The 57,620-nt window shown below is 44.1% G+C and carries 56 protein-coding genes and 2 tRNA genes; 55 read left to right on the top strand and 3 right to left on the bottom strand.

All coding sequences use genetic code 11. The features are described 5' to 3' along the window. The first annotated feature begins 610 nt into the window (after positions 1-610). The 10 genes from J7I80_RS18910 (at position 611) to rsmI (ending at position 8,009) form a co-directional block, all read left to right on the top strand. Positions 611-853: a sigma factor G inhibitor Gin gene (locus tag J7I80_RS18910; protein WP_214740376.1), complete on the top strand. Its 243-nt coding sequence runs from the start codon at positions 611-613 to the stop codon at positions 851-853. An 83-nt stretch (positions 854-936) separates the two neighbouring features. Continuing rightward, positions 937-2,358 carry an aminotransferase class I/II-fold pyridoxal phosphate-dependent enzyme gene (locus tag J7I80_RS18905; RefSeq protein ID WP_214740374.1) on the top strand — a complete coding sequence of 474 codons (1,422 nt, stop codon included), beginning with the start codon at positions 937-939 and terminating at the stop codon, positions 2,356-2,358. 2 nt (positions 2,359-2,360) lie between these two features. Then, on the top strand, positions 2,361-3,011 hold the full coding sequence (gene tmk, locus J7I80_RS18900; RefSeq protein ID WP_214740372.1) for a dTMP kinase: 651 nt from the start codon (positions 2,361-2,363) through the stop codon (positions 3,009-3,011). 216 nt (positions 3,012-3,227) lie between these two features. Next, positions 3,228-3,557 (top strand): cyclic-di-AMP receptor, encoded by a 330-nt coding sequence (locus tag J7I80_RS18895; protein WP_079504170.1) that lies wholly within the window; start codon positions 3,228-3,230, stop codon positions 3,555-3,557. 28 nt (positions 3,558-3,585) lie between these two features. Further along, the gene (locus tag J7I80_RS18890; protein ID WP_214740370.1) at positions 3,586-4,026 is read left to right on the top strand and encodes a YaaR family protein; all 441 of its coding nucleotides are present in this window, start codon (positions 3,586-3,588) and stop codon (positions 4,024-4,026) included. 13 nt (positions 4,027-4,039) lie between these two features. Further along, positions 4,040-5,047, top strand: coding sequence for a DNA polymerase III subunit delta' (gene holB / locus J7I80_RS18885; RefSeq protein WP_214740368.1), 1,008 nt, complete (start codon positions 4,040-4,042; stop codon positions 5,045-5,047). Further along, entirely contained in the window at positions 5,040-5,870 is an 831-nt protein-coding gene (locus tag J7I80_RS18880) for a PSP1 domain-containing protein (RefSeq protein ID WP_214740366.1), read from the top strand. The genes holB and J7I80_RS18880 overlap by 8 nt, the downstream gene beginning before the upstream one ends. Positions 5,871-5,883: 13 nt before the next feature. Further along, complete coding sequence (gene yabA / locus J7I80_RS18875; protein WP_102264786.1) at positions 5,884-6,255, top strand: DNA replication initiation control protein YabA; 372 nt, start codon at positions 5,884-5,886, stop codon at positions 6,253-6,255. A 105-nt stretch (positions 6,256-6,360) separates the two neighbouring features. Then, the gene (locus tag J7I80_RS18870) at positions 6,361-7,104 is read left to right on the top strand and encodes a tRNA1(Val) (adenine(37)-N6)-methyltransferase (RefSeq protein WP_214740364.1); all 744 of its coding nucleotides are present in this window, start codon (positions 6,361-6,363) and stop codon (positions 7,102-7,104) included. Between the two features lie 23 nt (positions 7,105-7,127). After that, complete coding sequence (gene rsmI / locus J7I80_RS18865; protein WP_214740362.1) at positions 7,128-8,009, top strand: 16S rRNA (cytidine(1402)-2'-O)-methyltransferase; 882 nt, start codon at positions 7,128-7,130, stop codon at positions 8,007-8,009. 57 nt (positions 8,010-8,066) lie between these two features. Here the strand turns inward: rsmI and J7I80_RS18860 are convergent, their stop codons facing one another. After that, positions 8,067-8,354, bottom strand: a complete 288-nt coding sequence (locus J7I80_RS18860; RefSeq protein ID WP_102264789.1) for a transition state genes transcriptional regulator AbrB — start codon at positions 8,352-8,354, stop codon at positions 8,067-8,069. Between the two features lie 698 nt (positions 8,355-9,052). On the opposite strand from J7I80_RS18860, the gene metG reads away from it, so the two are divergent. The 26 genes from metG (at position 9,053) to J7I80_RS18730 (ending at position 35,861) form a co-directional block, all read left to right on the top strand. Then, positions 9,053-11,008, top strand: coding sequence for a methionine--tRNA ligase (gene metG, locus J7I80_RS18855; protein ID WP_214740361.1), 1,956 nt, complete (start codon positions 9,053-9,055; stop codon positions 11,006-11,008). A 294-nt stretch (positions 11,009-11,302) separates the two neighbouring features. Next, positions 11,303-12,070, top strand: coding sequence for a TatD family hydrolase (locus J7I80_RS18850; RefSeq protein ID WP_214740359.1), 768 nt, complete (start codon positions 11,303-11,305; stop codon positions 12,068-12,070). Between the two features lie 239 nt (positions 12,071-12,309). Further along, on the top strand, positions 12,310-13,494 hold the full coding sequence (locus tag J7I80_RS18845; protein ID WP_214740382.1) for a resuscitation-promoting factor: 1,185 nt from the start codon (positions 12,310-12,312) through the stop codon (positions 13,492-13,494). A 216-nt stretch (positions 13,495-13,710) separates the two neighbouring features. Then, on the top strand, positions 13,711-14,271 hold the full coding sequence (rnmV, locus tag J7I80_RS18840) for a ribonuclease M5 (RefSeq protein ID WP_214740357.1): 561 nt from the start codon (positions 13,711-13,713) through the stop codon (positions 14,269-14,271). Next, a complete protein-coding gene (gene rsmA, locus J7I80_RS18835; protein ID WP_214740355.1) occupies positions 14,264-15,142 on the top strand; it encodes a 16S rRNA (adenine(1518)-N(6)/adenine(1519)-N(6))-dimethyltransferase RsmA in 879 nt (292 codons plus the stop codon). Before rnmV ends, rsmA begins: the two co-directional genes overlap by 8 nt. Before the next feature lie 198 nt (positions 15,143-15,340). Then, positions 15,341-16,219, top strand: a complete 879-nt coding sequence (gene yabG, locus J7I80_RS18830; RefSeq protein ID WP_192473640.1) for a sporulation peptidase YabG — start codon at positions 15,341-15,343, stop codon at positions 16,217-16,219. A gap of 196 nt (positions 16,220-16,415) precedes the next feature. Next, positions 16,416-16,679, top strand: a complete 264-nt coding sequence (veg, locus tag J7I80_RS18825) for a biofilm formation stimulator Veg (protein ID WP_023613322.1) — start codon at positions 16,416-16,418, stop codon at positions 16,677-16,679. 154 nt (positions 16,680-16,833) lie between these two features. Then, on the top strand, positions 16,834-17,013 hold the full coding sequence (locus J7I80_RS18820) for a small, acid-soluble spore protein, alpha/beta type (RefSeq protein ID WP_041967995.1): 180 nt from the start codon (positions 16,834-16,836) through the stop codon (positions 17,011-17,013). A 440-nt stretch (positions 17,014-17,453) separates the two neighbouring features. Beyond that, entirely contained in the window at positions 17,454-18,323 is an 870-nt protein-coding gene (ispE, locus tag J7I80_RS18815) for a 4-(cytidine 5'-diphospho)-2-C-methyl-D-erythritol kinase (RefSeq protein ID WP_413632786.1), read from the top strand. A 55-nt stretch (positions 18,324-18,378) separates the two neighbouring features. Continuing rightward, positions 18,379-19,203 (top strand): pur operon repressor, encoded by an 825-nt coding sequence (purR, locus tag J7I80_RS18810; RefSeq protein ID WP_214740353.1) that lies wholly within the window; start codon positions 18,379-18,381, stop codon positions 19,201-19,203. A gap of 31 nt (positions 19,204-19,234) precedes the next feature. After that, positions 19,235-19,609: a 2-iminobutanoate/2-iminopropanoate deaminase gene (ridA, locus tag J7I80_RS18805; protein ID WP_192473625.1), complete on the top strand. Its 375-nt coding sequence runs from the start codon at positions 19,235-19,237 to the stop codon at positions 19,607-19,609. Positions 19,610-20,142: 533 nt separating this feature from the next. Then, positions 20,143-20,433: a septation regulator SpoVG gene (spoVG, locus tag J7I80_RS18800; RefSeq protein ID WP_023613316.1), complete on the top strand. Its 291-nt coding sequence runs from the start codon at positions 20,143-20,145 to the stop codon at positions 20,431-20,433. Between the two features lie 229 nt (positions 20,434-20,662). Continuing rightward, positions 20,663-22,036, top strand: coding sequence for a bifunctional UDP-N-acetylglucosamine diphosphorylase/glucosamine-1-phosphate N-acetyltransferase GlmU (glmU, locus tag J7I80_RS18795; protein WP_214740351.1), 1,374 nt, complete (start codon positions 20,663-20,665; stop codon positions 22,034-22,036). A gap of 18 nt (positions 22,037-22,054) precedes the next feature. After that, entirely contained in the window at positions 22,055-23,011 is a 957-nt protein-coding gene (locus J7I80_RS18790; protein ID WP_102264801.1) for a ribose-phosphate diphosphokinase, read from the top strand. An 802-nt stretch (positions 23,012-23,813) separates the two neighbouring features. Further along, a complete protein-coding gene (locus J7I80_RS18785) occupies positions 23,814-24,446 on the top strand; it encodes a 50S ribosomal protein L25/general stress protein Ctc (protein ID WP_214740349.1) in 633 nt (210 codons plus the stop codon). A gap of 123 nt (positions 24,447-24,569) precedes the next feature. Further along, complete coding sequence (gene pth / locus J7I80_RS18780) at positions 24,570-25,130, top strand: aminoacyl-tRNA hydrolase (RefSeq protein ID WP_214740347.1); 561 nt, start codon at positions 24,570-24,572, stop codon at positions 25,128-25,130. A gap of 146 nt (positions 25,131-25,276) precedes the next feature. Continuing rightward, positions 25,277-25,507: an anti-sigma-F factor Fin gene (gene fin, locus J7I80_RS18775; RefSeq protein ID WP_167834220.1), complete on the top strand. Its 231-nt coding sequence runs from the start codon at positions 25,277-25,279 to the stop codon at positions 25,505-25,507. 101 nt (positions 25,508-25,608) lie between these two features. Beyond that, on the top strand, positions 25,609-29,145 hold the full coding sequence (mfd, locus tag J7I80_RS18770; RefSeq protein ID WP_214740345.1) for a transcription-repair coupling factor: 3,537 nt from the start codon (positions 25,609-25,611) through the stop codon (positions 29,143-29,145). A 334-nt stretch (positions 29,146-29,479) separates the two neighbouring features. Continuing rightward, positions 29,480-30,016 (top strand): stage V sporulation protein T, encoded by a 537-nt coding sequence (gene spoVT, locus J7I80_RS18765; protein ID WP_214740343.1) that lies wholly within the window; start codon positions 29,480-29,482, stop codon positions 30,014-30,016. 243 nt (positions 30,017-30,259) lie between these two features. Further along, positions 30,260-31,864, top strand: a complete 1,605-nt coding sequence (locus tag J7I80_RS18760) for a putative polysaccharide biosynthesis protein (protein ID WP_214740341.1) — start codon at positions 30,260-30,262, stop codon at positions 31,862-31,864. Positions 31,865-31,894: 30 nt separating this feature from the next. Further along, entirely contained in the window at positions 31,895-33,358 is a 1,464-nt protein-coding gene (gene yabN, locus J7I80_RS18755) for a bifunctional methyltransferase/pyrophosphohydrolase YabN (protein WP_214740339.1), read from the top strand. A gap of 199 nt (positions 33,359-33,557) precedes the next feature. Beyond that, entirely contained in the window at positions 33,558-33,830 is a 273-nt protein-coding gene (locus J7I80_RS18750) for an RNA-binding S4 domain-containing protein (RefSeq protein ID WP_214740337.1), read from the top strand. An 87-nt stretch (positions 33,831-33,917) separates the two neighbouring features. Continuing rightward, a complete protein-coding gene (yabP, locus tag J7I80_RS18745; RefSeq protein WP_214740335.1) occupies positions 33,918-34,220 on the top strand; it encodes a sporulation protein YabP in 303 nt (100 codons plus the stop codon). Then, positions 34,217-34,852, top strand: a complete 636-nt coding sequence (yabQ, locus tag J7I80_RS18740) for a spore cortex biosynthesis protein YabQ (RefSeq protein WP_214740333.1) — start codon at positions 34,217-34,219, stop codon at positions 34,850-34,852. The genes yabP and yabQ overlap by 4 nt, the downstream gene beginning before the upstream one ends. Positions 34,853-34,932: 80 nt before the next feature. After that, positions 34,933-35,331: an FtsB family cell division protein gene (locus J7I80_RS18735; protein WP_214740331.1), complete on the top strand. Its 399-nt coding sequence runs from the start codon at positions 34,933-34,935 to the stop codon at positions 35,329-35,331. A gap of 74 nt (positions 35,332-35,405) precedes the next feature. Beyond that, the gene (locus tag J7I80_RS18730; RefSeq protein ID WP_192473394.1) at positions 35,406-35,861 is read left to right on the top strand and encodes a S1 domain-containing RNA-binding protein; all 456 of its coding nucleotides are present in this window, start codon (positions 35,406-35,408) and stop codon (positions 35,859-35,861) included. Between the two features lie 474 nt (positions 35,862-36,335). Here the strand turns inward: J7I80_RS18730 and J7I80_RS18725 are convergent. Both J7I80_RS18725 and J7I80_RS18720 read right to left on the bottom strand, forming a co-directional pair. Then, positions 36,336-36,407, bottom strand: a tRNA-Glu gene (locus J7I80_RS18725). An 82-nt stretch (positions 36,408-36,489) separates the two neighbouring features. Continuing rightward, a tRNA-Met gene (locus J7I80_RS18720) sits at positions 36,490-36,563 on the bottom strand. Between the two features lie 275 nt (positions 36,564-36,838). Here J7I80_RS18720 and spoIIE point away from each other — a divergent pair. The 19 genes from spoIIE (at position 36,839) to lysS (ending at position 57,286) form a co-directional block, all read left to right on the top strand. Further along, a complete protein-coding gene (spoIIE, locus tag J7I80_RS18715; protein ID WP_214740329.1) occupies positions 36,839-39,313 on the top strand; it encodes a stage II sporulation protein E in 2,475 nt (824 codons plus the stop codon). A 135-nt stretch (positions 39,314-39,448) separates the two neighbouring features. Beyond that, positions 39,449-40,186 carry a vWA domain-containing protein gene (locus tag J7I80_RS18710; protein WP_214740327.1) on the top strand — a complete coding sequence of 246 codons (738 nt, stop codon included), beginning with the start codon at positions 39,449-39,451 and terminating at the stop codon, positions 40,184-40,186. Continuing rightward, entirely contained in the window at positions 40,155-41,183 is a 1,029-nt protein-coding gene (locus J7I80_RS18705; RefSeq protein WP_214740380.1) for a protein kinase domain-containing protein, read from the top strand. Before J7I80_RS18710 ends, J7I80_RS18705 begins: the two co-directional genes overlap by 32 nt. A 176-nt stretch (positions 41,184-41,359) precedes the next feature. Beyond that, entirely contained in the window at positions 41,360-42,742 is a 1,383-nt protein-coding gene (gene tilS, locus J7I80_RS18700; protein WP_251027861.1) for a tRNA lysidine(34) synthetase TilS, read from the top strand. Positions 42,743-42,766: 24 nt separating this feature from the next. Further along, the gene (gene hpt, locus J7I80_RS23385; protein WP_251027860.1) at positions 42,767-43,309 is read left to right on the top strand and encodes a hypoxanthine phosphoribosyltransferase; all 543 of its coding nucleotides are present in this window, start codon (positions 42,767-42,769) and stop codon (positions 43,307-43,309) included. Between the two features lie 136 nt (positions 43,310-43,445). Further along, positions 43,446-45,422 carry an ATP-dependent zinc metalloprotease FtsH gene (gene ftsH / locus J7I80_RS18695; protein WP_214740325.1) on the top strand — a complete coding sequence of 659 codons (1,977 nt, stop codon included), beginning with the start codon at positions 43,446-43,448 and terminating at the stop codon, positions 45,420-45,422. A 445-nt stretch (positions 45,423-45,867) separates the two neighbouring features. Next, positions 45,868-46,644: a type III pantothenate kinase gene (locus J7I80_RS18690; protein ID WP_214740323.1), complete on the top strand. Its 777-nt coding sequence runs from the start codon at positions 45,868-45,870 to the stop codon at positions 46,642-46,644. A 53-nt stretch (positions 46,645-46,697) separates the two neighbouring features. Then, positions 46,698-47,576 carry an Hsp33 family molecular chaperone HslO gene (gene hslO / locus J7I80_RS18685; protein WP_214740321.1) on the top strand — a complete coding sequence of 293 codons (879 nt, stop codon included), beginning with the start codon at positions 46,698-46,700 and terminating at the stop codon, positions 47,574-47,576. A 21-nt stretch (positions 47,577-47,597) separates the two neighbouring features. Then, positions 47,598-48,482 carry a peptidyl-prolyl cis-trans isomerase gene (locus J7I80_RS18680; RefSeq protein WP_214740319.1) on the top strand — a complete coding sequence of 295 codons (885 nt, stop codon included), beginning with the start codon at positions 47,598-47,600 and terminating at the stop codon, positions 48,480-48,482. A gap of 262 nt (positions 48,483-48,744) precedes the next feature. Next, on the top strand, positions 48,745-49,671 hold the full coding sequence (gene cysK, locus J7I80_RS18675; protein ID WP_214740317.1) for a cysteine synthase A: 927 nt from the start codon (positions 48,745-48,747) through the stop codon (positions 49,669-49,671). Positions 49,672-49,826: 155 nt separating this feature from the next. Next, the gene (locus J7I80_RS18670) at positions 49,827-51,224 is read left to right on the top strand and encodes an anthranilate synthase component I family protein (RefSeq protein ID WP_483297714.1); all 1,398 of its coding nucleotides are present in this window, start codon (positions 49,827-49,829) and stop codon (positions 51,222-51,224) included. Then, a complete protein-coding gene (pabA, locus tag J7I80_RS18665) occupies positions 51,221-51,811 on the top strand; it encodes an aminodeoxychorismate/anthranilate synthase component II (RefSeq protein WP_214740315.1) in 591 nt (196 codons plus the stop codon). The genes J7I80_RS18670 and pabA overlap by 4 nt, the downstream gene beginning before the upstream one ends. Next, positions 51,811-52,686: an aminodeoxychorismate lyase gene (gene pabC / locus J7I80_RS18660; RefSeq protein ID WP_214740313.1), complete on the top strand. Its 876-nt coding sequence runs from the start codon at positions 51,811-51,813 to the stop codon at positions 52,684-52,686. Before pabA ends, pabC begins: the two co-directional genes overlap by 1 nt. Next, positions 52,683-53,516: a dihydropteroate synthase gene (folP, locus tag J7I80_RS18655; RefSeq protein ID WP_214740311.1), complete on the top strand. Its 834-nt coding sequence runs from the start codon at positions 52,683-52,685 to the stop codon at positions 53,514-53,516. The genes pabC and folP overlap by 4 nt, the downstream gene beginning before the upstream one ends. Next, positions 53,509-53,868, top strand: a complete 360-nt coding sequence (gene folB, locus J7I80_RS18650) for a dihydroneopterin aldolase (protein WP_214740309.1) — start codon at positions 53,509-53,511, stop codon at positions 53,866-53,868. The genes folP and folB overlap by 8 nt, the downstream gene beginning before the upstream one ends. A gap of 2 nt (positions 53,869-53,870) precedes the next feature. Further along, on the top strand, positions 53,871-54,398 hold the full coding sequence (gene folK / locus J7I80_RS18645) for a 2-amino-4-hydroxy-6-hydroxymethyldihydropteridine diphosphokinase (RefSeq protein ID WP_214740307.1): 528 nt from the start codon (positions 53,871-53,873) through the stop codon (positions 54,396-54,398). Beyond that, the gene (locus J7I80_RS18640) at positions 54,350-54,553 is read left to right on the top strand and encodes a helix-turn-helix domain-containing protein (protein WP_214740305.1); all 204 of its coding nucleotides are present in this window, start codon (positions 54,350-54,352) and stop codon (positions 54,551-54,553) included. Before folK ends, J7I80_RS18640 begins: the two co-directional genes overlap by 49 nt. Before the next feature lie 35 nt (positions 54,554-54,588). Continuing rightward, the gene (dusB, locus tag J7I80_RS18635) at positions 54,589-55,590 is read left to right on the top strand and encodes a tRNA dihydrouridine synthase DusB (protein WP_214740303.1); all 1,002 of its coding nucleotides are present in this window, start codon (positions 54,589-54,591) and stop codon (positions 55,588-55,590) included. 211 nt (positions 55,591-55,801) lie between these two features. After that, on the top strand, positions 55,802-57,286 hold the full coding sequence (gene lysS / locus J7I80_RS18630; RefSeq protein WP_214740301.1) for a lysine--tRNA ligase: 1,485 nt from the start codon (positions 55,802-55,804) through the stop codon (positions 57,284-57,286). Positions 57,287-57,620 lie beyond the last annotated feature (334 nt).

Here is a 57,620-nt window from a genome sequence, read left to right as displayed (position 1 = left end):
TAATGGCTGTTCTTTTTTTGTGTGTTGATTTAAGAAAGATGCCGGATAAAGCGCAGCAAATGCTTATATCGATTGATTTTAAACAGATCTGAAGAAATAACGGGAAAAGCTGTCATAATATGAGCCAACTTCAGACATGTTTAAAGGAAAAGTGTGAAAAGCTGTCAAAAGAAGAGGCAATTTCAGACAGGTTTGTAGGAAAAGCAGGAAAAGCTGACAAAAGATAAGGTAACTTAAGACAAGTTTGAGGGAAAAGCAGGAAAAGCTGTCAGAAGATTAGCCAACTCCAGACAGGTTTGAAGGAAAAGCACAAAAAGCTGTCAGAAGAAGAGGCAACTTAAGACAGGTTTAAAGGAAAAGCCCCAAAAGCTGTCCGAACCAGGAGCAGCAACCTGCCATGCACGCAGAAAAAGTAAAAATCTTTCCCTAACAAGCTCTATAATCCTTCAGCATTACTATTCAGTAAGCTTAAAAATCAATGTTTACTCCTCTGCAAAATAATAAACCAACCTAAATTGTTATAAGACATACAAGGAAACCGAATGTAAATCATAAAATATAAAACAACTAAACTTCCTAAAATATTATTCGGAAAATTGTATACAAAAAAATGCTCCTGGCAACAATAGGTGTACGGAGGTGGAGAATTTTGGGTTCGCTTTTAGCTAAGAATCAAATCGGGGAAACGTGTGTGATTTGCGAACAGACGAAAAGTGCTGGCATACACCTGTATACTTCTTTTATATGCACAGAGTGTGAGAGCATCATGATCAAGACAGATACGAGTGATCCTAAATATAAATATTATGTAGAAAAGCTAAGGAAGGTAACAAAGCCTGGCATTTACAGTTAAAAGCTCATTTCGAGCTTTTATTTTTTTTGCTGAAAAACAGTGTTAGAATAGATAGGTGTGAATTTATAGATATAGGTGAGATTATGGATCAATCCAAAACACCCTTGTACTCTCAATTGGTTAAGCATTCAAACGGAAGCCCTCTGTCGTTCCATGTACCGGGGCACAAAAATGGGGCTTTTTTTCCCGAAGAGGGACAACCCTTCTTCCAGCAAATTTTGAAAATGGATGCAACTGAAATAACAGGATTGGATGACCTTCATTCGCCCGAGGGAGTTATTTTTGAAGCTGAGGAATTACTTAGCGATTTATATAGTACTGATAAAAGCTTTTTTTTAATAAATGGATCAACTGTCGGGAATCTTGCGATGATCATGGCGGCAATCAATGAAGATGATGTGGTGCTGGTCCAACGTAATTCCCATAAATCCATCATGAACGCTATAAGACTCGCAAAGGCAAAACCGGTATTCATAAGCCCGGAATACAACGAAGAATACAGAGTGGCTGCCGGGTTAAGTATTGATGGGGTTAAATCAGCCATTAGCCAGTATCCGGATGTAAAAGCACTTATTTTAACCTATCCCAATTATTACGGACTGACTTATGATCTCAAGAGCATTATAGACCTGGCTCATGAGGACAGCATTCCTGTATTGGTGGATGAGGCTCATGGAGTACATTTTATCGCGGGGGATGATTTTCCTGGGTCTGCTGTTGAACATGGGGCAGATATTGTCGTACAGTCGGCTCATAAGACATTGCCGGCGATGACAATGGGAGCCTTTCTGCATTATCAGTCGAACCTGGTATCACTCAACAAGCTAAAGTTCTATTTACAGGCCCTCCAGTCTAGCAGCCCTTCCTATCCGCTGATGGCATCGCTGGATTTGGCACGGAGCTATCTGGGTACTTATGAACAAGAAGACTTGTCGTATTTGAAATCAGAACTGCAGGAATTTAAAGAAAACCTAGAGAAATTGGATTCCATTCGGGTTTTGCCTGGGGATGATCCATTAAAGCTAACCATTCAATCCTCGTCTGGCTTCGAGCTGCAATCCAGGCTTGAATCAAAAGGGATCTTTACGGAATTGGCTGATCCTTATAATGTGCTGCTCGTTCTTCCATTGCTGAAGCATGGCATGGAGCATCGCATGCTGGAAGCTGCTGAAAAGATTGCTGAGGCAGTAAGCACCATGCCGAATGAGAAAAATAAACCTGAGTCCAAGGTCATTCAAAAAAGGATTTCAACTTTGGAAGTCAGTTATAAAGAGATGGAGAATCAGCAGACAGAATATGTCCTGTTGCAGGATTCCGCAGGCAGGGTGTGTGCGGAACAAATCATTCCTTATCCGCCGGGAATACCACTTTGTCTTCCTGGTGAAGTTGTGACGGAAAATGATATTGAAACAATCCTTTTCTTAAAAGCAAAACAAGCAAAAATCCAGGGCGGAGATTATTTGCATGCTGGTAAAATAAAAGTGTTTAAGAGTTGGGGGCTTTAAAATTGGCAAAAGGAATATTTATTACGATTGAAGGTCCGGATGGTTCTGGAAAGACGACAATCCTTCAAATGCTTGCTCAAAATCTTGAAAAAGAAGGATACGCCATGGTGGCTACTCGTGAGCCTGGAGGCATCGAGATTGCTGAACAAATCAGGGAAGTTATCCTGGATCCGGAAAATACTGCTATGGACCCGCGGACAGAAGCACTTCTATATGCTGCGGCGAGAAGACAGCATCTTGCAGAGAAGGTGAAGCCTGCTCTCGAAGAAGGAAAAATCGTCTTATGTGATCGTTTTGTTGATAGTTCTCTTGCCTACCAGGGACATGCTCGTGGTTTAGGTATTGATGAAGTTTACTCAATCAACGAATTCGCGATTGAAAACATGATGCCGGCGATGACTTTATACTTTGATGTCGCACCGGAGATCGGCTTGGAAAGGATCAATAAAAACAAAGGCCGTGAAGTCAATCGACTGGACCTGGAAAAGCTCGACTTCCACCAAAAGGTGAGGGAAGGCTATTTGATCCTGGCTGAGAGATTCCCAGAACGAATCGTTAAAGTGGATGCTTCTAAGGAACTCGATACAGTCTACGGACAAGCAGAAGCTGAAATTAAAACGCTTATAAATAGGTTTTTCCCAAACAAGCCTTGATCAACCTCAGGCTTGTTTTTATTTGGATTGGCGAATAAAGAGTTATTTTAGCGAATATGTGTATATCAACTGGAAGCCAATGGAATTTTACGTTTAAATCATGTCTTGTCACATGAATCCTGTTATAATGATAATACAAAAGTTACGGAGTGAAACCTTTTCGTTCAGCTTGCACTGTGTGGAGCAAGTCTATAAAAAAGTCTAGGGGGATAATGAATGAAGTTAATATTAGCTGTGGTCCAGGACCAGGATAGCAACCGTCTATCCAATGCATTAGTAGACCATAATTTCCGCGCAACAAAGATGGCCAGTACGGGTGGATTCCTGAAGTCCGGAAATACCACTTTTATTATAGGTACAGAAGACATCAGGGTAGATAAGGCATTGGAGGTCATAAGGGATAACTGTAAGTCGCGTGACCAGCTGGTAGCACCTGTCTCTCCGATGGGAGGGAATGCAGATTCATATGTTCCTTACCCTGTGGAAGTCGAGGTTGGCGGAGCGACTGTATTCGTATTGCCTGTTGAGCAGTTTCATCAATTTTAACGGGAAATACCCGGAGGTTTAGCAAGAGATGAAGATTAATCAGGATATGCGCCTTAACATAGATAAAGTCCGACAGGATCAAAAACAACAGCCTGGAGGCGGAATCAGGTTCAATGAATTAGTAGAGAAACAAGAACATAAATTGCAGCTCGGACAGATGCAGCAATTAATGAAGGAAGTCGAGTCTGCCGGTGAAAGGCTTGCGCGGTCAAGGACGTTCAAGGACCTTGCCAAATTCAAGACACTGGTAAAGCAATTCGTAAAAGAAGCGGTCAGCTTTGGAATGGAGCTAAAGCACTCGCATAGCTGGAATCAATATGGCGAAGGCAGGTCATTGAAGCTTGTAGAGACTATTGATGAAAAGCTCGTACAGCTGACAGAAGAGTTGATGGATAATAAAGATGAACAGATTGATATCCTGGGCAAAGTAGGGGAAATCAAAGGTCTGTTGATCAATTTATATACGTAAGTGAGTGATCGCATTGGCAAAGACGTGGGACGAGCTGGAGAGACTCCAGCCGAATGTTTTGAAGATGATTAAAAACAGCATCCTGAAAAATCGAATCGCCCATGCGTATTTATTTGAAGGAATGAGGGGCACTGGCAAAAAGGAGATTAGTATTCTTCTTGCTAAGAGCATCAATTGCCAGGCGCCTGTTGAGGGCTATAAACCTTGTGAAAGCTGCTTGAACTGCAAAAGGATCAACCATGGCAACCATCCGGATATCCATCTTGTCGAGCCCGATGGCCTGTCGATAAAGAAAGGGCAAATCCAGCAGCTGCAGGAAGAGTTTTCGAAAACCGGCGTAGAGTCAAAGAATAAGCTATACACGATTGTCCATGCTGATCGGATGACGACAAATGCGGCAAACAGTCTGCTGAAATTCCTTGAGGAACCGCATGCGGGAACTGTTGCCGTGTTGATCACCGAGCAGGCCCAGCAAATGCTGCCGACGATTTTATCGAGATGCCAGCTGATCAATTTTACGCCGTTATCTCCTAAAAATATGGCGGAACAACTGATTGCCAATGGGATACAACCGCAAATGGCACCCCTGTTGGCACAGCTAACCAATAATTTGGAAGAAGCTTTAGAGATAAGTCATGATGATTGGTTTGCACAAGCACAAAAAATAGTGTTAAAATTATATGAAGTGCTGAAAAAGAATTCCCTTGAAGCTATGGTCGCGCTTCAAGAGAACTGGTTTATGCACTTCAAAGAGAAAGAGCAAATCGATCGTGGTTTGGATTTATTACTTCTTATTTTTAAGGATTTACTATACATTCAGCTTGGCAAGAAAGACCAGGTTGTATATCTAAACGAAAGCTCACGTTTAGAACAATTTGCATTACAGACATCCGGACGGCGTCTTACCGAACAAATGGCAGCCATTCTGGAGGCGAAGAGGAAGCTGCATGCCAATATGAATCCCCAGCTGCTCATGGAAGAGCTGGTGTTAAAATTGCAGGAGGGATCTACACTTGTATGATGTAGTAGGTGTCCGCTTCAAGAAAGCGGGAAAGATTTATTATTTTGATCCCGGCGATCTCTCAATTCAAAAGGACGAATTCGTCATTGTCGAAACTGTAAGGGGTGTTGAGTACGGAAGAGTAGTAACTCCCCGTAAACAGGTCGGCGAAAAGGATGTAGTCCTGCCTCTGAAAAAGGTAGTCAGAATTGCAGATCAGAAGGATCGCCTTATTGTCGAGGAGAACAAAACAGCTGCAAAGGAAGCGTACGATGTTTGCAGTGAAAAAGTGAGTGAGCATCAGCTGGATATGAAACTGGTTGATGTTGAATATACATTTGACCGCAATAAAGTCATTTTCTACTTCACGGCTGACGGCCGGGTCGATTTCCGGGAGCTGGTCAAGGACTTGGCTTCGATTTTCCGGACAAGGATTGAACTGCGCCAGATTGGCGTAAGAGATGAAGCGAAAATGCTTGGCGGGATAGGACCATGCGGCAGAATGCTTTGCTGCTCCACGTTCCTCGGGGACTTTGATCCAGTTTCAATCAAGATGGCCAAGGATCAAAACCTCTCGCTTAACCCAACAAAGATTTCCGGCCTTTGCGGCAGGCTCATGTGCTGTTTGAAATATGAGAACGATGAATATGAAACAGCGAAAGAGCAGCTGCCTGACCTGGGTGAAACGATTGTTACACCTGATGGTACAGGAAAGGTTGTCGGGTTGAACATCCTGGAACGAGTCATGAAAGTTGATATACCAGGCCAGGAACGCGTGCTGGAATATACACTTGAGGAAATACAGGAAGCAGGAGCTGTATCGTTGCAATCATCCACAGATTAATGAGGTGGAACAGGTGGATAAAAAAGATATCTTTGACTCAGTAAGTAATATGGAATCGCAGATTGGTGATTTATACCGTCAGCTTGGTGAGTTAAAACAGCATTTGGCAGAGGTTCTGGAAGAGAACAATGCATTAAAGCTGGAAAATGAGCATATAAGACGCCGTCTGGATCAAACCATTGGTAAAAAAGATCCAACCATTAAGAAGAGCGGTAAGGGAAACAGCAATCAGGCACAGGGTGATAAAAATGTGGTCGACATCGGTGAAGGCTACGACAACCTTGCCCGCCTTTATCAGGAAGGCTTCCATATCTGCAACCTGCATTTCGGAAGCCCCCGCAAAGAGGATTGCTTATTCTGCCTATCCTTTCTTAATAAAAAATAATTGGCAGCCTTCCTTAATTGGGAAGGCTATTTTTATAATGTTAAACGCCAAATGGTCATCACGACCAGGGCGATGGAACATATGCGTATGGAGGAAGTATCTATAATGGTTAATTTACGAGAAGATGAACGATTGGATTATTTGCTGGCAGAGGATTTAAGGATTATCCAGAGCCCGAATGTATTTTCCTTTTCACTGGACGCTGTATTGCTTGCAAGGTTTGTCTGGGTGCCAATCCAAAAAGGTAAGATTGTCGACCTGTGCAGCGGCAACGGGGTAATTCCATTGTTTTTAAGCGCAAGGACGAAGGGGACAATCACCGGGGTAGAGATCCAGGAGCGCTTGTACGATATGGCAGTCCGCAGTATTGAATATAATAATCTAGACAATCGGTTACATATGATCCATGGTGATCTCAAGGATGCGCCTAAAGAGCTCGGCTATGAGAAGTATGATGTCGTAACATGCAATCCTCCTTATTTCCTTACACCTTCAAAGGAAGAAATAAATATGAATGAACACCTTGCGATTGCGCGTCATGAGATCCTTTGCACACTTGAGGATGCGATTAAATCATCAAGCCAGCTTGTGAAGCAGGGCGGCAAGGTTGCCTTTGTCCACCGTCCAGGCAGATTGATCGATATCATCGAAATCATGAGGAAATACCGGCTCGAGCCTAAGCGGATCCAGTTTGTTTATCCTAAGGCCGGGAAGGAAGCAAATACTCTTTTGGTAGAGGCAATCAAGGATGGAAGTCCTGAGCTTAAAATTCTTGAGCCTTTGACGGTCTATGATGAAAATAATGAGTATACCCCAGTGATCAAAGAAATGTTATATGGAAGTAAATAAGCAAACAGAAACGGGTGATTTACATGCAACAGCAGAAAAGCTTTGAACGGGAGCACGAAAAAGGGATTCTTTACCTCGTGCCGACTCCTATCGGGAACCTTGAGGACATGACATTCAGGGCGATTAGAATCATGAAGGAAGCCGATTGGATTGCGGCGGAGGATACGAGGAATACGAAAAAGCTATGTAATTATTTTGAGATTGAAACGCCCGTTACCAGCTATCATGAACATAATAAGGAAAGCAGCGGATTTAAATTGATTGAACGGATCAAAGAGGGAGCAAAAGTCGCACTTGTCAGTGATGCGGGAATGCCAACCATTTCCGATCCAGGCACGGAGCTGGTGGCCGAGGCAATCGCCGAGGGACTGACTGTCGTACCGCTTCCAGGTGCGAACGCGGCTTTGACAGCTTTGATTGCCTCTGGCATTATTCCTCAGCCGTTCTACTATTACGGGTTTCTCCAAAGGAGCAAAAAGGATAAGAAAAAGGAACTTGAGCTGCTGGCAAAACAGACGGCAACCATCGTTCTCTATGAATCCCCCCATCGTTTGAAGGAAACGCTGTCGCTGATGCTTGAGGGACTTGGCGATCGAAAAATGGTCCTTTGTCGTGAACTGACGAAGAAATATGAGGAGTTCATAAGGGGAACGGTTGCTGAAGCATTGGCATGGGCAGAGGAAGAAGAAGTCCGCGGCGAATTTGTATTGATCATCGAAGGGGCCTCTCCTGATTCAATTTCCGAAGCAGAAAACCAATGGTGGGAAAGATTAAGCATTGAAGAACATGTTGAACATTATATATCCAAAGAACAAATGAACTCTAAGGATGCAATCAAACAAGCAGCGAAAGATAGGGGCATGCAAAAGAGAGAGGTTTACCAGGCGTATCATATTAAAGAATAGTGCGGAAACTGACATATAAAAAAGGCCGTGGATTGTCCACGGCCTTGAGTATTAGAATTAAGCTTTTACAGGTTCGAAGCTTCCCTGGATTTCTTGTAGAAGCTGTTCAGCACCTTCACGGCTAAGGATAAGCTTGCCGCCTGCCAATGTGATATTGTTATCAGAAACTTCACCAGTGATATGGCAAGTCATGTTAGGCTTGTACTTCTTAAGGATGATGCGGTCATCATCAACATAAATTTCCAAAGCATCCTTTTCTGCGATGCCAAGAGTCCTTCTAAGTTCGATTGGAATTACCACACGGCCAAGCTCATCAACTTTACGAACAATACCAGTAGATTTCATTTTTTAATCTCCTCTCATTTCCCCATCTATTAAGTTCGTCATTTTTCGACATTTTTCTCTTATTGGTTTTATAATACCAAGGATTCCAATAACCGTCAATTATTTTATTTTTCTTGTATTAGCAAATTTTAACACAATGCGAAAACCTTTTCATATCAAGGGTTATGGACGAGAAATGCAAGAAGGAATAAGGAATGGTGCAGTTATCTCGAAATGAGGATAATGGAAAAATATTATTGGGGTAATAGTATTCAACGCATAATTCGACAAAATTCTACAATCTCATTCGACAAAATGTCACAATTTCGACAAACTCTTAATGGAATGTACATTATTTTATTAACAGGTATATTCTATTTGTGGATTTGGTTATGATTTTATTATGCAGAATATCAAACTTTCACTTTATAAATCGGCTTTTATGCTCCTGCCCAATAAATAAAGGCGGAGCTTTTTTGATAACGACGCGTCCACAATGAATCTCACTGACAAAATACGTAAACTTTATAGGGAGAATGTCCGTAGTGGACAATTTTTTTAAAAGAAACCCTCTTTTTCCTGATTGATTAAAAAGCGAATGTCGAAACCATGGATAACGCTCTTTTGTTTTACATTAAAGTGTTATGAATCCAGGGGCATTAGCTGTTATAATAACTACTATTAGAATGAACTAGCAGTTTTAGCTAAGGAGGATCTTCATGGAAGAGAAATTGAAAACCTTTTATCTTACAACCCCGATTTATTATCCGAGCGGCAATTTACATATTGGCCATGCTTATACGACAGTAGCAGGCGATGCAATGGCACGCTATAAAAGACTGCGCGGCTATGATGTCATGTATTTGACAGGAACCGATGAGCACGGTCAAAAAATCCAGCGCAATGCCGAGGCAAAAGGCATCACTCCGCAGCAATATGTTGATGAAATCGTCGAAGGCATCCAGGAGCTTTGGGGCAAGCTGGATATTTCCTACAATGATTTTATCCGTACGACTCAGGACCGCCACAAACAGATTGTCGAGAACATTTTTGCCCAACTGCTTGAACAGGGTGATATCTATCTTGATCAATACGAAGGGTGGTACTGTACTCCATGCGAATCCTTCTATACTGACAGACAACTTGAAGATGGAAACTGCCCGGATTGCGGCCGCCCTGTCGAAAAGGTTAAAGAAGAGTCGTATTTCTTTAAAATGAGCAAATACGCAGACAGGCTGCTGAAATATTATGAAGAGAATCCTGACTTCATCCAGCCAGAATCCCGTAAAAATGAAATGATCAATAACTTCATTAAACCTGGACTTGAGGATTTGGCCGTTTCACGGACAACGTTTGACTGGGGTGTAAAAGTCCCTGGCGACCCTAAGCATGTTATTTATGTGTGGATCGATGCGTTGTCAAACTATATTACAGCTCTTGGCTATGGAACAGATGATGACTCCAAGTACTTGAATTACTGGCCGGCAGATGTCCACCTGGTCGGCAAGGAAATTGTCCGTTTCCATACCATTTACTGGCCAATCATGCTGATGGCGCTTGACCTGCCGCTTCCTAAAAAGGTTTTTGCCCATGGCTGGCTTTTGATGAAGGATGGAAAAATGTCGAAATCCAAGGGGAATGTAGTCGACCCAGTGACACTGATTGACCGCTACGGTCTTGATGCGCTTCGCTACTACCTGCTTCGTGAAGTTCCATTTGGTTCTGATGGAGTGTTCACTCCTGAAGGTTTTGTCGAAAGGATCAACTTTGACCTTGCGAATGACCTTGGAAACCTATTGAACAGAACAGTTGCGATGATCAATAAGTATTTCGACGGTGAAATTCCAGCGTACAATGGCTCTGAAGGGGAATATGAAAAGCAACTGCTTGAAATGAATAAAGAGACGGTCCGAAAGTACGAAGAGGCAATGGAGAAGATGGAATTTTCCGTGGCACTTACTTCCGTATGGCAATTGATCAGCCGCTGCAATAAATTCATCGATGAAACACAGCCTTGGGTACTGGCGAAGGATGAAGAAAAGAAGGCTGAACTTTCTAATGTAATGGTCCACCTTTCTGAGTCATTGAGAAGAGTGGCTGTACTATTGAAGCCATTTCTGACAAGGACACCGGATAAAATTTTCGCCCAGTTGAATGTCGCCACCGAAACGCTTCAGTCTTGGGAAAGCCTTGAAGAGTTTGGCCAGATTCCAGCCGGAACGAAGGTCGTTCAGGGTGAACCAATCTTCCCTAGACTTGAATTGAAGGATGAAGTGGAATTCATCAAGGAAAAAATGCAAGGTTCTGCTCCGGCTGCGGCACCTGTGGAAGAAGAGAAACCGGAACCTCAGGATGAAATCACAATTGATGACTTCATGAAGGTTGAGCTGCGTGTAGCAAAGGTTGTTCATGCAGAGCCTGTTAAAAAGGCGGATAAACTGCTGAAGCTTCAACTGGACCTTGGTTATGAAAAGCGTCAGGTTGTTTCCGGCATCGCGAAGTACTATAAACCGGAAGACCTTGTCGGCAAAAAGGTAATCTGCGTGACAAACCTGAAGCCGGTCAAACTTCGCGGGGAGCTTTCCGAGGGAATGATTCTTGCAGGGGAAAAAGATGGTGTCATGTCATTGGCAACAGTTGATGACTCATTATCAGTAGGTGCGAAAGTAAAATAAAATCTTTTAGACCTGGAAATGTTTCATGTGTAACATTTTCAGGTTTTTTGTGTTAAAAAGGCAATTTTTTTAGAAGAGTGATTTATGATAGGGAAGAGAGACAGTTAGCAAGCATTCCCGACACCTGTCGGGTTTTTATGAAACCGAATTCAAAAATTTGACCTGGACATTGAAAAAAAGTTATGATATCGACACAACTTCACAATAATAAGAACATCACAGTGATCCTATTCTGCTGAATGTCAGGAATCACTAGAATGAAACTGCAGAGTAATGCTGCAAAGGAGTTTTAACATGCTTTTTGATACACATGTACACTTAAATGCAGAACAATTCAATGATGATCTCCAGGAGGTTATTGACCGGGCGCTTGCTGAGGGTGTCACGAACATGGTTGTTGTCGGGTTCGATGAGGCGACGATCAAGAAAGCGATAGAACTGGCTGAAGGCTATGATTTTATCTATGCAAGTGTAGGGTGGCATCCAGTCGATGCGATTGATATGACACAGGAGCATCTGGACTGGCTGAAAGAACTGTCCAGCCATCCGAAAGTAGTCGCACTCGGGGAAATGGGCCTTGATTATTACTGGGACAAGTCACCTAAGGACATCCAGAAAGAGGTCTTCCGAAAACAAATCAGGCTGGCAAAAGAAGTGAATCTTCCTATTATCATACATAATCGTGATGCAACAGCAGACATAGTTGAAATTTTAAAGGAAGAGAACGCCGGGGAAGTAGGCGGAATCATGCATTGCTATAGCGGCAGTGTGGAAACCGCGCTGGAATGTATCGATATGAACTTCTATATTTCGCTTGGCGGACCGGTTACGTTCAAAAACGCGAAGAAACCAAAGGAAGTGGCAGAATCGATTCCAATGGATCGACTGTTGGTTGAAACAGATTGCCCTTACCTGACGCCGCATCCATATCGCGGAAAAAGAAATGAACCAGCGTATGTAAAATTGGTGGCCGAACAAATTGCAGAACTGAAAGGGTTAACACTCGAGGAAGTTGCAGGCGAAACAGCCAAAAATGCAAAAAAATTATTCGGCATAAAGTGATAAGGAATGTTGTCGATTTTTCAATAAGGTTGTCCAAACTTTTTCTGTTTCTAAAAAGTTCTACATGTCTCACTGGCGACATAGGATAACCGTGTCGATAACTCTTGCTTTTCTTTTTATGGAGCATCTTGCATAATAGGGACTACGTTTGGGGCAAGGGTGTCTGGGTTGACAAGTCGGCAACAATATCTTTATAATCACTCCGAGAAGAGGAGGCGTTTTTCATCGTGATTAATAGTATGAAAAACCTGTTTTCCAAGACTTTGAGTAAAAAGAAACTGGTGATTTTTTCTGCTAGTTTCCTAGTTTTTGCTGCTGCTCTTGGGTTCTTCATGTATGAAGGGACCAAAAAGACAGTTGCATTGACGCTGGATGGCGAAGAAAGAGTCATTAAAACACATGCAAATACTATCCAAGATCTATTTAATGATCTCAAAATCTCACTACGCTCAGAGGATTATTTATCACTGGCGGCAAACACAGAGGTGAAGAACAACCTCTCGATTGTGTGGAAGCCGGCAAAACAGGTAGAGCTAATACAAGATCAGGAAAAGAAAACGTATTGGACAGCAGCCGATACGGTAGAGGACTTCCTGAAAGAACAGAATATCGTTTTAAATGAACACGACAAGTTAAACCTAAACCCAGACGCTAAGTTAAAGCAAGATTTGAAGATTGCCATTCAAAGAGCTTTCCCGCTTAAGCTTGTAGTTGGCGGAAAAGAACAAGATGTATGGTCGACTTCGACTACGGTCGCTGACTTTTTATCACAGCAAGGAATCACACTGAACGAAATGGACCGTGTTGAGCCTGCGTTAAAGCAGAACGTCACAAAAGATGCCGTGATTAATGTTATTCGAGTTGAAAAAGTCACCGATGTAGTGGAAGAACCAATTAGCTATGCAGTCGTTACGAAAAATGACAGCAAACTGGAAAAAGGGAAACAGAAAGTCGTAACAGAAGGCCAGGAAGGCTTGCTTTCCAAGGAATATGAAGTCATCCTTGAAAATGGCAAGGAAGTTTCAAGAAAACTGGTCAGTGAAAAGAAACTGAAAGAGAAACAGGATAAAGTCGTGGCAATGGGAACGAAGGTCATCGTAGCTCAAGTTTCCCGTGGCTCAAGTGAACCGGCAGGTAAGGAGTTTTACGTTACTTCTACAGCGTACACCGCTAACTGTAACGGCTGCTCCGGTTACACGGCTACTGGAATCAATTTGCGGGCCAACCCTAACATCAAGGTCATTGCAGTAGATCCAAGAGTTATTCCTTTAGGTACCAAAGTTTATGTGGAAGGCTATGGCTATGCAATAGCTGCCGATAAAGGATCAGCCATCAAAGGCAATAAGATCGATGTCTTTTTCGCATCAAAAGCAGATGCATACCGTTGGGGCCGTAAAACCGTCAAAATCAAAATCCTGAATTAATTTATGGATGCAGGGGAATCTTCCTCTGCATTTTTGTTTTTTCATTTTACGTTTAAGGTATAATAAGAAAAGCGTAATCGCTTAAAAACTTTACACCTATATAGACGATTATATTTCAAAAATGTTTCATTTATTTCAAAGAAAATTTATTTCTTTTTAATTTCTAAGAGAAATCTTATCCATTTGAAGATGAATGAGTTCGAGTACGGAGGAATCATGAAGTTAAAAGAAATCATTGTAGTTGAGGGCAAGGATGATACAACGGCGATCAGGCGTGCTGTTGACGCAGATACAATTGAAACGAATGGATCGGCGATCAATGCCGAAACCATTGAACGGATTCGGAATGCCCATGAAAAGCGGGGTGTGATTGTTTTTACCGACCCTGATTTTCCGGGTGAAAAAATCCGCAAGACCATTTCAGAGCAGGTTACAGGGTGCAAGCACGCATTTATTCCAAAGGAATTGGCTAAGCCAAAATCCGGGAGAGGACTTGGTGTTGAGCATGCATCTCCAGAAGTGATCCGTGAAGCGCTGAAGGATGCTCAGGTAATGGATGCAGAAGCAGTTGAAGAGATTACCCAGGAGGACTTGATTGTTGCGGGTCTGGTTGGCGGTCCTGGTTCCAGGGAGAGGCGTGAAAAGCTTGGAAGGCTGCTGAAGATCGGATATACAAATGGCAAGCAGCTGCACAAGCGCCTGATGATGTTTCAGGTGCAAAGACAGGATTTTGCCGATGCGCTGGCAGAAATCCTTAAGGAGGAACAAAATGCATAAAGATATTGCAACCCCGATGAGAACGAAGGAAATACTTAATAAATACGGCTTTTCATTTAAGAAGAGCCTGGGACAGAACTTTTTGATCGATACGAATATCCTGAACCGCATCGTCGACCATGCTGAATTGACCGACCATAGCGGTACCATTGAAATTGGACCTGGAATCGGCGCATTGACAGAGCAGCTGGCGAAAAGAGCTGAAAAGGTGGTTGCTTTTGAAATTGACCAGCGTTTGCTGCCGATTTTGGAGGATACACTCTCACCTTATCCAAACGTAAAAGTTATCCATAGTGATGTACTGAAAGCCGATGTTCAAGCTGTGATGAAAGAGGAATTTGGGGAACAAAACGACGTTATGGTCGTGGCCAACCTACCGTATTACGTGACAACGCCTATCCTGATGAAGCTGCTTGAGGAAAGGCTGCCAATCAGGGGCATCGTCTGCATGCTTCAAAAGGAAGTGGGCGACAGGATTTCGGCCAAGCCAGGAACGAAGGAATATGGTTCACTGTCCATTGCCGTCCAGTATTATACGAAGGCCGAAACTGTGATGATTGTTCCGAAAACGGTCTTTATGCCACAGCCTAACGTAGATTCAGCGGTCATAAGATTAACATTGCATGATGAACCGCCTGTGAAGGTGAAGGACGAGAAATTCTTTTTCCATGTCACCAGATCAAGTTTTGCCCAGCGCCGTAAAACCATCCTGAATAACCTGACTAGCCAGCTGCCGGATGGAAAGCAGAAGAAAGAAAGTATACAAGCAGCGCTCCAGCAGGCAGGAGTGGAAGAGTCGCGACGTGGAGAAACTCTCACGATAGAAGAATTCGCGCAATTGAGCAATGCGCTGTATCCGTATTTTCATTAAAATAAGCAATGCTCTCACAGCTGTCCCTAAAGTCCGAGATGTTCGGACTTTTTTCTTTTTGTAATGGTTTATATCATAGTGTCCGAAATCCAGCCCTAACCACTCCATTCAGAAAGCACATGTCTATGGGTATTTGCATATTTTATGTAAGAATACCACTTAGCGCAGCCTGTGTGCGGGGCAATTGGAGTGAGGATGATGAATATTAACCTCATGGATATCGTCGGCAGGGTTTCGCATCAATGCGATATTATGTTCCGGGTTATCGATATCAGAGAGAAACATGGCAAAAAAATCGCGATATTATATGGTGAGGATTTCCGGTTGATTGCGGATGCGCCCTATGAAGATCTAATTAAAATCGATCCGAGTATGCGCATGAGGCTGACAAAGGAATTCCGGTCACTTGAAGAACAGTCATATAAGCTATTCAGGCAGGATGTGGATCTATTACAGCAAAAGCAGGAGTATGAGACCACTGAGGGCTACAGCAAGTCATATAACTACTTTCAGATGCCTGGGAAGGTGCTCCATATTGATGGAGATCCGAATTATTTAAAAAAGTGCCTGACCCTTTATGAGAAAGTCGGAGTCCCGGTGTATGGATTCCATTGCAATGAAAAAGAAATGCCGGACAAAGTCGGAATGCTGATTGATTATTATCGGCCTGATATTTTGGTCATCACCGGGCATGATGCCTATTCAAAGTCTAAAGGGACTATGGATGATATCAATGCTTATCGCCACTCCAAGCATTTTGTCCAGACAGTGAGAGAGGCAAGAAAGAAAATCCCCCATTTGGACCAGCTTGTCATTTTCGCTGGCGCTTGCCAGTCACATTTTGAGTCATTGATCCACGCTGGTGCCAATTTTGCCAGTTCCCCTTCAAGAGTTAATATCCATGCGCTTGATCCGGTCTATATCGTCGCTAAGATCAGCTTTACACCGTTCATGGAGCGCATTAATGTGTGGGATGTCCTTCGCAATACATTAACTGGCGATAAGGGACTTGGCGGCATCGAAACAAAGGGAGTATTAAGGACAGGAATGCCATATAATAAAAATTCGTCGGACTGAATAAAATACGGTCCGGCGTTTTTTATTATTTTGTACATATTTTATCGCATTAAAGGCTACGCTAAAATTGTTGAAATTTAGAAGAAAAAGAAGTCCGAAATATATTGACTTTTAAATTTAAGTACTGTTATAATTTATGTTTTTGTTTGACTAAATAGTGTCAGCGTGTTATACTTTACACAGTGAGGTGGACCGAATGCCAAAAACATTATCGGATATCAAAAAAGCGCTTGATTCAAACTTAGGAAAAAGACTCATGCTAAAGGCCAACGGAGGACGGAGAAAGACGATTGAACGTTCTGGCGTGTTAGCGGAAACTTATCCTTCTGTTTTCGTCATTGAGCTTGACCAGGATGAAAATGCTTTTGAACGTGTTTCGTACAGCTACGCAGATGTTTTAACTGAAACAGTGGAAATTACCTTCTTTGAAGATACAACAGGATCAATAGCTTTGAGCTGATTTTTGGCTCAATGCAGTACAGGCAGTCAACTTTCGGGTTAGCTGCTTTTTATTTTGTCCAATTTTGCTATCGGAAGGATAAATAAGGCGCACATGAAAACTTCTTCTTTTAAAAATACTAAGGTAACCGCGGTGGTGAAAGGAGATGGTAGTAATGGGCAGAAGAAGAGGGATTATGTCTGAAAGGTTGAAGGAAGAGCTTGCGAAAGAACTTGGCTTCTATGATGTCGTCCAGAATGAAGGATGGGGCGGCATAAAGGCCAAGGATGCAGGTAACATGGTAAAGCGAGCAATTGAGCTGGCCGAACAGCAGCTTGCGAACCAAAACCGCTGACCCAGATGAATATTCTTTAGAAACTGCCACACAGCTGTTTTCACAGTTGCCAATAAAATTCAGATCCATCGCGGCGCCGGGGCTTATGCTCCGGCTTTTTTTATGGATAAAAAGGTGTACAGCTTCCATGTATCCTACTGCAATTCTAATTCTTTGTGAATTTACTGTATTCGCCATAATGCAAATGATAAAATAAAGGAATGTTTCTTACAGGGGAGTCTTACTTATTTTACTCAGAGAGTATTGTTTTAGATTAGACAATTGTCCAGCTCCACTGGTCGGCCCTCCGTGGCATACGATGTGCTAGACCCGCCAGCCACAGGACGTGGCGCTTTAGGCGGGCAGCGCTAGTCGGGGCTGACCAAGGCGCTTGCGCTTTTCTTTTCTTTTTGTGGTAAAATAGGACAAAATGTGGAATTCGTTTAAAGTAGGTGGAAGTAGTGAAGGTATTAGTGAAGGCGCCGGCAAAAATCAATTTGTCGCTGGATGTTTTGCATAAACGTCCGGATGGTTACCATGAGGTGGAAATGGTGATGACCACGATTGATTTGGCTGATCGCATCGAACTTAGTTTACTAGAAGAAGACAGGATCGTGATCCATTCCCATAATCGGTTTGTTCCAGATGACCAAAGGAATCTTGCTTACCAGGCAGCTCACCTTTTGAAGGAGAGGTTCCAGGTGAAGCAAGGTGTCCTTATTGGCATTGAGAAGACTATCCCTGTGGCAGCAGGGCTTGCTGGCGGCAGCAGTGACGCAGCGGCGACATTAAGAGGATTGAATAAGCTATGGAAGCTTGGTCTATCATTGGACGAGCTGGCAGTGCTGGGTGCGGAAATTGGCTCAGATGTTTCTTTCTGTGTGTACGGAGGAACAGCGCTGGCGACAGGCAGAGGGGAAATAATCGAGGAATTGCCGGCGCCGCCGACGTGCTGGGTTGTATTGGCGAAACCGTTTATCGGTGTATCGACTGCGGAGGTGTATCGCCGCCTTAATGTAGAAAAGATTCAGCATCCGCCTACAAAGCAAATGATCTCCGCTATTGAAAATGGAGATTTCCATGGAGTCTGCAATAGTGTCGGAAATGTTTTGGAAGATGTGACTCTTTCGCTATATCCCGAGGTAGCACAAATCAAGGATCAAATGAAGCGATTCGGTGCTGATGCTGTCTTGATGAGCGGAAGCGGTCCGACGGTATTCAGCCTCGTAGCACATGATTCGCGAATGCATCGAATTTATAACGGTCTGCGAGGGTTTTGTGACCAGGTATTTGCAGTGAGAATGTTAGGAGAGCGCCATACCCTTGATTAAATCCGTATAATGGTGGTATATTAACCTTAAATATTCGGATTTTGGAGGTTCTTGAATGAAATTTAGACGCAGCGAGCGTTTGATCGATATGACGACTTATTTACTGGAACATCCGCGCCAATTGGTACCGTTAACCTATTTTGCCGAAAAGTATGGTTCAGCAAAGTCCTCGATCAGTGAAGATCTCGGAATCATCAAAGAAACATTTGAACAGCGGGGAATCGGTGTCCTTCAGACTGTGCCAGGCGCTGCCGGCGGAGTCAAGTTCCATGTCCATGTCAGTGAGGAAAAAGCCCGAAAGGTAATCGATGAACTGTGTAACGTAATGGCAAGTCCTGATCGATTGCTGCCAGGCGGTTATCTCTACATGAATGATATTCTGGGAAATCCAGCTATTGTGCAGGAAGTCGGAAGGCTGCTCGCTTCTGCTTTTGCTGATAAGGATATTGAAGTTGTCATGACTGTGGCGACAAAGGGGATTCCGATCGCTTACGCAGTCGCAAGCCACTTGAATGTTCCAGTCGTGATTGTCAGAAGGGATAGCAAAGTGACGGAAGGGTCGACGGTAAGCATCAACTATGTTTCGGGTTCTTCAAAAAGGATCCAGACGATGGTGCTATCAAAGCGCAGCCTTGCAGAGGGTTCGAAGGTTCTAATTGTCGATGACTTCATGAAAGCAGGCGGCACCGTTAATGGCATGATCAACTTGCTTGAAGAGTTCAATGCGGAGTTAGCGGGAATAGCTGTACTGGTTGAATCGGAGAATATCGAAGAAAGACTTGTCGATGAGTATCTCTCACTCGTACGTCTTTCAGATGTAGAAGTAAAAGAACGTAAAATTACCGTGAGTGAAGGAAATTACTTCGCTCGCAGAGAATAATTGTTCATATAAAAATAGATGGGGTGACAATATGAATATTGTACAGACTTCAAATGCGCCTGCCGCAATTGGTCCATATTCGCAAGGTGTGGTTGTGAACAATCTTTTCTACAGCTCTGGCCAGATTCCTCTGACTCCAGAGGGTGTAATGGTGGAGGGAGATATCCAGGCCCAGACGCATCAGGTATTCAAAAACCTGAAAGCTGTTCTTGAGGCTGCAGGTGCTTCACTTGAAACAGTCGTAAAAGCAACTGTCTTCATCAAAAATATGGATGAATTCGCTCAATTGAATGAAGTGTATGGGGAGTATTTCAGTACACATAAGCCAGCACGCTCAACAGTAGAAGTGGCAAGACTGCCAAAGGATGCCCTGGTGGAAATCGAAGTAGTAGCGCTCGTTAAATAACGGGCGTTTTTTTTATTGTTGAAAGAGTGGAGATAAACATCTGGAGGGGACCGAATACAATCACAAGAAGTGGCAACTTGTGCCCGTGAAAAGAGAAAAACCAGTTTAACGGTCACAAGAAGGGTCAACATGTGCCCGTGAAAAGAGAAAAACCAGTTTAACGGGCACAATACTCCCGTTATAGGTACCCTTATATTTAGTAACTGCACTTATGGACTACATACAAACCGGGTTCCAAATTGCATCTATCAATTTTTGCTCTTATAACACTTACAATACAAAACTTTTTCCGGATAAAAATATATGAACAGGGATCAAAATCTAGAAGAATCTTATAAGATTTTTCCGCATCGTCAATAGCCAAAAAAGCCTATTTTACAAAGGTAAATTGGCTTGCAAAGGCTTTCTCCATGAAAAAGTTCACAATTTTGCCCTATTTTTTCAAAAAAATTTTCTTGTAAAAGAAGGAGATTTGATTTCGACGTGGAATTATTTAACTAGAATTTTATCTATTTGTAAAGGTGGTGAACAGAATGGAAGTAACTGACGTAAGATTACGCCGCGTTAATACAGATGGACGGATGAGAGCGATCGCTTCCATCACGCTTGACAACGAGTTTGTTGTACATGATATCAGGGTGATTGATGGAAACAACGGCCTATTTGTTGCAATGCCTAGTAAGCGCACTCCTGATGGCGAGTTCCGTGATATCGCACATCCGATCAATTCGGGTACACGCGGAAAGATCCAGGATGCTGTACTGGCAGAGTACCACCGTTTAGGTGAATTAGAAGTTGAATTCGAAGAAGCTGGAGCTTCCTAGAATATATAAGTGCATAACATCAAGAGCCTGCTGCATAAGTTAGGCTCTTTTTTATTTCCCCAGTTTGTCCGCTGGCTAAACCTGTTTTTATGAAAATTTCTCCATTTATTTTGAAAAATACTCTCCCCCCTAAACTGACAAATAATTGTACTTGTTCTTCTATTCTTGAAATGGCTGGCTATTTAAGATATATTCGTAATGGATAAAAAGGTAAATTGGAGGCCTGCTAATGTCTAATCGTTATGCAATCATTTTAGCTGCCGGTCAGGGAACAAGAATGAAGTCTAAATTGTATAAAGTTCTTCACCCTGTATGCGGCAAGCCAATGGTACAGCATGTAATTGACCAGGTGAAAAGTCTTGATATAAACGAAATCGTGACCATTGTCGGTCATGGAGCAGAAAAAGTGAAAGATCAGCTAGGTGAGCACAGCCAGTATGCCCTTCAGGCTGAACAGCTGGGTACAGCTCATGCTGTGCAGCAGGCAGGGGATATGCTTGCAGACAAAGAGGGAGTCACAATCGTTGTTTGCGGTGATACTCCGCTGATCAAGGCTGAAACAATGGAAGCTCTTTTCAAGCATCATGAAGAGACAAATGCTAAAGCAACCATTCTGACGGCGAGGGCGGAAGACCCGACTGGATACGGCCGTATCGTCCGAAATGCAGAGGGCTTTGTCGAGAAAATCGTTGAGCATAAGGATGCGAACGAGCAGGAACGAAGCATCAATGAAATCAATACGGGTACATATTGCTTCGACAATAAAATGCTATTCGAGGCGATCCAGAATGTATCAAATGATAATGTCCAGGGAGAATACTATCTTCCGGATGTCATCGAAATCCTGAAGAACGAAGGCGAAATCGTATCTGCCTATGTGACGGGTAACTTCGCGGAGACGCTTGGTGTCAATGACCGCGTCGCTCTTGCTGAAGCTGAACGCACGATGAAAAAGCGGATTAATGAGTATCATATGCGCAATGGCGTATCAATTATTGATCCCGATAACACATATATTGGACCAGATGTGAAGATTGGACAGGATACGGTTATTTTCCCGGGAACAATGCTTTCTGGCGGAACAGTCATCGGTTCTGATTGCCAGATTGGACCTAATACTGAAATCAGCAGCTGCGAGATTGGAAATAATACAGTTATCCGCCAATCAGCGGCCTTTGAAAGCAAGATTGGCTCCGAAGTCAATATTGGGCCTTTCGCACATATCAGGCCTGAATCTGATATCCATGATGAAGTGAAGATCGGCAATTTTGTCGAAATTAAGAAAGCGGTATTTGGCAAAGGAAGTAAAGCTTCCCACCTTAGCTATATCGGTGATGCAGAAGTTGGTGCTGATGTGAATATCGGCTGCGGCTCGATCACAGTGAATTATGATGGCAAAAACAAGTTCCTGACCAAGATTGAAGACGGCGTATTCATCGGCTGTAACTCCAATCTTGTTGCACCAGTGACGATTGGAAAAGGCGCATATGTAGCAGCCGGTTCCACGATCACGGAAGATGTTCCAGGTGAAGCACTTGCCCTTGCACGTGCTCGTCAAGTCAACAAAGAAGATTATGTAGGGAAAATGAACGTAAAGAAATAAGAGTCTTGGAGGTCCATAATGTCAAACCAGTATCTTGACCCAAATTTGAAGGTTTTTTCACTGAACTCAAATGTTGAACTTGCCCAGGAAATTGCGAAGGTAATCGGGGTAGAGCTAGGGAAATGCTCTGTATCCCAGTTCAGCGACGGAGAAATCCAGATCAACATTGAAGAAAGCATTCGTGGCTGCGATGTTTATGTCATCCAGTCAACTAGCTCTCCGGTAAATGAGAACATCATGGAATTGCTGATCATGATTGATGCATTGAAGCGTGCATCAGCAAAAACAATCAATATTGTTATGCCTTATTACGGTTATGCAAGGCAGGATCGTAAAGCACGCGCGCGTGAGCCAATCACGGCTAAGCTTGTGGCGAACCTGCTCGAGACTGCTGGCGCTACTCGCGTAATCACGCTTGATCTTCACGCTCCGCAAATTCAGGGTTTCTTTGATATTCCAATCGATCACTTGATGGGTGTGCCGATTCTTGCTGACCACTTCAAGAGCAAAGAACTGAACGGTGACGTTGTCATCGTATCTCCAGACCATGGCGGAGTTACACGTGCAAGAAAGATGGCTGAAAGATTGAAAGCACCGATTGCGATCATCGATAAGCGCCGTCCGAAGCCAAATGTGGCTGAAGTCATGAACATCGTTGGTAATATTGAAGGCAAGGTTGCCATTTTGATTGACGATATTATTGATACTGCAGGAACGATTACATTGGCTGCCAATGCTTTGGTTGAAAATGGTGCACTCGAAGTTTACGCTTGCTGTACACACCCTGTCTTGTCAGGACCTGCGATTGAGCGTATTGAAAACTCCAAGATTAAAGAACTGGTTGTGACAAATTCAATCGCGCTTGCTGAAGAAAAGCGCGTTGAAAAAATCCACCAGCTGTCAGTTGCGCCATTAATCGGGGAAGCAATTATCCGCGTCCACGAAGAGCAATCTGTCAGCACACTTTTTGATTAATTTTTAAATGAAATAACAGGCTTGCCAACTGGCAAGCCTACTCTTGTTTTTCTTTGTTTTATGTTAGTAGATGAGAACGAGGCGCTTGCACATCCTGCTTTTGAGAAAGCAGGTACAAAGCTGTCAAGAAAAGCTCGTTATTGTGACAGGTTTGGAGGAAAGAGGTCGGAAAGTTGTCAAGAAAAGCTCGTTATTGTGACAGCTTTTGAGGAAGCAGGGTCAAAGTTGTCAAGAAAAACTGGTTATTGTGACAGGTTTCAAGGAAGCAGGTACAAAGCTGTCAAAAAAAGCTCGTAATTGTGACAGGTTTGGAGGAAGCAGGGTCAAAGTTGTCAAGAAAAGCTCGTAATTGTGACAGCTTTTGAGGAAGCAGGTACAAAGCTGTCAAGAAAAGCTCGTAATTGTGACAGGTTTGGAGGAAAGAGGGCCAAAGCTGTCAAGAAAAGCTCGTAATTGTGACAGGTTTGGAGGAAAGAGGGCCAAAGCTGTCAAGAAAAGCCCGTAATTGTGACAGGTTTCAAGGAAACAGGGCCAAAGCTGTCAAGAAAAGCTCGTAATTGTGACAGGTTTGGAGGAAACAGGTCCAAAGTTGTCAAAAAAAGCTCATTATTGAGACAGCTTTTGAAGAGAAGAGACCCAAGCTGTCAAGAACCCGTAGCAAATTCCTGAGGAAAAGCGAAGCACCTGGAACGAAAATCAACAGCCGTGTTAAAAGGCTCAAAAAGTAAAACGTTTAGACCTTCCTGTTTTGGGGCATTTTTTATATAGACAAGAACTTACGAAATAGGAAGGGGACAAAACCATGAGTGCAACATTGAAAGCAAATGAGCGAACAGGTACTCAACGTTCTAGCCTGAGGAAGTTACGCCAGGAGGGCAATATTCCGGCAGTGGTCTATGGAAGGACTACAGATAGCAAGTCCATTTATGTGGACAGCATCGAGTTTGTGAAGACCATCCGTGAAAATGGCCGAAATGGTGTCATTTCACTTGATGTAGGGGGCAGCCAGCATAGTGTCATGCTGACGGATTACCAGGAAGACCATATCAAGAATGAAATTCTTCATGCTGATTTCCTTGTGGTTGATAAAAGCTCCAAGGTACATGCAAGCGTAAGGGTTAATCTCGTTGGAGATGCTGCAGGTGTCAAGGATGGCGGCGTCCTTCAGCAGCCGATCCATGAAGTGAACATCACAGCGACTCCAGGCAATATCCCTGAGACCATTGATGTGGATATCACAAACCTGCAAGTTAATGAAAACTTGACACTTGCTGATATCAAAACAGGAAATTATGAAATTAATGATGACGAAAATACGGTAGTCGTCTCAATCCTTCCTCCTAAAGTGGAAGAAGAAATCAACTCCGGCGAAGAACAAGAACCAGGAGAGCCTGAAAATGAAGAAGGAAGAGAAACAAAAGCGAGCGAAGAATAAAGCATCATCAGACGTAGCCTGAAAAGGGTTACGTCTTTTGCGGTTTTCATGTACAGTAGAAATAAAGATTCTTTCTGGTTTCCCTGAAAGAATAAGATATGCGTTTGGTTAGGGGTGTGGAAAGTGAAGTTATTTGTTGGACTTGGGAATCCAGGGAGGCAATACGATAAAACAAGGCACAATATCGGCTTTGAAGTCATAGATGAGTTATCTAAACGGTGGAATATCCCATTGGATCAGGCAAAGCATAAAGGTTTATATGGAAAGGGATTCGTTGGCGGCGAAAAAGTTATCTTGCTTAAGCCTTTAACTTATATGAACCTTTCTGGTGAATCAATCAGGGCCGTAATGGATTTTTATGATATCGACCTGGAAGATCTGGTCGTGATCTATGATGATCTCGATATGCCGACTGGAAGAATCAGATTACGCCAAAAAGGCAGCGCAGGCGGTCATAATGGGATTAAGTCGACGATTGCCCATACTGGGACACAGGAATTTAAGAGAGTAAGGGTAGGTATCAGCCGCCCGACAAATGGAATGGCGATCACCGATTGGGTGCTTGGCCGTTTTACTGCCGAAGAAAGCGAACAGATGGCCGAGGCTGTCATGAAGTCAGCCGATGCTTGTGAAGAATGGATCAAAAAACCATTCTTAGAAGTTATGAATACATTTAATCAATAGTGGATTCAGATAAAATGGCGAACTAAACATGCCAATCTTTTGATCAAGTATTATAATGTAAAAAAAGAATCATACAATAGGCTAAGTGCATAAGTTCCTGCCAAAGGGTCAATAATGAATAATGACTTAAATTGGGAGGGACGGGCATGGCTATACATTATCAATGCCGTCATTGCGGCACGAATATCGGCTCATTGGACAGATTGTCTGTCCACAGTGAAAGTTTAGGGCTGCATAAGCTGACCGAGGAAGAGCGCCAGGAGATGGTATCTTACGCAGGGAACGGTGACATCCATATAAAATCGATCTGTGAAGACTGTCAGGAAGCCCTGGAACGCAACCCGGACTTCCACCAGCATGACTACCTGATTCACTGAAAAGCTTTGGATTCCACATCCAAAGCGTTTTTCTGTTTGTATATTGGCCGTTTATTTAAAAAGGAAAGATTAGCATTTTTTATAGAGAGGGAGAGGTTTGGATGCAGGGGCTGAAAGCTCTATTTAGTCATCAGGATGATGTCCAATCTGTTATTTCCGGAATGGATGAGGGGCTCAGGGAACAGCTCGTCGCAGGCCTGTCTGGTTCGGCAAGGACGGTCTTTTTGGCCGCGATCTACGAGCAGACGAAGCGCCCCGTCCTGATCGTGACACATAATTTATTGCAAGCGCAAAAACTATATGATGATCTTGCGAATTTAATAGGGGAAAATGATGTCTATCTTTACCCGGCAAATGAATTGATTGCCGCAGAAATAAGTATTTCAAGTCCAGAGCTGAAGGCACAGAGAATAGAAGCTCTGAACCATTGGAGCAAAAAGAATACGGGTATTGTGATTGTCCCAATGGCTGGCTTGAGGAAGCTGCTTCCGCCAAAGGATCTGTGGGCAAAATTCCAACTGACATTCAAGCTTGGCGAAGAAATCGATCTCGACTCGGTTCTCAACCGGTTTGTCAGCATGGGATATGTCAGGGCCGGAATGGTCGCGGCTCCCGGTGAATTCAGCGTCCGCGGCGGAATTATTGATATTTACCCGCTGACATCCGCAGATCCGATCCGGATTGAGCTTTTTGATGCAGAGGTTGATTCAATCAGGACATTCTCGCTTGAGGACCAGCGTTCGAAGGAAAAAATGAAAACAGTAGCCATCGGGCCGGCCACAGAAAATCCGATTGAGAGTGAACAGCTGGACCGTTTGATTACAGAATTGGAAGACGGGCTATCAAGCAGTTTAAAGAAGCTGAAGGATGATAAAGCAAAGACTTTGATGGCGCAAAATATTGGCTATGAATTGGAGCAGCTCCGCAATGGGCAAATACCTGATCAATTATTCAAGTACTTATCCATAGCTTATGAAAAGCCTCAAAGTTTAATAGATTACTTGCCGTCAAAGGGCTTCCTGTTCATTGATGAAATAAGCAGGGTACAGGAAATGAATGAGTCCCTTGGCAAGGAAGAAGCGGAATGGTATACGAGCCTCCTGGGTGAAGGCCAGATCACCCATGACCTGAAAATTTCACACCAGCTTCCTGACTTGATGAGTAAAGCTGGAAAGCCGATTGTGTATTTATCATTATTTTTAAGGCATGTACCAAACACAAGTCCGCAAAACATCATCAATATATCCTGTAAGCAGATGCAGAATTTTCACGGGCAGATGCATGTGCTGAAAGGTGAAGTAGATCGCTGGCGGAAAGGAAACTATGCAGTTATTTTCCTGGGGCCGGATGCCGAAAGAGTCAAAAAACTCGAACGGGTTCTGGAAGACTATGAAATCGATGCGGTAAAAATGGGCAGCAAGCAAGAACTGCTTCCAGGAAAAGTCCAGATCATCCAGGGCAGCCTGAACACCGGCTTTGAATTCCCCATCCAAAAAATCGCGGTAATTACAGAAGAGGAACTTTTCAATAAAAAAACAAAGAAGCCTGCCAGAAGACAAAAGCTGTCGAATGCAGAGCGGATCAAGAGCTATTCGGAACTTAAGATCGGCGATTATGTTGTTCACGTAAACCATGGTATCGGTAAATACCTGGGCATTGAAACGCTCGTAATCAATGGTATCCATAAAGATTATCTCCATATCCGCTATCAGGGAACTGATAAGCTTTACGTCCCGGTTGAGCAGATTGACCTTGTCCAAAAGTACGTTGGCTCAGAAGGAAAAGAACCTAAGGTCTATAAGCTAGGCGGAAGCGACTGGAAACGGGTCAAGAGCAAGGTTCAGTCCTCTGTCCAGGATATTGCGGATGATTTGATCAAGCTTTACGCAGAGCGTGAGGCCAGCGTCGGGCATGCTTTCTCCCCTGATGGCGAGATGCAGCGCGACTTTGAATCTTCATTCCCTTATCAGGAAACGGAAGACCAGGTACGTTCCATCCATGAAATCAAGCTTGATATGGAACGTGAACGCCCAATGGACCGTCTGCTGTGCGGAGATGTCGGCTATGGTAAAACCGAGGTGGCAATCAGGGCTGCCTTCAAGGCGATTGCCGATGGTAAACAGGTAGCCTTCCTTGTGCCAACAACAATCCTTGCGCAGCAGCATTATGAGACACTCAGGGAAAGATTTCAGGATTTCCCGATCAACATCGGATTGCTGAGCAGATTCCGTACCCGCAAGCAGCAAACCGAGACGATCAAGGGTCTTAAAGCAGGAAGTGTGGATATTGTCGTAGGAACCCACAGGCTTTTATCCAAAGAAATCACCTACAGGGACCTGGGCCTGCTGATCATAGATGAAGAGCAGCGTTTTGGGGTTACGCATAAGGAGAAGATCAAGAAACTAAAAACAAATGTGGATGTCCTGACTTTGACAGCGACACCGATTCCAAGGACGCTGCATATGTCCATGCTCGGTGTCAGAGATTTATCGGTCATCGAGACACCGCCTGAGAACCGCTTCCCTGTCCAGACATATGTCATGGAATATAACGGGGGACTTGTCCGCGAGGCGATCGAACGCGAGCTAGCCAGGGACGGACAAGTCTATTTTCTTTATAACCGTGTGGAAGATATCGAGCGGAAGGCAGAGGAAATTTCCATGCTTGTGCCGGATGCCCGTGTTACCTTTGCCCATGGCCGTATGACCGAAAATGAACTGGAATCCGTCATGCTTGGCTTCCTTGAAGGAGAATATGATGTCCTTGTCAGCACCACCATCATTGAGACTGGTGTAGATATTCCGAACGTTAATACACTGATTGTGTATGATGCGGATAAAATGGGCCTTTCCCAGCTGTACCAGCTTAGAGGAAGGGTAGGGCGCTCCAACAGGGTTGCCTATGCTTACTTTACCTACCGAAAAGACAAGGTCCTCACCGAGGTGGCTGAAAAGCGTCTCCAGGCAATCAAGGAGTTTACGGAGCTGGGCTCTGGTTTCAAGATTGCGATGCGCGACTTATCAATCCGTGGTGCCGGCAACCTGTTAGGCGCCCAGCAGCATGGGTTTATTGATTCGGTCGGTTTCGATCTGTATTCCCAGATGCTGAAGGAAGCGATTGAAGAGCGAAAGCCGGAAAAAGACCAAGTCCGCAAGCCAACGATTGAAATCGATCTTGAGCTCGATGCCTATATACCTGATAGCTATATTTCTGATGGACACCAGAAAATCGAGATGTATAAGCGCTTCCGCGGTATTGAGTCATTGAAGGATATTGAGGAATTAAAAGAAGAGATCATTGATCGATTTGGGGATTATCCAGAAGAAGTAGAAACGTTATTTAAAGTGGCAGAATTAAAGGTTTATGCCATTACCGCAGGTGTGGAGTCCATTAAGATGGCTAAGCAGGATGTGACGATTCTTTTAACAGAGGATGGAAGCAGCAGGATTGACGGACAAAAGGTATTCAAGCTTAGCAGCCAGTACAGGAATGCGGTGGGTCTCGGTATGGAAGGCAATAAGCTGAAAATGGTCGTGCACACGAGAGGAATGAAAAATGACCGTTGGTTCGAAATTACTTTCGAGATGATTAAGGGACTTCATGACTCCCAAAAAGAACAGGAAAATACAGTATCGTAACCGTATGGAAATATTTTGTAATCTAAATGTAAAAGGATAAGGTGTTTCAAAAAAGATAGACAAGGGTAATTTCTGTGTGTACGCAAAAATTAACTGGAAGGTTTATCCGTTTTTGGCACCTTTATCACTTCAAAGAAAATAATAATGAGAAGTGTATAGAACTTTCCATATGAAAGATACTAAGTTCAAATCTTGGTAAGGTTGATTAATAAAGGCATTATTATTACTGATGCTGTTTTCGTAAACTGAATTGGTTTTAAACGAATAGCAGCAATTATCGCAAAACAACCTTATCTAAAAAAATAATCATCAGATGAAAGTGAGGCAACGTTGGATGAAAGCAACTGGTATTGTTCGTCGAATCGATGATTTAGGTCGTGTCGTAATTCCAAAAGAAATCAGAAGAACACTTCGTATTCGTGAAGGGGATCCACTTGAAATCTTTGTGGACCGTGATGGTGAAGTCATTTTAAAGAAGTATTCACCAATCAGTGAGCTGAGTGATTTTGCGAAGGAATATGCAGAAGCACTCTATGATAGCTTAGGCAACCCGGTATTGATTTGCGATAGAGATACTTATATCGCATTGGCAGGAGGTTCCAAGAAGGACTACTTGAATAAAAACATCAGTGAACTTGTTGAAAAGACGATGGAGGATCGTACATCATCCCTTGTGAACCAGCAGACTAGCATTTCGCTTGTTGAGGGGAATGAAGAGCCTGTTTCTTCTTATACAATTGGGCCAATCATTGCCAACGGAGACCCAATCGGGGCAGTAATTATCTTCTCTAAAGAAGGATCATTGGGTGACGTGGAACAAAAAGCTGTAGAAACAGCTGCAGGCTTCCTGGCAAGACAGATGGAGCAATAATCACCAACGATTTATAATTTTACCGAAAGGGCAGCTGACGAGGCTGCCTCTTTTCGTATTTGGAGATATAAGTTTGTTGCACAAATTAGGTGTCCAACTCCGCTTGTCGGGGCTGATCAAGGCGCTTGCGCTTTTCTATATTACAGCTGTCTAACAAATTAATATTGTCTGTTTTGCTTACGGCCGATGCTTTTTCCCTTGTGATATAATACGTTTGAAACTGAAATTGGAAGGAGATGGGCGATGAAGCCCGTTGCAGATTCAAAGGAATTGATGAGGGGGGCTATGATCCTTACTCTGGCTGCCCTGGTTACGAAAATTTTAAGCGCCGTTTACCGTGTCCCTTTTCAAAATATCGTCGGGGACATTGGTTTTTATATTTATCAGCAGGTATATCCCTTTTTTGGCATTGTCATGGTTTTATCTACATATGGATTTCCGGTTGTCATTTCAAAGCTTTATACGGAGCAGCAGGCTGCCGGGAATAGCGGCAGGGCTGATCGTCTATTGGCTATTTCTCTTGTGTTTCTCGGTATCGTTGGGTTGTTCCTTTTTTCCTTTTTCTATATTGGTGCTGGATGGATTGCCGATAAAATCGGTGATCCAGAACTGAAACCCTTATTTAAGGTTGTATCCGTGCCATTCCTGATCTTCCCGTTCACCTCAGTGTTCAGGGGATATTTCCAGGGAAAGGGTAATATGGTGCCGACAGCGATTTCTCAGGTTTCAGAACAGTTCATCCGGGTCGCGACCATTCTTATCTTGTCAGCGGTGCTTGTGCAGCAGGGTTTCTCTCTTTATGTCACTGGTGCCGGAGCTGTTTTCGGATCGATAACAGGCGGGATTATCTCCGTTTTGATACTCGGATTTTTTTATCTGAAAAATGGAGGAGCTAATCCCTTCACCTATTTTCAGCTCAAGGATTTATTCAAGGACGCAGCCTGGGTCGTAAAAGCGCTGATCATTCAGGGATTTGCGATCAGTATCAGTGGCATGCTGTTAATATTGCTGCAGCTGGCGGATTCCTTGAATATGTATTCTTCATTGCTGGCATTGGGACTGACAGCGGAGGAAGCGAAGTCGGCAAAAGGCATTTTTGACAGAGGGCAGCCACTGATCCAGCTTGGGACAGTTGTCGCCACTTCGATGTCATTAAGCCTGGTACCGGCAATTTCAGGCGACAAATCAAGTAATCGCCGCGAGAGAATCCTGCCCAAAGTGAGGCTCGCCCTTCAGACAAGCCTGATTTTTGGCGCTGCTGCTGCGGTTGGTTTATATAGCATCATCGTCCCAGCTAATATCATGCTGTTTGAGAATGCTGATGGATCCAATGTGCTTGGAGTGCTCAGCTTGATGATCTTATTTGGTTCGGTCATCCTGACGATTATGAGCATTTTGCAGGGTCTTGATAAGTCTATTTTTCCGGCTGCAGTCATACTTGCCGGATTTGGCTTGAAATACATATTGAACCTGATACTGATTCCGGATATTGGGACAATGGGGGCAGCTTATGCCACATTGGCGGCGATGCTGGCAGTCATGTTCATCCTAATTTTTAAGCTGAGACATGAACTCGGCCAACCTGTCCTATCACTTGTATTCATTGGAAAAATTCTGTTTTCCTCGGCGGTGATGGCTATTGTTTTACGATTATTTCTATATATAACGGATTTCGGTTATGACTATATTGAACCCGACAGGCTCGGAGCTGTATTCCAGGCGTTAAGCTCAATAGTTATCGGAGCACTTGTTTATTTTTTCATATTAATCAAAACGAAGGCTTTGACTGAAGATGAATTAGTGACTTTGCCATTCGGCAGCAGGATGGTCCAGTTGTTGTTTAAATAAGGCATTTACATGAAGGAGGAAAAAAGGGAAATGGCAAACAAGATTTTGATCATCGGACTGGGAGCTGGCGACCTCGACCAGCTGCCGCTTGGTGTATATAAAAAATTGAAGCATGAGAAAAACCTGTTTTTGCGGACAAAAGAACATCCGGTCGTTGCGGAGCTAGAGAAGGAAGGGGTGCAGTTTCAATCGTTCGATGGAATTTATGAGAAGCATGACCAGTTTGAGGATGTTTATGAGGAAATCACAGAGTTTTTGCTGGCTGAAAGTGCCATGGCTCCTGTAACCTATGCTGTTCCTGGACATCCCTTGATTGCGGAGCGGACAGTGCAGCTCTTGCTCGAACGAGGACCAAAGCGGGATACGGAAATTGAAATTGGCGGCGGCCAGAGTTTCCTGGATGCCATGTTCCAGTCCCTGGCGATTGATCCGATCGAAGGTTTCCAGCTGCTTGATGGCACAGCATTGTCAAAGGAAGATATGCTGCTGAAGAGCCACACAATCATCGGGCAGGTGTATGACGCCTTCGTTGCCTCCGACGTCAAGCTGACACTCATGGAAAAATTGCCTGATGATTACGAGGTATTCATTGTAACAGCAGCAGGAAGCAGCGATGAGGTCATTAAAAAGTTGCCATTATACGAATTGGACAGGGAGATGGAGTTAAGCAATTTAACTTCGGTTTATGTACCTCCTGTTGAAGATGAACAAATTTTATACAAGGATTTTCTGAAGCTGCGTGGAATTATATCAGAACTGCGCGGTCCGAATGGTTGTCCTTGGGATAAGAAGCAGACCCACCAGTCACTTAAGAAATATTTAATCGAAGAGTCATATGAATTGCTGGAGGCAATCGATCATGATGATATCGATCATATGATTGAAGAACTGGGCGATGTGCTGCTTCAAGTCATGCTCCATGCCCAGATCGGTGAGGATGAGGGCTACTTTACCATCGATGATGTAATCGAAGGGATATCATCAAAAATGGTCCGCAGGCATCCCCATGTGTTCGGCGACATCAAGGCTGAAAATGAAGAAGATGTACTTCGGAACTGGCAGGAAATCAAGGAGCAGGAAAAAGGCGGTGCAGCGAAGTCTATGCTGGAGGGAGCCGGAAAAGGACTTCCGAATCTGCTAAAGGCATATGAGCTGCAAAAGGAAGCTGCTAAAGTAGGGTTTGACTGGAAGACGGCAGCGCCAATCCTTGACAAGGTAAAGGAAGAAATTGATGAGCTTTCTGTAGAAATCACCGAAAAAGGCATTCAGGAAGATATCGAGCTGGAGTACGGAGATCTTTTGTTTGCGCTTGTCAATTTCGCAAGGCATTACGATATCAATCCGGAAATGGCACTGAACAAGACCAACAGGAAGTTCATGCGCCGCTTTGCCTATATCGAACAAAAAGCAGCAGAGAATGGGGGAAGTGTTGACGACTACACTCTGGATGAGTTGGATGCCTTTTGGGAGGATGCTAAGACACACGGTTTATAGGTAAAGGCTGTTTCGCATTGATTGCTGCTTTTCGAACACATACAGTTATTCGCATTTTAGAGTTTTGGGCTTTTTTCGAAGATGCTGCCGAAATGAATATGGAAGCATAACGTAAAAATCCAGATGGGTTTGGAAGCAAAAAGTTTACGAAAAGCGCGCAGGTAAAACAAACCAATAATGAAAAAGGGGTTTAAATACGATGAGGCTGGATAAATTTTTAAAAGTATCAAGATTAATCAAAAGAAGAACATTGGCAAAGGAAGTATCCGATCAAGGGCGAATTTCCGTCAACGGAATGCCGGCGAAAGCGAGTACGAATGTAAAAGCGGGTGATGAACTGGCGATACGCTTTGGGCAAAAAGTCGTCTCTGCAAGAATCGAGCGAATACAGGAAACATCCCGTAAAGATGAAGCTGCCGGAATGTATACCCTTCTTGGGGAAGAACGTATTCCAGGGGACGATGAAGAGTAAGAAGAGCTTCGTGTGAAGGCTTGTTCTATTCTCTCTTATTCAATCATAAACATGTACAAAAGTGCATTATGATTGTGAGGGATATTAATGAGCCAATATTACGAAACAAATCAGACAAAAAGCAATGTGCCAGACCACGATTTAGTGATGAGAGGCAGACGGACACTGGATATCACCGGAGTAAAGCAGGTTGAAAGCTTTGATAATGAAGAGTTTTTATTAGAGACTGTCATGGGATTCCTTGCGATCAAGGGCCAAAATCTCCAAATGAAGAATCTGGACGTCGACAAAGGGATTGTGTCGATCAAAGGAAAAATCTTTGACCTGGTCTATCTTGATGACCAGAATGGGGAGAAGGCTAAAGGCTTCTTTAGCAAGTTATTCCGATGACGCTTTCGACCCAATTTTTGACCATGCTCGCCATGATTTGGATGGGCAGCCTATTCGGAGCTTCACTTGATACGCATAATCGGTTTCTGAAAAGATCTAAACGAAAATCCTGGATTGTCTTCATCAACGACATCCTGTTCTGGGTATTCCAGGGTTTGTCGATTTTCTATGTATTATTTTCAGTGAATATGGGAGAATTGCGTTTTTATATCTTCCTCGCGTTATTATGCGGTTTTGCGGCCTATCAGAGCCTATTCAAGAAACTCTATCTGAAGATGCTGGAACGGGCTATCACCTATACGATCAATGTATATGTATTCATGGTGAAGGCTTTCAGGATACTTGTGGTCAGACCTCTCCAGTTCTTGGCCGCCACCGCACTGTCACTATTGCTTTTGACGGGAAGAGGCCTTTATTCTCTTTTAAAATGGCTTCTTGCCGTTTTGCTGTGGCTGCTCAATCACTTAATTTGGAAACCAATTAAGATGATTTTCCTGCTTTTTTGGAAACTTTTGCCGAAAACAGTTAAAAAAAGCGTCGAGAAATTATATAATAAATTGGCAGGATTTCTAATTATAGTAAAGAATTATTTTACTAAGCCGATAAAATGGATAAAGAAGTTAAAAAAGTAGGCGTGATGAAAGCAATTGTTAGTCAATGTCTTGTTGAACGGAATCAACAGCAAAAATATATATAAGGAGGACTGCGGGGAATGAGTGCCATCAGGAAAAAAAGCATAGCCAAGATTGAAAATCAATATGTACAACAGCGTGAAAAAGCCGGGATTGCAGAAAGCAGGAAGCGAAAACTGCTTTTCAGGCGCCTCGCAGTCTTTGCCCTATTCGCATCGGTCATTTCTTATTTGATGATCTCAACCTACATTTCCCAGTCTGCTGCCCTCGAAAAGAAGCAGTCGGAAAAGGAACAGCTAGAACAAAAATTAGCAAGCCTTCAAAAGCAGCAGGAAATCTTGGATGAGGAAATCGTCAAATTGAACGATGACGAATACATAGCAAAGCTTGCCCGCAAGGAATATTTCCTGTCTGAAAAGAACGAAATCATCTTCAACCTTCCTAAAGAGAAAAAGGACTCCCAAGATTCGCCTTATTGACACTCTTTTTTCATATTCTGTATAATATAATGTAAGTTTGATTTTTTATATCTTTAAGGAGGCAAAACTTTTTTATGTCAATCGAAGTAGGCAGCAAGTTACAGGGAAAGGTAACAGGTATTACAAATTTCGGGGCGTTCGTCGAGCTGCCGGGTGGCTCAACAGGACTTGTTCACATCAGTGAGGTTGCAGACAACTATGTCAAGGATATCAATGACCACCTGAAAGTTGGCGACCAGGTTGAAGTAAAGGTTATCAATGTTGAGAAAGACGGTAAAATCGGTTTATCTATCAAGAAGGCTGTTGATAGACCTGAACGACCTGCAAGACCAGAAAGATCTGAATCAAGACCTTACTCGCAGCGTCCACGCGGCGGCGGGGGCGGCAGAGGAAACGACAACCGCAATGCCCGTCCTGAAAATTTCGAATCAAAAATGGCGAAATTCTTGAAGGACAGTGAAGACCGCCTGTCTACTCTAAAGCGTGCTACTGAATCCAAGCGCGGAGGAAGAGGAGCTAGAAGAGGGTAACTTGCTGCTAAGTGAATATATATAATAGCAGGAATCATGCTATACCAAGACAAGTCTTTTACAGGGCTTGTCTTTTTGTTTTGTTCTTTTCTCAAAATTTGTTGCTATTGACTACAGAATAGGGTTGAATTCGCAAGTTGGCTCTTTTTATGGACCGATTTTAACGAAAAAAGGTAACTGGAAAAATTATTCTCTTAATGGACACCGATAATTGCCTAGTCATCCTCTGTAATCTCTTAATCAAGCGGGATAATCTCCCGAAAAGTGCCCGGAATTGCCCAAACATACGCAATAATCGTGCCGTCATCCAAATTCAGGGAAAATAAGCTGATCTTGAAGAGAAAGGAGAGCCGCTGCATTGCCCGAAAAACAGTGCAGGAGTAAACAAAAGTAAAAGCAAGAGCACTGCATTCCCACAACCCGAATATAAACAAAAAACCTCGCTCCCAAAGGAACGAGGTTTTCGCATAATGATGACCCCTACGGGATTCGAACCCGTGTTACCGCCGTGAAAGGGCGGTGTCTTAACCGCTTGACCAAGGGGCCATTATAGTAATATTTGTCTAGCTTCAGCGCCTAGCCCGCGAAACAGTTCGGGGCTTAATCAGGCGCCTACGCTTTTCGTTAGTAGCGGCGGAGGGGATCGAACCCCCGACCTTACGGGTATGAACCGTACGCTCTAGCCAGCTGAGCTACACCGCCATATTGTTAATGTGTTTTGAGGCACAAGAAATATAATACATAGATATTAAAATAGTGTCAATGGATTTTTAAAAGAAAAGAAAAATTATTGAAAGGTAAATTTTAACGGTGTTTGGCATGGAAGTTAAAATAATCCGTGGTATTTCGAGGAATTGCATTATTTTCGGGGAAATGCGTCGAACAAAATTTTCATGCTTGTCCTTATTTTTGACAAACTTCTGGATGACTCCCTTTTATAATAATCAGCAACGATAAAAAAACGGGGAGTGTATTCAATGCAAAAGGTAGAAAGGAACATGATGGAACCGATCGGTGAAGTTCATCTTGAGGAATCACGATTCAGGTTTGCAAAAGGCATGTCGAAGCTGCAATCCAAAATTGAAAACCTTTTCCTGAAAAAAGGCTATATTTTCTTGATCATTGGATTTTTGCTTGGCCGTGCCTTGATACTGGCAAAGTTAACCCCTTTTAGCCTTCCATTTTTTGCGGCTGTGTATCTGATCCGGAAAGACCGTGCGCCTATTGCGCTGTTTGGTTTGGTTGCCGGGGCTGCAACCTTGTCATTTACTGACGCCGTCTTCACCTTCGCGCCTGTATTTTTATTTTTATTGCTATATAAGCTGACGGAAAAATGGGTCAAGAATTCTATGAAAGTCCTTCCGCTTTATATATTTTTCACTATTTTAATAGCCAAAATGTTAAAAGCTCTTATTTTGTCAGGAAATATCACTATGTATGAGGGGATGATGACTGGAGTCGAAGCCGGTTTAGGTCTTGTGTTGACATTCATCTTCATGCAAAGCATTCCATTGATGACAGCCAGCAAGCGTAAGCAGTCATTGAAAACCGAGGAAATTGTCTGTTTGATCATCATGCTTGCTTCAGTCATGACAGGAACCATTGGATGGACAATCTATGATTTATCGGTAGAACACATAATGTCCCGTTATTTAGTCCTCATTTTTTCATTTGTCGCTGGAGCCACAGTAGGTTCTACAGTCGGGGTCGTTACTGGTCTGATCTTCAGTCTTGCAAATGTGTCTAGTTTTTATCATATGAGCCTTCTCGCTTTCTCAGGATTGCTTGGCGGCTTGCTAAAAGAAGGAAAGAAGCCAGGGGTTGCACTTGGTCTATTCATCGCCACCCTGTTGATCGGAATGTATGGTGAAGGCGGAGGTGCGCTTAGCCAGACGCTGACTGAATCAGCAGCAGCAGTCCTGCTATTTTTCCTGACACCGCAATCGCTTACGTCAAAAATCGCCAAACATATTCCGGGAACAGCGGAGTATTCAGCCGAACAGCAGCAATATATGAGAAAAATGAGAGATGTGACTGCGCAGCGTGTCGTCCAGTTCTCAAATGTATTTGAAGCCCTGTCGAAAAGCTTTACTACCCTGCAGGTTCAGGATGAAACACTGGAAACGGACCGCGATATGGATTATTTCTTGAGCAATGTCACAGAGAAGACATGCCAGACATGCTTCAAGAAAGACCATTGCTGGACAAGGAACTTTAATACAACCTATGACTATATGAGCGAGATTATGCAGGAGATGGACCAAAATTCTGGTGCCGTACCGCAAAAACTTTCGCGCGAATGGGACAAACATTGCACCAGGTCGAAAAAGGTCATGGAAATTATGCAGCAGCAGCTAACCTATTATCAAGCGAACAAAAAACTCAAGAAACAGGTACAGGAAAGCAGGCGCCTTGTGGCAGACCAACTGCTTGGTGTTTCGGAAGTCATGGGGGATTTCGCCAAGGAAATCCAGCGTGAGCGAGAAAACCACTCCAAGCAGGAAGAACAAATTCTGGAGGCCCTCCAGGACTTCGGCATCCATATTGAGCATGTGGAAATCTACAGTCTGGAACAAGGGAATGTGGATATTGACATGACGATTCCATATTGCCAGGGGCATGGCGAATGCGAAAAGTTAATCGCACCGATGCTTTCGGATATCCTGAAAGAAAATATCGTGGTCAATTCAGAAGAATGCTCGACATTCCCGAATGGTTATTGCCATGTGACATTCCGATCTGCAAAGGCCTATGCTGTATCAACAGGGGTGGCGCATGCGGCCAAGGATGGAGACCTTATATCAGGAGACAGTTATTCCACTATTGAGCTGAGCGGCGGGAAGTATGCAATCGCCATCAGTGATGGAATGGGCAATGGGGAAAGGGCTCATTCCGAAAGCCGTGACACTTTATTATTGCTGCAGCAAATTCTGCAATCTGGAATTGAGGAAAAAGTAGCGATTAAGTCCGTAAACTCGATTTTATCATTAAGAACAACTGATGAAATGTTCTCGACCCTGGATTTGGTCATGGTCGATCTGCAAAACGCATCTGCCCGATTCTTGAAAATCGGTTCGACGCCGAGCTTTATCAAACGCGGGGGAAAGGTAATGAAAATCCAGGCGAGCAATTTGCCGATGGGGATATTGCAGGAATTTGAGGTGGATGTAGTTAGTGAACAGCTTAAGGCGGGCGACCTGCTGGTCATGATGAGCGATGGTGTATTCGAAGGGCCAAAGCATGTCGAGAATTATGATTTGTGGATGAAACGGAAAATCAACGAGCTCCAGACAGAAGATCCGCAGGCGATCGCCGACTTGATCATGGAGGAAGTCATCCGTTCTCGCGATGGCTCGATTGAAGATGATATGACAGTAGTAGTCGCAAAGATTGATCACAATATCCCAAAATGGGCATCAATCCCAGTGACGAATTATCAAAAGAGAGCTTAACAGTTTATTTTGCTGCAACTGCTCGCACTTTATGTATAAAACCCCTCCACTTCGTCGAAAATGGTAACAAATTTATTATAGGCTTCTTTCTTTTACTAGATTGTAAAAAATAGAGCCTGGAAGTGAGGGGATTGCATGAAAACAGGTACAATCAGGCAAATATTGCTCATTACGGATGGCTGCTCGAACCAGGGTGAGGATCCGATTGCAATGGCTGCGCTGGCCAAGGAGCAGGGGATTACGGTCAATGTCATTGGTGTGATGGAACAGGATGTTATAGATGAACAGGGCATGACAGAAATCGAGGGAATTGCTTTGTCCGGCGGCGGTGTCAGCCAGATTGTGTACGCGCAGCAATTATCGCAAACCGTCCAGATGGTGACAAGGAAAGCGATGACCCAGACACTTCAGGGGGTAGTGAACAAGGAACTTCAGCAAATCCTTGGTGGCGGCCGGACAGTGGAAGACCTGCCGCCGGAGCAGCGCGGAGAGGTTATGGAGGTTGTGGATGAGCTCGGGGAGACGGTGGAGCTCGATGTGTTGATTCTTGTCGATACAAGTGCAAGCATGAAGCACAAGCTGCCCACAGTAAAAGAAGCCTTGCTGGACTTAAGTTTAAGCCTGAATGCCAGGTCAGGGGATAACCGCTTTTCGGTGTTTGTATTTCCCGGGAAACGAAAAGATGTCGAAAAGTTGCTGGATTGGACTCCGAAGCTTGAGTCACTCACGAGCATTTTCGCCAAGCTGACAACGGGAGGAATTACGCCAACAGGTCCTGCCATTCGCGAGGCACTTTCTCATTTTAATAAAAAACGATCTTTAAGGAGCCTATTGTCCGGTGATGATGAATCCTTCTTTGAAGAATCTGTGTAAAGTCATTCCTGGTACGATCATCGAAGGGAAATGGCATCACAACCGATATACAATCATAAAAGAGCTTGGTTTTGGAGCGAATGGGATTGTCTATCTGGCAAGGTACAATAACAGACAAGTCGCATTGAAAATGAGTGACAATGGAATGTCGATTACTTCTGAGGTCAATGTGTTGAAATCTTTTGCCAAGGTCCAGGGATCTGCCCTCGGACCTTCTTTGCTGGATGTGGATGATTGGGAACGTCCGGGAAAAAGAGTGAGCTTTTATGCGATGGAATTCATTAAGGGACCTGATTTCCTGGCTTTCCTGCAGCAAAAAGGGCCGGATTGGACCGGTGTGATGATCCTTCAGCTGCTTGCTGATTTGCAGCTGCTCCATGAAAACGGCTGGGTATTTGGCGATCTGAAGCCAGAAAATTTGATTGTGACTGGCCCCCCGGCAAGGATTCGCTGCATAGATGTCGGCGGTACAACAATGAAAGGACGGGCTATAAAAGAGTTCACAGAATTCTATGATCGGGGCTATTGGGGTCTTGGCAGCAGAAAGGCAGACCCAGGTTATGATTTATTCGCCGTCGGGATGATCATGGTGAACACGGCCTATCCGAAAAGATTTACGAAGAAGTCTGGCGGAATAAACGAAATTATGGATAAAGTAAAACAAAGCCGGGAACTAAAAATCTATGAAAAGGTAATCTATAACGCCCTTGCAGGCAACTATCATTCTGCCAGGGAGATGAGGACAGAGTTGCTGCAGGTCCATCAGCCTGTTTCGGAACCGAAAAAAAGTACCCGGCAGCATAAGGCGCCGCCGAAACCAAAAGCACAACCGCATATAAAGGCAAATCCATCGAGGCCGAATTCAAACCCAGCTAGACGGCAAACACGAATGGGATACAGCAAGAAAAAGAAACAATCCTCAGCGCTTGAAACAGTCACCATCATTTTGGTGATCTCTTTGTTATATTTTTTCTATATTTATAGCCAAATTACCTGAGATTTTTTGAAACCTTTGCGCGTCTCGTCCGTACATAAGGGATTAAGCTATGTTTTTTGAAAAAAGATGGCTGAAAGTGTTAAGCTGAAAAATAATAAACCTGTGTTATTAGAAGATTAATGGTTTGCCGGCATGGGTATAGTCTTAAACCGGCAATACTAGTAAGGAAGAACAAGATGATTGATACAAAGGTAAATGCCTTTCTTGAAAAGCATGGTTTTCAGCTGAATAACAAGTCAATTGCAGTTGGTGTTTCTGGAGGTCCGGACTCGCTCGCGCTGCTCCACTTTTTATCCGGGCAGCGGGAGAGTAATTCCCTGAAGATCGTAGCTGTCCATGTGGACCATATGTTCCGAGGCGAAGAGTCTTATCAGGATGCCTTGTTTGTTAAAGATTTTTGTGAAAAACGGGGTATACCCTTCGAGATGAAAAGAATCGATGTGCCTTCCTATATGCGTGAGACAGGGCTAAGCTCCCAGCAGGCTGCCCGTGCATGCCGATACGGCTTTTTTGAACAAGTAATGGAAAAGCATCATCTTCAGTATCTTGCATTGGGCCATCATGGCGATGACCAGGTAGAAACGGTTCTGATGAGGCTGACCAGGGGAAGTTCCGGGAAAGCCAGGGCAGGAATGCCTTTTACACGGGAATTCGGTCCTTTCACCGTTTTCAGGCCATTTTTATGCCTGGCAAAGGAAGAATTGGAAGAATATTGCTCTGTGAATTTGTTGGAGCCAAGAATCGATCCCAGCAATGAAAAGGCATACTATAGCAGGAACCGATTCAGGAAAACGGTTCTCCCTTTTTTAAAAGAAGAGAATCCGGCGGTCCATGAGCACTTCCAGCGTTTCGCCGAGGAACTTCAGTTGGATGAAGAGTATCTTATTGAATTAACAAGCGAAGAATTGAATAAAGTAATGATGAAAGAGGACAAAAAGATAAGTATTAGTATCCGTTCTTTTCAGGAAATGCCAATGCCTTTACAAAGAAGAGGGATTAAACTAATATTAAATTATCTTTACAATGATCGACCTGCTTCTCTTTCCGCTATACATATTGAAAAGATTTTTTCAATAATTCGCAATCCCCATCCATCTGGTAATCTTGATTTCCCCGGCGGTTTAAGAATTATACGATCGTATGGAAATTGCCACTTTGAATTGAATCCGCCAGAAAGGCAAAGCTATCGTTTCGAATTATCAGGTCCCGATCAGCTGATTTTGCCGAATGGTGATGTCATTGATGCTCAATTGCTCAATGGTGCTCATGGCAGAGAATTTTCCAATGAGCGCTTTATCGTTGACCTGGAGCAGGCAGGGATTCCGCTGATTATCCGGAAGAGGCAAAATGGAGACAGGATGTCATTGAAGGGCATGAAGGGATCAAGGAAGGTAAAGGATATTTTCATCGATATGAAAATCCCATTAGCCCAAAGAGATGAGTGGCCGATTGTGACAGACAGTGAAGGCAGGATCCTTTGGCTTCCAGGGCTGAAAAAATCGAACAGTGAAGCAACAGAAGGAAACAGGTTATTACTATTAACTTATATAAAGTATTGATATCTTCCAGGGGGCACAAGGATCATGATGAAAAATGATATTGAAAAGGTATTATTTACAGAAGAGGAAATCCAGGAAAAGACAAGGCAGCTGGCGGCTCAATTAACAGATGAGTACAAGGACCGCTTTCCATTGGCAATTGGTGTTTTAAAAGGTGCCATGCCATTCATGGGAGACCTGCTAAAGCGTATGGATGTGTATCTTGAGATGGATTTCATGGATGTTTCCAGCTATGGAAATGCCATGGTATCTTCCGGAGAGGTAAAAATCCTAAAGGACCTCGATACTTCCGTAGAAGGAAGGGATATCCTGATTATCGAGGACATCATCGACAGCGGTTTGACCCTCAGCTATCTGGTTGAGCTATTCAGATACCGCAAGGCAAAATCAATTAAAATCGTCACTCTGCTTGATAAACCAACAGGAAGAAAGGCTGATATAACTGCTGACTACGTTGGGTTCATCGTTCCAGATGAGTTTGTTGTCGGATATGGTCTCGATTACGCGGAAAAATATCGCAATCTGCCGTATATCGGCGTCCTGAAGCCAGAAGTTTATTCAAAATAAAAACGGTTGCGATTTAGTGAATGAAATTCAACATTTTGATTAAGAAGCAAATATTCTGAATGTTAATTTCTTGTATTAGCATAATTTGCTATGATACTATTTAGTATAGTTTGTCTACCGTGGGAGGAGGTAAGGGATGAATCGGATCTTCCGTAATACCATCTTTTATTTATTGATATTTTTAGTCATTATCGGAGTTGTGAGTTTCTTTAACGGCAATAACCAGCCAACTGAACCAATCTCTTACGATAAATTCATGCAGGAACTAGAGGCAGGCAATGTTGACGGTGAACTGACGCTTCAGCCTGAACGTGGTGTGTATGAGGTAAGAGGCCAGATGAAAGGCCAGGAGGAAGGCAAAGGCTTTATCACCTATGTCTGGAACAATCCAGAAACTCTTAACAGAATCGAACAGGCGGCAGCCGACGCAGATGTCGAAATCCTGCCTGCTAAAGAAACAAGCGGATGGGTGACCTTCTTTACGTCGATCATTCCATTTATCATCATTTTCATTCTATTCTTCTTCTTGCTGAACCAGGCTCAGGGCGGCGGAAGCCGTGTCATGAACTTCGGCAAGAGCAAAGCGAAGCTTTATAACGAAGAAAAGAAGAAAGTCCGCTTCAAGGATGTCGCGGGCGCAGACGAAGAAAAGCAAGAGCTTGTCGAGGTTGTTGAATTCTTGAAGGACCCTCGCAAATTTGCTGATCTTGGGGCGCGTATTCCAAAAGGTATCCTTTTGGTAGGACCTCCGGGTACTGGTAAAACTTTGCTTGCCCGTGCTGTTGCAGGGGAAGCTGGAGTGCCATTTTTCTCAATCAGTGGTTCCGACTTCGTAGAAATGTTTGTTGGTGTCGGTGCATCACGTGTACGTGATTTATTCGAAACAGCCAAAAAGAATGCTCCATGTATCATATTCATAGATGAAATTGATGCAGTCGGCCGCCAGCGTGGCGCTGGTCTCGGCGGAGGGCATGATGAGCGTGAACAGACGCTTAACCAATTGCTAGTTGAAATGGATGGTTTCGGTGCCAACGAGGGAATCATCATCGTTGCCGCGACGAACCGACCTGATATCCTTGACCCGGCATTGCTGCGTCCTGGACGTTTCGACCGCCAGATCACAGTTGACCGTCCTGATGTAACAGGCCGTGAAGCTGTATTGAAGGTACATGCTAGAAATAAGCCGTTGGATGAGTCCGTTAACTTAAAAAGTATTGCTGCCCGTACTCCAGGTTTCTCTGGAGCGGATCTAGAAAACTTATTGAACGAAGCTGCGCTTGTCGCAGCAAGGAGAGATAAGAAGAAAATAGACATGGAAGATCTGGATGAAGCAACAGACCGCGTCATCGCCGGTCCTGCCAAAAAGACCCGTGTCATTTCCAAGAAAGAAAGAAATATTGTTGCGTTCCATGAAGCTGGCCATACCGTCATCGGGGTTGTCCTTGATGAAGCGGAAATGGTACACAAGGTAACGATTGTCCCTCGCGGACAGGCCGGCGGCTATGCTGTCATGCTTCCTAAGGAAGACCGTTACTTCATGACCAAACCGGAACTTCTTGATAAAATCACTGGCCTCCTTGGCGGCCGTGTTGCCGAAGAAGTCGTCTTTGGTGAAGTAAGTACAGGTGCACACAATGACTTCCAGCGTGCAACTGGCATTGCGAGGAGAATGGTTACAGAATTCGGTATGAGTGATAAGCTCGGTCCGTTACAGTTCGGCCAGGCACAGGGTCAAGTATTCTTGGGCCGTGACTTGAACAATGAGCAGAACTACTCTGACAAGATCGCATATGAAATCGACCTTGAAATTCAGACGATTATCAAGGATTGCTATGCAAGAGCGAAAAACCTTCTGACAGAGCATCGTGATAAGCTGGATATAATTGCGAACACTTTATTAGAGGTTGAAACTCTTGATGCAGAACAAATCAAGAGTTTGATCGACCATGGCCGTCTTCCTGACCGCAAAGTCAGTGTCGATAATGACGACATGAAAGTAACGATCAATAAGAAAAAAGATGAGATGCCTGCAATCGAAGAGACTGATAAGAAAGTTGACTCAGTCATCGAAGATCCAAAGGCCATCGATGAAAATCAAAATCCTAAAGAATAGAATTCGGGAAGCAGGTGTTCTTAACGGAGCATCTGCTTTTTTGTTTTTTGTTGTAATAAATTAAAGCCTATTGGTGTTTTTAATCCCTGTTGATTGTAGTGGAAGGCGCGAGGAATCCTCCGAAAATGCTAACGCATTTTCATCGTGCGTGGGCAGGTTCAAGGAAGCTATTCAATGTCCTGCGGGATGAGAAAGTCATGGGGAGACCCCGCAGGCGCTTAAAGCGCCGAGGAGGCCCCCCGACTGCAAGGAAGAATTTGATCTTTGAAAAAGCCGGCAGTAGGGCTTTTTCATAATTCTTCCCCGCGGAAAGCGAAGCGCCTGGAACGGAAATCAACAGCCTTTGTTTTAAAAGGAGGTTTACTTTTTTTAGTGAATTCCCAGCGATTATGATATGATATTTTCAGTATTGATCCAGAAAACTATTAATAAGTTGGTGAATAGCTTGATTTTTGTTTTTGACGTCGGGAATACAAATATCGTGTTAGGTGTATATGATAAAGAAGAGTTGAAGCACCATTGGAGAATAGAGACGAACCGTCATAGAACGGAAGATGAATTTGGCATGATCGTTAAAAATCTGTTTGACCATGTCGACCTTTCTTTTTCAGATATAGATGGAATCATTATATCGTCCGTCGTGCCGCCGATCATGTTCTCGCTTGAGCGGATGTGCCAGAAATACTTCCACCTCAAGCCATTGGTCGTCGGTCCTGGCATTAAGACAGGGCTGGACATTAAATATGAAAATCCGAGGGAAGTCGGGGCGGACCGGATTGTCAATGCGGTCGCAGCCATCCATGAATATGGAAGCCCGCTGGTCATTGTCGACTTTGGCACTGCTACAACCTACTGCTACATCAATGAGCATAATCAATATATGGGCGGAGCGATTGCGCCGGGGATAGGCATCTCCACTGAGGCCCTCTATTCAAGGGCAGCTAAGCTCCCGCGAATTGAGATCAGCAGACCTGACGACGTGGTTGGGAAGAACACCGTTTCGGCCATGCAAGCTGGCATTCTATATGGATATGTTGGACAAGTAGAGGGAATAGTTAAACGGATGAAAGATAAGAGTAAAGTCCCTCCAAAAGTCATCGCGACAGGCGGCCTGGCAAACCTGATCGCCCAGGAATCGAATATGATCGATGCTGTCGATCCGTTTTTAACGTTAAAGGGACTTCAGCTTATCTATAAGCGTAATATCGAAAAAAACAATTAAGCTTCCTTACAAAGAGGACGCATACAACTTTACAGCACGAAGGGAGTAAAAAAATGAGCGATTATTTAGTAAGAGCGCTTGCTTTTGACGGGCAGGTTAGAGCATATGCAGCAAAAACGACGGAAACAGTTGGGGAGGCACAGCGCCGCCATTATACATGGCCGGTAGCCTCTGCCGCACTTGGCCGGACAATGACAGCCGGGGTCATGATGGGTGCGATGCTCAAGGGCGATGATAAAATGACAATTAAAATTGAAGGCGGAGGTCCGCTTGGACTCATTCTTGTGGACAGCAATGCCAAAGGGCAGGTAAGAGGCTATGTATCAAACCCTCATGTCCACTTCGATTTGAATGAGCACGGCAAGCTTGATGTAAGGCAAGGTGTCGGTACAGATGGAACGCTTACGATCGTAAAGGATTTAGGTTTGCGCGACTATTTTACAGGACAGGTGCCGATTGTCTCTGGTGAGCTAGGAGAGGACTTCACTTATTACTTCGCAACTTCAGAACAGGTCAATTCTTCAGTTGGTGTCGGGGTACTGGTTAATCCTGATAACTCGATTAAAGCAGCGGGTGGATTCATCATCCAGTTGATGCCTGGGACAACAGAAGAAACGATCACAGCGATTGAACAACGTTTGCAGTCTATTCCGCCAGTTTCAAAACTGATTGAAAAAGGATTATCTCCTGAAGAGTTGCTGGAAGAATTACTTGGAAAAGAGAATGTAAAAGTCCTTGATACAATGCCGGTGAGTTTCGAATGCAATTGCTCCAAGGACCGATTCAGCAATGCCTTGATCAGTCTTGGTTCAGATGAAATCCGTGATATGATCGAGAAAGAGGGGCAGGCGGAAGCACACTGCCATTTCTGCAACGAGAAATACATGTTTACAAAGGAAGAACTGGAAGAGATAGAGAAAGAAGCAAAATAAGCGATATCTGGGGGAAAAGAAGTGGAAAAGAAGCAGCTTTGGTACATTATTGCCGGGTTAGCCATTTTGAACGCAATAACTCTTGTGATGCTGCTAGCCAAGCCTGCAATCCTTGAAGGGAACAAAGAATCCGTTGCGGAAATTGGCAATGAGTCGATTTCCCGCCAGGAATGGCTCACTGAGCTTGAAGAACGATACGGCCAAGATACGTTGAGGGACATGATCGACCAGGAAGTAGTCAAACAAATGGCTGAGAAGTATGATGTCAAGTTGTCTGATGAGGCTGTCGAACGCGAATTGACTATTTATAAGGCACTGTATTCCACCACAGGTAACGAACCGAAAACAGAAGAGAAATGGAAACAGCAGATTAAATACAGTCTGCTGCTCGAAGAAATTTTAACAAGGGATGTTAAAGTATCGGAAGAGGATATGAAGTCCTTTTATGAACAGAATAATAGTCTGTTTGATATCCCTGCATCCTACCATTTGTCACAAATAGTTGTTGAAACAAAAGAAGAGGCTGATTCAGCGGTGAAGGAGCTGAAGAATGGCTCCAGCTTCACTGCACTCGCGATGGAGCGGTCGATCGATGAGTTTTCGGCTAATGCAGGTGGTGATATCGGCTTTGTTACTGCAGAAGATGAGCTTGTTTCCCCGGAGATAATTGAAGCAGCAAAAATGCTGAAATCCGGAGAGTGGACAGGACCTGTAAAAGTGGATAATGGCTTTGTCATTGTTTATCTTCATGAAAAACTTGAAGGAAAGAAATATGCCTACAACGAAGTTGAAAACCAGATTCGCAGGCAAATAGCCCTTGAACAAATGGATATCCCTGTTTCTGCCCGGGCTTTCTGGAATGATGCAGAAGTCAGCTGGTTTTATGGCAACAGCGAGAAGAAATAAGGAAGGAAGCACTGGGTTTAAGTCACCGGTGCTTTTCTTGTTTAGGGATATTCAAAAAAGGTTAGTTTAAAAAGGATAGGGCTTTTTTCGATGATGCAGTTAAATCGGGCAGGCTGATTGTGGCAGCAACAAAGTGTCCGGAAAAAGCCTAGGCGAAAGGCGGATTTCGGTTTTTGTCGAAGCATACTGATTGACATAGACTTAAAGTACTGGTAAATTTTAATAAAACCAATTAAAATAGTCGGATTAAGGGGTGGGTAATTTGGTACGTATTGCAAATTCAATTACAGAGTTGATCGGCCAGACACCAATTGTCAAGCTGAACGGACTTGGTGATGACCAAAGTGCGGATGTATATTTAAAGCTTGAATACATGAATCCGGGAAGCAGTGTCAAGGATCGTATCGCATTGGCGATGATTGAGGATGCTGAGGAAAAGGGAGCCCTGAAGCAAGGGGATACAATCATCGAGCCAACGAGCGGCAATACAGGCATCGGGCTTGCTATGGTGGCTGCAGCCAAAGGTTACAAAGCAATCCTTGTCATGCCAGAAACGATGAGCATGGAGCGCAGGAATCTTCTGCGTGCCTATGGAGCGGAACTTGTGTTGACTCCTGGACCAGAAGGTATGGGCGGTGCCATCCGCAAAGCGGAGGAACTGGCAAAGGAAAATGAATACTTCATGCCGCAACAGTTCGAGAATGAAGCAAACCCATCGATCCATGAAAGAACAACCGGACCGGAAATTGTCGAGCAGATGGGTGACCAGCTGGATGCCTTCATCTCTGGTATCGGCACAGGCGGAACGATCTCAGGAGCAGGAAAAGTCCTTCGTGAAAAATACGAGAATATCAAGATTATTGCAGTTGAGCCAACGGATTCCCCGGTATTATCCGGCGGAAAACCAGGACCACACAAGATCCAGGGAATCGGAGCAGGCTTTGTCCCGGGCGTACTTGATACAGACGTGTATGATGAAATCATCAAGGTTGAAAATGAGCAGGCATTTGACTATGCACGCCGTGCCGCAAAAGAAGCCGGAATCCTCGGCGGAATCTCATCAGGTGCAGCCATCTATGCAGCACTTGAGACAGCGAAAAAGCTAGGCAAAGGCAAAAAGGTATTGGCAGTCATCCCAAGTAACGGAGAACGCTACCTGAGCACCCCGCTTTACCAATTTGAAGAATAGTTAGATGAAGAGGCAGGCTGAAATAGCTTGGCTCTTTTTTATATGCTGGGAAAAAATAAAAACGACAATTTATCTAAAAAACCATCATTTTAAAAATGAAAGCGCGCCCTTCATCATGTATGATGGATAAAGAGAAAAAAATAGAGGTGAAAAACTTGCCGAACTATAGCATTCAATCAAAGATGATACCTTATACAGCTTCACGTTTTTTTCATCAATACGACCATATTGCACAAGAATATAAAGAGCATGTTATCCTCGAAAGCGGAAGGGGCGGGCGTTACAGTGTCGCAGCGTTCAATCCCTGGATTGTTTTTTCGGGTAAAAATAATCAACTGAAGATTACCCAGGATGGTTCATCAACTATTTTTGAGGGAAATCCTCTTGAGCTAATGAAAAATCAAATGGAAATATATCATGTGCCTGAAGAAGAAGGCTTGCCAGATTTCCAGGGTGGTGCGATTGGCTATCTGAGTTATGATTATGCGCGCTATATCGAAAAGCTTCCCGCATTTGCCGATGATGATTCCGGAATCCCGGAGGTTTACTTCCAGCTATTCAAGGAGTGGTTTGTTTTTGACCATCAGACAGAAATGCTTTGGCTGATGGCATTGACGGAAAAAGGCCAGGAAAAGCTGGCAGAGGACAAGCTTTCAGGGTGGTTAACGCTGTGGGAAGCTGATGTACCAGCAGTTAAAGCTGAACATAAGCCTGGAACAGATGAGTTGCAAGTCTCGATGGACGAAGCTGAATTTATCGAGGCGGTAGAAAAGGTGCAGCAATATATTGCCCAGGGAGACGTCTTCCAGGTGAATCTATCCGTAAGGCAGTCGAAGCCAATCGAAACGGAAGCGCTGGAAGTTTACAGGCAGCTGCGCAGGCTGAACCCATCTCCTTATATGGGTTATCTGCATACGGAAGATTTCCAGCTCGTCAGCGGTTCGCCCGAACTTTTAGCAAAAGTAAAAGGGTCGGAGGTCAGTACTAGGCCGATTGCCGGCACAAGATCGAGGGGCACGACAGACGAAGAGGATTTACAGCTAGCGAATGAGCTGATCAACAATGAAAAAGAGCGTGCTGAACACGTCATGCTTGTCGACCTGGAAAGGAATGATCTTGGCAGGGTCTGCAAGTACGGCACGGTCGAGGTCAATGAGTTCATGGTCATTGAAAAATACTCGCATGTTATGCATATTGTCTCCAATGTCAGGGGAGAGCTGGCAGAAGGTGAAACATGGTTTGATGTCGTTAATGCGACTTTCCCTGGGGGGACGATTACAGGTGCCCCGAAGGTAAGGACAATGGAAATCATTGAAGAGCTCGAGCCGGTGAGACGCGGACCTTATACTGGATCGCTTGGCTGGTTCGGGTTTAACGGCAATATGGAGCTGAACATCATCATCCGGACAATGCTGGTCAAGGATGGGATGGCTCATGTCCAGGCAGGAGCAGGTGTTGTCATCGACTCCATCCCTGCCAATGAATACAAAGAATCCTTAAAGAAAGCAATTGCTCTATGGAAGGCGAAAGAGCTTGCGGAGGGTAAAGCATGATTTTGATGATTGATAATTATGATTCATTCACATATAATCTCGTTCAGTATTTGGGTGAAATGGGCGAAGAGCTTAAGGTCATCCGCAACGACCAGACGTCCATCAGGGGCATTGCTGAGCTCGACCCACAGTTCTTGATGATCTCACCGGGGCCATGCAGCCCGAATGAAGCGGGCATCAGCCTGGAGGCAATCAAGAATTTTTCCGGTAAAACGCCAATCTTTGGTGTCTGCCTGGGCCATCAGTCCATTGCTCAGGTATTCGGCGGTGATGTGGTCCGTGCGGAGCGGCTCATGCATGGAAAAACCTCAATGGTCTATCATGACGGCAAGACCATTTTTGAAGGACTTGAGAATCCATTTCCTGCGGCACGCTACCATTCACTCATCGTAAAAAAAGAAACACTTCCCGATTGTCTCGAGGTCTCGGCCTGGACGGAAGAAGGCGAGATCATGGCAATCCGCCACAAAACGCTGCCTGTCGAAGGTGTCCAATTCCATCCGGAATCCATTTTAACCACACCAGGTAAGCAGCTGCTGCGCAATTTCATTGCTCATTACAGGACTGCCAGGGAAGTAAGTTTATAATGTTCGTATACATGAATGGCAGTTTCGTTAAAAAGGATGAGGCCGTCATTTCTCCTTTTGACCATGGGTTCTTATATGGGTTAGGTGTCTTTGAAACGTTCAGGATCTACAATGGCCACCCCTTTTTGCTTGATGACCATCTGGAGCGGCTGAATGCCAGTCTTCGTGTTTTGGCTATTGATGCAGAATTTACCCGGGTGGAGATTGTTAAGATTCTCGAAGGCTTATTAGAAAAAAACAACTTCCGAAATGCCTATATCCGCTTCAATGTTTCAGCTGGTAATGGCGAAATAGGTTTGCAGACAGAAAGCTACCTGGAGCCGAACGTGATTGTCTTTGCGAAGCCGCTGCCGCAAGCGGGAAGTATGAGTGAGAAAAAAGCTATGCTGCTGGATTTGAGGCGCAACACACCCGAGGGAACAGAGCGGCTGAAGTCACACCATTATCTTAACAATGTACTGGCCAAGCGTGAGGCAGGTCCTGACATGGGTACAGAAGGGATTTTCCTGACAAGTGAAGGCTTTTTAGCCGAAGGAATTGTCTCCAATATTTTCTGGTACAGGGATGGCATTCTTTTCACACCTGCAGTTGAGACCGGGATTTTAAATGGCATCACCCGCAGGTTTGTCATTGCGCTTGCCCGCAACGCAGGCATCGAGGTTCGTGAAGGCTTTTACAAAAAGGAAGAAGCGGAAGAAGCTGATGAGATATTCCTGACTAACTCGATCCAGGAAATCGTTCCGGTCACAGATTTTTCAGGTAAAAGCTTTCCTGGGAAATCAGGGGAGCTGGCGAATCTTCTATTTGCCGAATACTCAGCTTGCCGGGAAAAGTTATGGAGCAGAACACAATTGGATGGAGGAACTTCAACATGAATAGCGTGATAAAAGCCGGTCCATATACACTGGACTTTACACATAAAACATTGATCATGGGAATATTGAATGTCACTCCGGATTCTTTTTCGGACGGCGGAAAATACAATCACCTAGATCATGCTGTCGCACATGCCAGGCAAATGATCGCTGATGGAGCGGACATTCTTGATATCGGTGGCGAATCGACCAGGCCGGGGCATGAGCGGATTTCCGATGAGGAAGAGATCAGCAGGGTAGTGCCTGCGATTGAAGCTATTTCGAAGGAAGTCCAGGTTCCAATCTCCATAGATACCTATAAATCAAAGGTTGCGAAAAGTGCCGTTGAGGCTGGTGCGGCCATCATCAACGATATCTGGGGAGCGAAGGAAGACCCGGAAATTGCCGATGTCGCGGCAGAAACCGGAGTTCCGATCATCCTGATGCACAATCGAAATGACCGCAATTACTCGAACTTCATCCGTGACGTGTTGAATGACTTGTATGAAAGCATCACGATCGCGAAAAAAGCAGGCGTCAACGATGACCAAATCATCCTGGACCCGGGCATCGGCTTTGCGAAAGATCTCAGGGAAAACCTTGAGATGATGCGTCACCTTGATACCCTTGTGTCTTTGGGATATCCTGTGCTGCTTGGCACATCGAAAAAGTCGATGATCGGAGGCGTGCTCGATCTTCCGGTGTCGGAACGGACAGAGGGCACGGGAGCGACCGTTTGTTATGGAATCCAGAAGGGCTGCCAAATCGTCAGGATTCATGATGTGAAAGAAATGTCGCGAATGGCCAAAATGATGGACGCGATGATGGGGAAGGGTGAATATCGTGGATAAAATATATGTCAATCAAATGGAGTTTTACGGCTACCACGGCGTTTTTCCTGAAGAAACAAGGCTGGGCCAGCGTTTTGCAGTAGACCTGACGGTGGAGCTGGATCTTTCGAAAGCGGGAAAAAGCGATGAGCTTGAGCATTCCATCAATTACGCAGAGTTGTACCAGGCTTGCAAGGAAATAGTGGAAGGCAAACCCTTCAAGCTAGTAGAAGCCATTGCTGAGAAAATCGCCGGCACCATTCTGCAGCGCTTTTCACTTGTCGAGGCATGCCATGTAAAGGTCATCAAGCCGGACCCGCCGATCCCGGGACACTATAAATCCGTCGCAGTCGAAATCACAAGGAGTCGATGACAATGGAGAACAAAGCATATATTGCCCTAGGCTCCAATATGGGGGATCGGTTCGGATATTTGACACAGGCCATCATCCTCCTGGAAAGCCATGAGAAGATCTCGGTGGTAAATACTTCTTCTGTCTATGAAACAGACCCGGTAGGCTACACGGACCAGGACCAATTTTTAAACATGGCAATCCAAGTAGAGACAAGTCTTTCACCTGTCGAACTTCTCGATACATGCCTTGAGATCGAATTGAAACTTGGGAGAAAAAGGGAAGTAAAATGGGGACCGAGAACTTTGGACCTTGACATTTTGCTGTTCAATCACGAAAATATTGAAACAGAGAAGCTTACAATACCGCACCCTCGGATGAGCGAACGCGCATTTGTAATCCTTCCATTGCTTGATATGGACCCAAATCTCACGCTCCCGACCATGAAGGAGCCGCTGAAAAACTGTCTACTAAGTATACCGGATAGAGAAGGAGTACGGATATGGAAGCAGAAAAATGGGGAAGACGTATTCGCGCTTATCGAAAGCTGAAGGGTTTTACACAGGAAAGCTTCGCTAAAGAGCTGGGTGTATCGGTTTCCATCCTTGGAGAGATTGAACGCGGCAACAGGATGCCTGATGAAAGGCTGATTGTCAAAATAGCCGAATTCCTGGGTGTCGAAATAGATGAATTAACACCGCAATAGGTTTGATATATTGATAAATTAAAAGGAGGCAGAGCATGCTTAAGATTGGCGATATCGAAATGAAAAACCAGGTTGTCCTTGCGCCAATGGCTGGCATCTGCAACTCAGCGTTCCGTTTGACTGTAAAAGAATTCGGCGCGGGGCTAGTCTGTGCCGAAATGGTCAGCGACAAAGGGATTGTTTCTCAAAACAATAGAACACTCGACATGTTATATATAGATGAACGGGAAAAGCCGCTCAGTCTTCAGATTTTTGGCGGGGAAAAGGAAATGCTTGTCCAGGCTGCGCAATACGTGGACAAAAATACGAATGCAGATATCATTGATATCAACATGGGCTGTCCGGTACCGAAGATTACGAAATGTGATGCAGGTGCGAAATGGCTGCTTGACCCAAACAAGATTTATGAAATGGTATCAGCTGTGGTAGATGCAGTTGAGAAGCCAGTAACAGTAAAAATGCGCATGGGCTGGGATGACGAACATATATTCGCCATCGAGAATGCCCGAGCTGTAGAACGTGCAGGCGGAAAGGCCGTAGCCCTTCACGGCCGTACACGTATACAGATGTATGAGGGAACAGCGAACTGGGATATCATCCGTGACGTGAAGCAGGCTGTAAATATTCCGGTAATCGGAAACGGGGATGTCCAGACTCCTCAGGATGCCAGAAGAATGCTTGATGAGACAGGTGCAGATGGAGTCATGATCGGACGCGCTGCTCTCGGAAATCCATGGATGATCTACCGTACGGTAAAATACCTCGAAACAGGCGAACTGATGGGTGAACCAAGTGCGCGAGAAAAAATTGACGTCAGCATCCTGCACCTTGACCGCCTGATTGCTTTGAAGAACGAACATATTGCCGTCCGTGAAATGCGCAAGCATGCAGCGTGGTACCTTAAGGGAATCCGCGGGAACGCAACTGTCCGAAACGGTATCAATGAATGCTCAACAAGAGATGAGCTTGTCAGCTTGCTGAAAAACTTTGCGGATGAAGCGGAAGCAAAAGAGCAAATAGCACACCAGGTTGGATAAAAATTGACATTAATCGTCACTTTTCCTATAATACCTTTATCCTTAAAAGTAACTGCCAGTGGTCAAACTGGCAGTTTTTATTCTATTTAGGCATGAAAAAAGAGATTTTTAATGTCTGAATACGTTTGTTTGTGTAAAATAATAAAAGTATCCACCAAACATAATCAGGATTACATAATAAATCTATTATATATATTGGAGTGAAAGCGATATGAGTCATGAAGAGTTGAATGACCAGCTCAGAGTCAGAAGAGACAAAATGAGTTCATTGCGTGAAAAGGGCATGGATCCTTTCGGTAAAAGATTTGAACGCACTCATCTAACTGACGAGTTGATTAGCGAATACGGTGAATTAGAAAAAGAAGAGATTGAAGCAAAGAATGTCTCGGTCAAAATAGCTGGACGGATCATGACAAAGCGCGGAAAAGGAAAAGCAGGCTTCGCGCATATCCAGGACCTGACTGGCCAGATCCAGATTTATGTCCGCCAGGATGCAGTCGGTGAAGAACAATATGAAGTATTTGATTCTGCTGACCTCGGTGACATTATCGGTGTAGAAGGAACGCTCTTCAAAACAAAAGTTGGCGAGCTTTCAATCAAAGCCCAAGATTTTGTTTTCTTAACTAAGGCGCTTCGCCCGCTGCCTGAAAAGTTCCACGGACTAAAGGATGTCGAGCAGCGCTATCGTCAGCGTTATCTTGACCTGATAACAAGCAATGACAGCAAAACAACTTTCATCAACCGCAGCCGCATCATCCAGTCTATGCGCCGCTATCTAGATGGACAAGGATACCTAGAAGTAGAAACGCCATTAATGCACTCTATTGCCGGCGGAGCTTCAGCGCGTCCGTTCATCACACATCATAATGCGCTTGATATGCAGCTATACATGCGAATCGCAATCGAGCTTCACTTGAAGCGCCTGATCGTCGGCGGCCTTGAAAAGGTTTATGAGATCGGCCGTGTATTCCGTAATGAAGGCGTATCGACAAGACATAACCCAGAATTCACGATGCTTGAGCTTTATGAAGCATATGCTGACTGGAGAGACATCATGTCCCTTACTGAGAACATGGTAGCGTACATCGCCCAGGATGTTCTTGGAACAACGACAATCCAGTATGGCGAATATGAAATCGATCTTAAGCCAGAATGGAAGAGAGTCCACATGGTAGATGCGATCAAGGAACATACAGGAGTGGACTTCTGGCCGCAAATGAGCACTGAAGAAGCTCGTGCGCTTGCGAAAGAGCATGGAGTGGAAATCACTGAGCATATGCAGTATGGCCACATCGTCAATGAATTCTTTGAGCAAAAAGTAGAAGAGCACCTGATTCAGCCAACATTTATTTATGGCCATCCGGTTGATATTTCTCCTCTGGCTAAAAAGAATGACGAAGATTCACGCTTCACAGACCGCTTCGAATTGTTCATCGTTGCGAGGGAACATGCGAACGCATTTACCGAGCTTAATGATCCGATTGACCAAAGAGAGCGTTTTGAAGCACAGCTAAAAGAAAAAGAACAAGGTAATGATGAAGCGCACGAAATGGACGATGATTTCATCGAAGCATTAGAGTACGGTATGCCTCCAACAGGCGGACTGGGAATCGGCATCGACCGACTCGTTATGCTCCTGACTAATTCACCATCCATCAGGGATGTCCTATTATTCCCGTTGATGCGTCACCGTTAATAGATAGAAGAAAAGGCAAACGGCGCAGGCTGATTTGCCTTTTTCTTTTATCAAGCTATATTTGGTTTGCGGTCAGCTAAAACAAGTAGACTTTCAGAGAAAGATTTGACCACAGAAATATGAATTGTCTTTCTTTTAATTAGATGAATAAAAATAGCAAAAAGATATTGCTATTGTAGAATAAAGGTGCTATATTTATATCTGTTGCTACGAGCTACTTAGTTAGCAGCAAAGAAAGTAAAAAAACTTATTGACATCGGGTTTTGAACCTGATAATATATAAGAGTTGCTTCTAACGGAGCAGCAGCAAAACAAATTGTTCTTTGAAAACTAA

Source organism: Bacillus sp. ISL-41 (assembly GCF_018613235.1).
GTDB lineage: Bacteria > Bacillota > Bacilli > Bacillales > Cytobacillaceae > Mesobacillus.
The sequence above is the reverse complement of the archived record's forward strand: the minus strand, read 5'-3'. Positions and strand labels throughout refer to the sequence as shown.

Bases quoted from the DNA above. Each gene is read 5' to 3' on its own strand.
- J7I80_RS18910 (WP_214740376.1), top strand. From the start codon at position 611: ATGCTCCTGGCAACAATAGGTGTACGGAGGTGGAGAATTTTGGGTTCG.
- J7I80_RS18905 (WP_214740374.1), top strand. From the start codon at position 937: ATGGATCAATCCAAAACACCCTTGTACTCTCAATTGGTTAAGCATTCA.
- J7I80_RS18895 (WP_079504170.1), top strand. From the start codon at position 3,228: ATGAAGTTAATATTAGCTGTGGTCCAGGACCAGGATAGCAACCGTCTA.
- J7I80_RS18890 (WP_214740370.1), top strand. From the start codon at position 3,586: ATGAAGATTAATCAGGATATGCGCCTTAACATAGATAAAGTCCGACAG.
- J7I80_RS18870 (WP_214740364.1), top strand. From the start codon at position 6,361: ATGGTTAATTTACGAGAAGATGAACGATTGGATTATTTGCTGGCAGAG.
- rsmI (WP_214740362.1), top strand. From the start codon at position 7,128: ATGCAACAGCAGAAAAGCTTTGAACGGGAGCACGAAAAAGGGATTCTT.
- J7I80_RS18860 (WP_102264789.1), bottom strand. From the start codon at position 8,354: ATGAAATCTACTGGTATTGTTCGTAAAGTTGATGAGCTTGGCCGTGTG.
- metG (WP_214740361.1), top strand. From the start codon at position 9,053: ATGGAAGAGAAATTGAAAACCTTTTATCTTACAACCCCGATTTATTAT.
- J7I80_RS18850 (WP_214740359.1), top strand. From the start codon at position 11,303: ATGCTTTTTGATACACATGTACACTTAAATGCAGAACAATTCAATGAT.
- J7I80_RS18845 (WP_214740382.1), top strand. From the start codon at position 12,310: ATGAAAAACCTGTTTTCCAAGACTTTGAGTAAAAAGAAACTGGTGATT.
- rnmV (WP_214740357.1), top strand. From the start codon at position 13,711: ATGAAGTTAAAAGAAATCATTGTAGTTGAGGGCAAGGATGATACAACG.
- rsmA (WP_214740355.1), top strand. From the start codon at position 14,264: ATGCATAAAGATATTGCAACCCCGATGAGAACGAAGGAAATACTTAAT.
- yabG (WP_192473640.1), top strand. From the start codon at position 15,341: ATGAATATTAACCTCATGGATATCGTCGGCAGGGTTTCGCATCAATGC.
- veg (WP_023613322.1), top strand. From the start codon at position 16,416: ATGCCAAAAACATTATCGGATATCAAAAAAGCGCTTGATTCAAACTTA.
- J7I80_RS18820 (WP_041967995.1), top strand. From the start codon at position 16,834: ATGGGCAGAAGAAGAGGGATTATGTCTGAAAGGTTGAAGGAAGAGCTT.
- purR (WP_214740353.1), top strand. From the start codon at position 18,379: ATGAAATTTAGACGCAGCGAGCGTTTGATCGATATGACGACTTATTTA.
- ridA (WP_192473625.1), top strand. From the start codon at position 19,235: ATGAATATTGTACAGACTTCAAATGCGCCTGCCGCAATTGGTCCATAT.
- spoVG (WP_023613316.1), top strand. From the start codon at position 20,143: ATGGAAGTAACTGACGTAAGATTACGCCGCGTTAATACAGATGGACGG.
- glmU (WP_214740351.1), top strand. From the start codon at position 20,663: ATGTCTAATCGTTATGCAATCATTTTAGCTGCCGGTCAGGGAACAAGA.
- J7I80_RS18790 (WP_102264801.1), top strand. From the start codon at position 22,055: ATGTCAAACCAGTATCTTGACCCAAATTTGAAGGTTTTTTCACTGAAC.
- J7I80_RS18785 (WP_214740349.1), top strand. From the start codon at position 23,814: ATGAGTGCAACATTGAAAGCAAATGAGCGAACAGGTACTCAACGTTCT.
- fin (WP_167834220.1), top strand. From the start codon at position 25,277: ATGGCTATACATTATCAATGCCGTCATTGCGGCACGAATATCGGCTCA.
- mfd (WP_214740345.1), top strand. From the start codon at position 25,609: ATGCAGGGGCTGAAAGCTCTATTTAGTCATCAGGATGATGTCCAATCT.
- spoVT (WP_214740343.1), top strand. From the start codon at position 29,480: ATGAAAGCAACTGGTATTGTTCGTCGAATCGATGATTTAGGTCGTGTC.
- J7I80_RS18760 (WP_214740341.1), top strand. From the start codon at position 30,260: ATGAAGCCCGTTGCAGATTCAAAGGAATTGATGAGGGGGGCTATGATC.
- yabN (WP_214740339.1), top strand. From the start codon at position 31,895: ATGGCAAACAAGATTTTGATCATCGGACTGGGAGCTGGCGACCTCGAC.
- J7I80_RS18750 (WP_214740337.1), top strand. From the start codon at position 33,558: ATGAGGCTGGATAAATTTTTAAAAGTATCAAGATTAATCAAAAGAAGA.
- yabP (WP_214740335.1), top strand. From the start codon at position 33,918: ATGAGCCAATATTACGAAACAAATCAGACAAAAAGCAATGTGCCAGAC.
- yabQ (WP_214740333.1), top strand. From the start codon at position 34,217: ATGACGCTTTCGACCCAATTTTTGACCATGCTCGCCATGATTTGGATG.
- J7I80_RS18735 (WP_214740331.1), top strand. From the start codon at position 34,933: ATGAGTGCCATCAGGAAAAAAAGCATAGCCAAGATTGAAAATCAATAT.
- J7I80_RS18730 (WP_192473394.1), top strand. From the start codon at position 35,406: ATGTCAATCGAAGTAGGCAGCAAGTTACAGGGAAAGGTAACAGGTATT.
- spoIIE (WP_214740329.1), top strand. From the start codon at position 36,839: ATGCAAAAGGTAGAAAGGAACATGATGGAACCGATCGGTGAAGTTCAT.
- J7I80_RS18710 (WP_214740327.1), top strand. From the start codon at position 39,449: ATGAAAACAGGTACAATCAGGCAAATATTGCTCATTACGGATGGCTGC.
- J7I80_RS18705 (WP_214740380.1), top strand. From the start codon at position 40,155: ATGATGAATCCTTCTTTGAAGAATCTGTGTAAAGTCATTCCTGGTACG.
- tilS (WP_251027861.1), top strand. From the start codon at position 41,360: ATGATTGATACAAAGGTAAATGCCTTTCTTGAAAAGCATGGTTTTCAG.
- hpt (WP_251027860.1), top strand. From the start codon at position 42,767: ATGATGAAAAATGATATTGAAAAGGTATTATTTACAGAAGAGGAAATC.
- ftsH (WP_214740325.1), top strand. From the start codon at position 43,446: ATGAATCGGATCTTCCGTAATACCATCTTTTATTTATTGATATTTTTA.
- hslO (WP_214740321.1), top strand. From the start codon at position 46,698: ATGAGCGATTATTTAGTAAGAGCGCTTGCTTTTGACGGGCAGGTTAGA.
- pabA (WP_214740315.1), top strand. From the start codon at position 51,221: ATGATTTTGATGATTGATAATTATGATTCATTCACATATAATCTCGTT.
- pabC (WP_214740313.1), top strand. From the start codon at position 51,811: ATGTTCGTATACATGAATGGCAGTTTCGTTAAAAAGGATGAGGCCGTC.
- folP (WP_214740311.1), top strand. From the start codon at position 52,683: ATGAATAGCGTGATAAAAGCCGGTCCATATACACTGGACTTTACACAT.
- folK (WP_214740307.1), top strand. From the start codon at position 53,871: ATGGAGAACAAAGCATATATTGCCCTAGGCTCCAATATGGGGGATCGG.
- J7I80_RS18640 (WP_214740305.1), top strand. From the start codon at position 54,350: ATGGAAGCAGAAAAATGGGGAAGACGTATTCGCGCTTATCGAAAGCTG.
- dusB (WP_214740303.1), top strand. From the start codon at position 54,589: ATGCTTAAGATTGGCGATATCGAAATGAAAAACCAGGTTGTCCTTGCG.
- lysS (WP_214740301.1), top strand. From the start codon at position 55,802: ATGAGTCATGAAGAGTTGAATGACCAGCTCAGAGTCAGAAGAGACAAA.